The 57,671-nt window shown below is 42.0% G+C and carries 50 protein-coding genes and 1 tRNA gene (1 of these 51 only partly in view); 16 read left to right on the forward strand and 35 right to left on the reverse strand.

Going from position 1 to position 57,671, the window contains the following annotated elements; translation table 11 throughout:
• From PHU20_RS00580 to PHU20_RS00610, 7 genes are all read right to left on the reverse strand, one after another.
• Nucleotides 1-560: outer membrane protein assembly factor BamB family protein (locus tag PHU20_RS00580; RefSeq protein ID WP_274823387.1), on the reverse strand; the 560-nt coding region annotated here is incomplete at its 3' end.
• Nucleotides 561-607: 47 nt separating this feature from the next.
• Nucleotides 608-856, reverse strand: a complete 249-nt coding sequence (locus PHU20_RS00585) for a hypothetical protein (RefSeq protein ID WP_274823388.1) — start codon at nt 854-856, stop codon at nt 608-610.
• Between the two features lie 193 nt (nt 857-1,049).
• Entirely contained in the window at nt 1,050-1,733 is a 684-nt protein-coding gene (locus tag PHU20_RS00590; RefSeq protein ID WP_274823389.1) for a lysoplasmalogenase, read from the reverse strand.
• A gap of 6 nt (nt 1,734-1,739) precedes the next feature.
• On the reverse strand, nt 1,740-2,171 hold the full coding sequence (locus PHU20_RS00595; protein WP_274823390.1) for a (4Fe-4S)-binding protein: 432 nt from the start codon (nt 2,169-2,171) through the stop codon (nt 1,740-1,742).
• Nucleotides 2,172-2,205: 34 nt separating this feature from the next.
• Nucleotides 2,206-3,513, reverse strand: coding sequence for a cryptochrome/photolyase family protein (locus PHU20_RS00600; protein ID WP_274823391.1), 1,308 nt, complete (start codon nt 3,511-3,513; stop codon nt 2,206-2,208).
• Nucleotides 3,514-3,517: 4 nt separating this feature from the next.
• Nucleotides 3,518-4,207, reverse strand: coding sequence for an SDR family NAD(P)-dependent oxidoreductase (locus PHU20_RS00605; RefSeq protein ID WP_274823392.1), 690 nt, complete (start codon nt 4,205-4,207; stop codon nt 3,518-3,520).
• Nucleotide 4,208: 1 nt separating this feature from the next.
• Nucleotides 4,209-4,703, reverse strand: coding sequence for an SRPBCC family protein (locus PHU20_RS00610; protein ID WP_274823393.1), 495 nt, complete (start codon nt 4,701-4,703; stop codon nt 4,209-4,211).
• Nucleotides 4,704-4,799: 96 nt separating this feature from the next.
• Here PHU20_RS00610 and PHU20_RS00615 point away from each other — a divergent pair, with 96 nt between their 5' ends.
• Together PHU20_RS00615 and PHU20_RS00620 are read left to right on the forward strand one after the other, a co-directional pair.
• Entirely contained in the window at nt 4,800-5,957 is a 1,158-nt protein-coding gene (locus PHU20_RS00615) for a hypothetical protein (RefSeq protein WP_274823394.1), read from the forward strand.
• Between the two features lie 89 nt (nt 5,958-6,046).
• Nucleotides 6,047-6,892, forward strand: coding sequence for a DUF2911 domain-containing protein (locus PHU20_RS00620; protein WP_274823395.1), 846 nt, complete (start codon nt 6,047-6,049; stop codon nt 6,890-6,892).
• Between the two features lie 252 nt (nt 6,893-7,144).
• Here the strand turns inward: PHU20_RS00620 and PHU20_RS00625 are convergent, their stop codons facing one another.
• The 7 genes from PHU20_RS00625 to PHU20_RS00655 form a co-directional block, all read right to left on the reverse strand.
• Nucleotides 7,145-8,881 (reverse strand): sodium:solute symporter family protein, encoded by a 1,737-nt coding sequence (locus PHU20_RS00625; RefSeq protein ID WP_274823396.1) that lies wholly within the window; start codon nt 8,879-8,881, stop codon nt 7,145-7,147.
• Between the two features lie 105 nt (nt 8,882-8,986).
• On the reverse strand, nt 8,987-11,521 hold the full coding sequence (locus PHU20_RS00630) for a PIG-L family deacetylase (protein WP_274823397.1): 2,535 nt from the start codon (nt 11,519-11,521) through the stop codon (nt 8,987-8,989).
• Nucleotides 11,522-11,604: 83 nt separating this feature from the next.
• Nucleotides 11,605-12,138 carry a mechanosensitive ion channel domain-containing protein gene (locus tag PHU20_RS00635; protein WP_274823398.1) on the reverse strand — a complete coding sequence of 178 codons (534 nt, stop codon included), beginning with the start codon at nt 12,136-12,138 and terminating at the stop codon, nt 11,605-11,607.
• A 1-nt stretch (nt 12,139) separates the two neighbouring features.
• Nucleotides 12,140-13,084, reverse strand: coding sequence for a septum formation inhibitor Maf (locus PHU20_RS00640; RefSeq protein ID WP_274823399.1), 945 nt, complete (start codon nt 13,082-13,084; stop codon nt 12,140-12,142).
• Between the two features lie 34 nt (nt 13,085-13,118).
• A complete protein-coding gene (locus tag PHU20_RS00645; RefSeq protein WP_274823400.1) occupies nt 13,119-13,706 on the reverse strand; it encodes a Maf family nucleotide pyrophosphatase in 588 nt (195 codons plus the stop codon).
• 3 nt (nt 13,707-13,709) lie between these two features.
• The gene (locus PHU20_RS00650; RefSeq protein ID WP_274823401.1) at nt 13,710-14,237 is read right to left on the reverse strand and encodes a KdsC family phosphatase; all 528 of its coding nucleotides are present in this window, start codon (nt 14,235-14,237) and stop codon (nt 13,710-13,712) included.
• Complete coding sequence (locus PHU20_RS00655) at nt 14,221-14,985, reverse strand: Rossmann-like and DUF2520 domain-containing protein (protein WP_274823402.1); 765 nt, start codon at nt 14,983-14,985, stop codon at nt 14,221-14,223. Before PHU20_RS00655 ends, PHU20_RS00650 begins: the two co-directional genes overlap by 17 nt.
• 212 nt (nt 14,986-15,197) lie before the next feature.
• Here PHU20_RS00655 and PHU20_RS00660 point away from each other — a divergent pair, with 212 nt between their 5' ends.
• On the forward strand, nt 15,198-18,377 hold the full coding sequence (locus tag PHU20_RS00660) for a cytochrome c biogenesis protein (RefSeq protein ID WP_274823403.1): 3,180 nt from the start codon (nt 15,198-15,200) through the stop codon (nt 18,375-18,377).
• Between the two features lie 48 nt (nt 18,378-18,425).
• Here PHU20_RS00660 and PHU20_RS00665 read toward each other — a convergent pair whose 3' ends face one another.
• Nucleotides 18,426-19,016 (reverse strand): DUF4405 domain-containing protein, encoded by a 591-nt coding sequence (locus PHU20_RS00665; protein WP_274823404.1) that lies wholly within the window; start codon nt 19,014-19,016, stop codon nt 18,426-18,428.
• A gap of 296 nt (nt 19,017-19,312) precedes the next feature.
• On the opposite strand from PHU20_RS00665, the gene PHU20_RS00670 reads away from it, so the two are divergent.
• Together PHU20_RS00670 and bshB1 are read left to right on the forward strand one after the other, a co-directional pair.
• Nucleotides 19,313-20,491, forward strand: coding sequence for a trans-sulfuration enzyme family protein (locus tag PHU20_RS00670; protein ID WP_274823405.1), 1,179 nt, complete (start codon nt 19,313-19,315; stop codon nt 20,489-20,491).
• A gap of 66 nt (nt 20,492-20,557) precedes the next feature.
• Entirely contained in the window at nt 20,558-21,280 is a 723-nt protein-coding gene (gene bshB1, locus PHU20_RS00675) for a bacillithiol biosynthesis deacetylase BshB1 (protein WP_274823406.1), read from the forward strand.
• Here the strand turns inward: bshB1 and PHU20_RS00680 are convergent.
• Nucleotides 21,277-23,349 (reverse strand): tetratricopeptide repeat-containing sensor histidine kinase, encoded by a 2,073-nt coding sequence (locus PHU20_RS00680; protein ID WP_274823407.1) that lies wholly within the window; start codon nt 23,347-23,349, stop codon nt 21,277-21,279. The genes bshB1 and PHU20_RS00680 overlap by 4 nt on opposite strands.
• A 272-nt stretch (nt 23,350-23,621) precedes the next feature.
• Between PHU20_RS00680 and PHU20_RS00685 the strand changes: the two genes are divergently transcribed.
• A tRNA-His gene (locus tag PHU20_RS00685) sits at nt 23,622-23,697 on the forward strand.
• Between the two features lie 58 nt (nt 23,698-23,755).
• On the opposite strand, the gene PHU20_RS00690 is transcribed toward PHU20_RS00685, so the two are convergent.
• Entirely contained in the window at nt 23,756-25,318 is a 1,563-nt protein-coding gene (locus tag PHU20_RS00690; protein ID WP_274823408.1) for a M28 family peptidase, read from the reverse strand.
• A gap of 410 nt (nt 25,319-25,728) precedes the next feature.
• On the opposite strand from PHU20_RS00690, the gene PHU20_RS00695 reads away from it, so the two are divergent.
• Both PHU20_RS00695 and PHU20_RS00700 read left to right on the forward strand, forming a co-directional pair.
• Nucleotides 25,729-27,312: an aldehyde dehydrogenase (NADP(+)) gene (locus tag PHU20_RS00695; RefSeq protein ID WP_274823409.1), complete on the forward strand. Its 1,584-nt coding sequence runs from the start codon at nt 25,729-25,731 to the stop codon at nt 27,310-27,312.
• Between the two features lie 11 nt (nt 27,313-27,323).
• The gene (locus PHU20_RS00700; RefSeq protein WP_274823410.1) at nt 27,324-28,331 is read left to right on the forward strand and encodes a 4-hydroxyproline epimerase; all 1,008 of its coding nucleotides are present in this window, start codon (nt 27,324-27,326) and stop codon (nt 28,329-28,331) included.
• Nucleotides 28,332-28,532: 201 nt separating this feature from the next.
• Here the strand turns inward: PHU20_RS00700 and PHU20_RS00705 are convergent, their stop codons facing one another.
• The 9 genes from PHU20_RS00705 to PHU20_RS00745 all read right to left on the reverse strand — a co-directional run bounded on the left by PHU20_RS00705 (nt 28,533) and on the right by PHU20_RS00745 (nt 40,134).
• Nucleotides 28,533-29,681 carry an efflux RND transporter periplasmic adaptor subunit gene (locus PHU20_RS00705; RefSeq protein WP_274823411.1) on the reverse strand — a complete coding sequence of 383 codons (1,149 nt, stop codon included), beginning with the start codon at nt 29,679-29,681 and terminating at the stop codon, nt 28,533-28,535.
• A gap of 55 nt (nt 29,682-29,736) precedes the next feature.
• On the reverse strand, nt 29,737-34,080 hold the full coding sequence (locus PHU20_RS00710) for a CusA/CzcA family heavy metal efflux RND transporter (protein ID WP_274823412.1): 4,344 nt from the start codon (nt 34,078-34,080) through the stop codon (nt 29,737-29,739).
• A 70-nt stretch (nt 34,081-34,150) separates the two neighbouring features.
• Nucleotides 34,151-34,549 (reverse strand): hypothetical protein, encoded by a 399-nt coding sequence (locus PHU20_RS00715; protein ID WP_274823413.1) that lies wholly within the window; start codon nt 34,547-34,549, stop codon nt 34,151-34,153.
• Between the two features lie 167 nt (nt 34,550-34,716).
• Nucleotides 34,717-35,391 (reverse strand): SGNH/GDSL hydrolase family protein, encoded by a 675-nt coding sequence (locus tag PHU20_RS00720; RefSeq protein WP_274823414.1) that lies wholly within the window; start codon nt 35,389-35,391, stop codon nt 34,717-34,719.
• 102 nt (nt 35,392-35,493) lie between these two features.
• Nucleotides 35,494-36,348, reverse strand: a complete 855-nt coding sequence (locus PHU20_RS00725) for a hypothetical protein (protein ID WP_274823415.1) — start codon at nt 36,346-36,348, stop codon at nt 35,494-35,496.
• A gap of 119 nt (nt 36,349-36,467) precedes the next feature.
• Entirely contained in the window at nt 36,468-37,106 is a 639-nt protein-coding gene (locus tag PHU20_RS00730; protein WP_274823416.1) for a chloramphenicol acetyltransferase, read from the reverse strand.
• Nucleotides 37,107-38,591, reverse strand: a complete 1,485-nt coding sequence (locus PHU20_RS00735; protein WP_274823417.1) for a S10 family peptidase — start codon at nt 38,589-38,591, stop codon at nt 37,107-37,109.
• 74 nt (nt 38,592-38,665) lie between these two features.
• Complete coding sequence (locus PHU20_RS00740; protein WP_274824449.1) at nt 38,666-39,430, reverse strand: TIGR02757 family protein; 765 nt, start codon at nt 39,428-39,430, stop codon at nt 38,666-38,668.
• The gene (locus PHU20_RS00745) at nt 39,430-40,134 is read right to left on the reverse strand and encodes an ABC transporter ATP-binding protein (protein ID WP_274823418.1); all 705 of its coding nucleotides are present in this window, start codon (nt 40,132-40,134) and stop codon (nt 39,430-39,432) included. The genes PHU20_RS00740 and PHU20_RS00745 overlap by 1 nt, the downstream gene beginning before the upstream one ends.
• 200 nt (nt 40,135-40,334) lie before the next feature.
• Between PHU20_RS00745 and folE the strand changes: the two genes are divergently transcribed.
• The gene (gene folE, locus PHU20_RS00750) at nt 40,335-40,934 is read left to right on the forward strand and encodes a GTP cyclohydrolase I FolE (RefSeq protein ID WP_274823419.1); all 600 of its coding nucleotides are present in this window, start codon (nt 40,335-40,337) and stop codon (nt 40,932-40,934) included.
• 70 nt (nt 40,935-41,004) lie between these two features.
• On the forward strand, nt 41,005-41,313 hold the full coding sequence (locus PHU20_RS00755; protein ID WP_274823420.1) for a hypothetical protein: 309 nt from the start codon (nt 41,005-41,007) through the stop codon (nt 41,311-41,313).
• 71 nt (nt 41,314-41,384) lie between these two features.
• Here PHU20_RS00755 and PHU20_RS00760 read toward each other — a convergent pair whose 3' ends face one another.
• The 9 genes from PHU20_RS00760 to PHU20_RS00800 all read right to left on the reverse strand — a co-directional run bounded on the left by PHU20_RS00760 (nt 41,385) and on the right by PHU20_RS00800 (nt 49,590).
• The gene (locus tag PHU20_RS00760; RefSeq protein WP_274823421.1) at nt 41,385-41,963 is read right to left on the reverse strand and encodes a type 1 periplasmic binding fold superfamily protein; all 579 of its coding nucleotides are present in this window, start codon (nt 41,961-41,963) and stop codon (nt 41,385-41,387) included.
• A gap of 21 nt (nt 41,964-41,984) precedes the next feature.
• A complete protein-coding gene (locus PHU20_RS00765; protein WP_274823422.1) occupies nt 41,985-44,378 on the reverse strand; it encodes a TonB-dependent receptor in 2,394 nt (797 codons plus the stop codon).
• Nucleotides 44,379-44,441: 63 nt separating this feature from the next.
• Nucleotides 44,442-44,747: a hypothetical protein gene (locus tag PHU20_RS00770; protein ID WP_274823423.1), complete on the reverse strand. Its 306-nt coding sequence runs from the start codon at nt 44,745-44,747 to the stop codon at nt 44,442-44,444.
• Between the two features lie 50 nt (nt 44,748-44,797).
• Complete coding sequence (locus tag PHU20_RS00775; RefSeq protein ID WP_274823424.1) at nt 44,798-45,100, reverse strand: DUF6787 family protein; 303 nt, start codon at nt 45,098-45,100, stop codon at nt 44,798-44,800.
• A 29-nt stretch (nt 45,101-45,129) separates the two neighbouring features.
• Entirely contained in the window at nt 45,130-45,588 is a 459-nt protein-coding gene (locus tag PHU20_RS00780; protein ID WP_274823425.1) for a DUF6146 family protein, read from the reverse strand.
• A 133-nt stretch (nt 45,589-45,721) separates the two neighbouring features.
• Nucleotides 45,722-46,354 (reverse strand): DUF937 domain-containing protein, encoded by a 633-nt coding sequence (locus PHU20_RS00785; protein ID WP_274823426.1) that lies wholly within the window; start codon nt 46,352-46,354, stop codon nt 45,722-45,724.
• A 76-nt stretch (nt 46,355-46,430) separates the two neighbouring features.
• Complete coding sequence (locus tag PHU20_RS00790) at nt 46,431-47,381, reverse strand: D-2-hydroxyacid dehydrogenase (RefSeq protein ID WP_274823427.1); 951 nt, start codon at nt 47,379-47,381, stop codon at nt 46,431-46,433.
• A gap of 11 nt (nt 47,382-47,392) precedes the next feature.
• A complete protein-coding gene (serC, locus tag PHU20_RS00795; RefSeq protein WP_274823428.1) occupies nt 47,393-48,457 on the reverse strand; it encodes a 3-phosphoserine/phosphohydroxythreonine transaminase in 1,065 nt (354 codons plus the stop codon).
• A gap of 65 nt (nt 48,458-48,522) precedes the next feature.
• Nucleotides 48,523-49,590, reverse strand: a complete 1,068-nt coding sequence (locus tag PHU20_RS00800) for an acyl-CoA reductase (RefSeq protein WP_274823429.1) — start codon at nt 49,588-49,590, stop codon at nt 48,523-48,525.
• A gap of 86 nt (nt 49,591-49,676) precedes the next feature.
• Here PHU20_RS00800 and PHU20_RS00805 point away from each other — a divergent pair, with 86 nt between their 5' ends.
• The 6 genes from PHU20_RS00805 to PHU20_RS00830 form a co-directional block, all read left to right on the forward strand.
• On the forward strand, nt 49,677-50,030 hold the full coding sequence (locus PHU20_RS00805) for a 4Fe-4S dicluster domain-containing protein (RefSeq protein WP_274823430.1): 354 nt from the start codon (nt 49,677-49,679) through the stop codon (nt 50,028-50,030).
• Nucleotides 50,031-50,202: 172 nt separating this feature from the next.
• Complete coding sequence (gene ychF / locus PHU20_RS00810) at nt 50,203-51,297, forward strand: redox-regulated ATPase YchF (RefSeq protein WP_274823431.1); 1,095 nt, start codon at nt 50,203-50,205, stop codon at nt 51,295-51,297.
• A gap of 454 nt (nt 51,298-51,751) precedes the next feature.
• Nucleotides 51,752-53,611, forward strand: coding sequence for a DNA topoisomerase IV subunit B (locus PHU20_RS00815; RefSeq protein ID WP_274823432.1), 1,860 nt, complete (start codon nt 51,752-51,754; stop codon nt 53,609-53,611).
• A 25-nt stretch (nt 53,612-53,636) separates the two neighbouring features.
• Entirely contained in the window at nt 53,637-56,315 is a 2,679-nt protein-coding gene (locus PHU20_RS00820; protein ID WP_274823433.1) for a DNA gyrase/topoisomerase IV subunit A, read from the forward strand.
• A 12-nt stretch (nt 56,316-56,327) separates the two neighbouring features.
• Complete coding sequence (gene mscL / locus PHU20_RS00825; RefSeq protein ID WP_274823434.1) at nt 56,328-56,759, forward strand: large conductance mechanosensitive channel protein MscL; 432 nt, start codon at nt 56,328-56,330, stop codon at nt 56,757-56,759.
• 58 nt (nt 56,760-56,817) lie between these two features.
• Nucleotides 56,818-57,671 carry the 5' portion of a sterol desaturase family protein gene (locus tag PHU20_RS00830; RefSeq protein WP_274823435.1) on the forward strand. It continues 103 nt past the right edge of the window, so only the first 854 of its 957 coding nucleotides appear in the window; it begins with the start codon at nt 56,818-56,820; the stop codon falls past the right edge of the window.

Here is a 57,671-nt window from a genome sequence, read left to right on the forward strand (position 1 = left end):
AGCGTTTCTAAATTAAAAGCCCCAATACGGTTACTAAAAAAATCGGTAGTAATGATATGGTTGTCGATAATGACAAACGTATCACGCTGCGAATCGAACCATCCAGGTTCATTGATTGCTTCGTATGGTGCGAACTCTATTCTACGATGGATGCCGGTCTCAATTTCTGTTTCAAAATAGCCCGTCGAGGTAACGCCTTTTAGTTTGCCATCAATATCCACTAAGAGATTTCTGTTATTGGTCTTAGTAACCGACCACAGCAGTTCTCCTGTTTCTACATTGTACCCTGCCAGAATAGAGTCATTTACGGCTAGTACCAACACCTTGTTGTATACGGTAAAAAATTTATAGTTTTTAGCCTCTTGAAAATCGTCCGTAATTGTTTTTTTCCATAAAACCTCTCCTGTTTCTATATCATGCGTTTTAAAATTTATTTTTTCCCTGCTAAAGCAATAGTCACTAATTACTATAATTGAGATGTTTTCCAACTCCCATAAAAACTCTTTTTTTGACAAGGAGTAAATACTATTTGTTTGATTTTCTACATCTCCGATATTCAATACTAGATGATTTATAATTTTTGTTGAGTCTACACACCAATAATGCTCTAAAAAAGGAATAATATGTTCATTTTTTTTATAAATAATTTGCCCCAGCCATCTATAAAATAAACAGTATCATTATTTTTAAATATTTCGAGTACATTCAATTTTTGATTTATTTTCTTTATCGAATCCAGATTATTGCTATTGTAAATTCTCGCTTTTTCTTTCTTGTAAGAAACAAGTAAAGAAGAGTTATCTATTTTTACAATAGAGTATACATTTTCAATTTCTTTAATTTTTTGCAGCTTCATAATTAATACACCCAATTTATATAGTTGATTAAGGATATGTTTTAAGCATTCTTTACAATACTCCAGTTAACACCAGCATAACAACAATACCCCATCAACTACGATATATAACAGTAATCATCAATGTTCTATTGTAAATAAATGTATCTAATTTTTGTTGAATCAATAAGGTCACAACCCTTTAAAAACCTGATTATGGGTTTTCCTGAACCAACACACCTCGGGTAATCAAATATTGTGCCGTGGCATAGGTGCCCATGATCAATAGGTGGGAGTAGGGGACATCGATTAAAAATTTATTGATCGCCAATATACTATCGGAGGCAATAAAGAACAATGCTCCCCAAAAAACCAGGTTAAAACTGTATTGCGGCACCTTGCCTTTTCTTCCAAAGGCCGCTAAGGCCATAAAGAGAATAACGGCTACATAAAAGATAACGGGAATTTTAAGGGCTCCAAGTCCCGCTTGTATCTGAAAGAAGAGAAAACCCCCATAAAGGACCAACAGACCTAAAACCAACCAAAAGGCTCTTGAAAAGGGGATATTCCGCTTTCTAAAGAAAAGGATGGCGTATACCACATGTGCCAGAAGAAAGGAAAGGAGTCCGGCCACGAAATACTTCGGGGAAATACCATCATACATCAGAAAAGCATCACCCAGCCAAGAAAAAAAGAGGGCCATCAACATGAACACATAGGTAGGCTTCCCTAGTTGACGCCCATTAATGGCAAAATAAACCAATAGGGAGCATAGGATCAAAGGTTTGGTAAAATGACGCAGGACATCATCCCCAATACTACCCACATACAAATCGATTAGGACGATGAGGGTGAATATGGGCAGGAAATAGGTAGGCTTGCGATTGGCCTTACTCATGCGTGTTTAGCTGTCTTTCCAACCCACCTTGTTATGGGTGCCGTCGCAGAATGGTTTGTTGTTAGAGGCACCACAACGGCAAAAGGCAGTCGTTTTTTCCTTGACCTCTTCGTTGCCGTCTGCATCGATAATGGTAATTTGGCCTTCTACCAATAAGGGTCCGTTCGGTTTAATTTTTACTGTTGCCATATCTTTATTGATTTTGATTTCTTCTGATTTACCTTCGATGCGATAACTTAAAGCCCCGGTAGGGCAGGCCGATATCTGTTGCATCAGTTGTTTCTTGGTCGCATTTTCATGCTTTATCCAAGGTCTTTCCCCAGGGTGGTAGACTTGGGGCAATTGCTGCACGCATACACCGGAATGAATACAGGTTTTGGGTTTCCAGATAATGGTCATGTCCCCCTTGGTATATTCTTTTATGATTTCTTTTTCCATGGAAACTTTTATCCTTAAATATACTAAAAATGGATTATCCGAGTGCTTCTTTGTAAACCTTTAAACAACGTTCCCTGGCTTCTTTATGGTCAACCATTTTAGTCGGGTAGGTCAGCTCCTGTAGTTCAGGGATCCATTGATTGATGTACACGTGTTTTTTATCGAATTTTTCGATCTGTGTGGTGGGATTGAAAATACGGAAATAAGGGGCGGCATCCACACCACTCCCGGCAGCCCATTGCCAATTGCCCACATTGGAACTCAATTCGAAGTCCAACAACTTTTCAGCGAAATACGCCTCTCCCCAACGCCAATCGATCAATAGGTGTTTACAGAGAAAACTGGCAACCAACATACGTACCCTATTGTGCATGTACCCTGTCGCATTCAGTTCGCGCATTCCCGCATCGACAAGGGGATAACCGGTTTGCCCATTTTTCCATTTTTCGAACTCTTCCTCGTTGTTGCGCCAACGTATACGATCATATTTGGGTTTAAAGGCATTGTTCACCGTATGGGGAAAGTGCCAAAGGATCTGCATAAAGAACTCCCGCCATATCAATTCGTTCCAAAACACTTCGTTTTTGGAGGCAATGGCTTTTTTCAACACCTTTCTAATGGAAACAGTGCCAAACCTTAAGTGCGCTCCGATCCTGGAAGTTCCAGGTGTTTTGGCCGGAAAATTCCTTGTAGCTTCATAATTGGCAATCAAATCATCGGAAATCACATAGTCTGGCACTTTTATCGATGATGCTTCAAACCCCAATTCCGATAGGGAAAGAAAAGGCAGTTCTTGGTTTTGGATGAAATTATCGCGTAAAGCGTTGTCTTCCAACTGTTTTAAAAAGAGGTCGGAATTGAATTTTTCCTTCCATTTGTTTTTGTAGGGGGTATATACCACATACGGACTGCCATCAGCCTTAACGATTTCATCCCTTTCAAAAATCACTTGGTCCTTAAAGGTTTTAAAAGGGATGGCCTTATCATCAAGGAATTCTTTCACGCGTTTATCTCGTTGTAGCGCATAAGGCTCATAATCATGGTTGGTATAAACGGCCTCAAGATTAAAATCCGTTGTCAATTTCTTGAAGATTTCGAGGGGCCGACCAAAATAGATGGCTATTGAGCTATTGTATTCCTGTTTTAATTCGGCATTGATTCGGGTAAGGTTTTGATGGATAAATGAAACCCTGGCATCCCTTTTGGGCAATTGATGCAAGATTTCCCAATCGAAAATAAAAATGGGAAGTACCTTGGATGACTGTCCAAGGGCCTTGGAAAGCCCTGTGTTATCCAACAAACGTAAATCGCGCCTAAACCAAAAAAGAACTACTTTTTTCATCTTATCAATGTATATTTAAGGTAGATAGGCCCCCGTCAACTCCGATTACCTGCCCCGTCATCCAAGAACTATCCTCACTGAGCAGGAATTGTGCGATGTTGGCCATGTCCTCCACTTTCCCTACCCGTTTTAGGGGGTGCCTTAAGGCCATCATTTCCTTTTTCTTATCATTGTTCAAGAGCCGGGCTGCCAAAGGGGTGTCGACCAGGGAAGGGGCTATGACATTCACCCTGATTTTTGGGGCATATTCCGCTGCAAGCGATTTGGCAAACCCTTCTATGGCCCCTTTTGCGGCAGCGATACTCGTATGAAAGGGCATTCCGGTCCGAACCGCAACCGTACTGAAAAAAACCATACTCGATCCTTCCGACATTAACGGCATAATATCCTTAACCACGTTGACCAAACCAAAAAAGTTAAGTTGCATGTCTTCCTTAAAGGTTTCCAAACCTAACATTTTAAAGGGTTTTAGGTTAATACTTCCGGGGCAATATACAAAACCGTCAAAATGATCCGGTAGCTCCGTCATGTCAAGGGTATCCTTGGTCACATCGAACTTCAAATGGGATATCGCCGGAAGGTCTGTCGGTTCCCATGTTCGGGAGGCTATAAAAACAGTATTGTTTTCCGTCAGTTTTTTGGCCAATGCAAGCCCAATTCCGTGCGACCCCCCGATCAATAATATATTTTTCATTTTATATGGTTTTAATGTTCAACGTCGTTAAATGACCATCGATCTGCCCAAAGCGCTCTATGAGTTTCTCTTCGCGATATTTGAATATCTTGTTCAATTGCACCTTTACCAATGGAAAAGCCAAACGCCCTAAAATACCAAAAGGTAACTTTATATCGATAATATCCTCCATGAACACCCCTTCGGGGATGGGCTTGATAAAATGTTTATGGTGCCAAAGGGCATAGGGGCCAAAGCGCTGTTCATCAACAAAATACTCCCCGGGCATGACATGGGTAATTTCGGTGACCCATCGGGTAGGGAAACCCGGAAAGGGAATCACTTTATATTGGATGATCTGTCCTGGAAACATGGATCTATCGGCGCCCGACAGAATATGGAACCCCATATGATCCGGGGTAATGGTCGCTAGGTTCATCGGGTCCGATAAAAATTCCCATGCGCGCTCCTGGGTGATGGGCAATGCTTGGGTGGAATGTAATCGATATAATTTCATCAAGAATATGTTGTTTAACAAATATACTAAATGTTTAAACAATATGAAAATAGGTATTTCATTTCTATTTCGTACCTTGAAATTCTAAGCTACCCTATGAGATCGATCGTACTACATACCATAGCGCTCCTTGTTCTTTACACTGCCAGTGCACAGACCCAAGTACATGAAGTAGGGCAGATGCCTTTGGAACTGACCGAGAATTCCGGGCACATTTTCCATAATGGCAGTCTGATCTCCCATAATGATTCGGGCAATGAACCGGTTCTTTATGTCTTGGATACCGTTTCCATGCTAATTACCCGGAGGGTATCGGTTTCAAATGCCTCGAACATCGATTGGGAAGACCTTACCCAGGATGCTACCCATATTTATATAGGGGATATTGGAAATTATACCGGAACACGAACAGATTTGGCTATTTATAAGATTGCAAAGAATGATTTTGACCAAGGGAATGAAGTAACAGCGGAGATCATCAATTTCAGGTATGAAGACCAGCAAGATTTCGATGATAACGGGGAAAGCGATTGGGATGCAGAGGCCCTAACGGTTTATCAAGATGAATTATTGGTATTTACCAAGGAATGGATCGCCCAAGGTACCACCGTTTATGCGCTCCCTACGGAAGCGGGAAACCATGTTGCGAAAAAAGTCGCTTCCTATGCCGTATACGGATTGGTTACTGGTGCGACCTATGACGCATCCCAAAATGACCTTTTGTTGATCGCCTATACCAATTTATTGTCTCCATTTGTTTTAAGAAGCCGAGATATTGTCGACGGGTCATTTTTTGAAAATGATGTGGAACGTATTTCCTTGGATATTGGTTTTGCACAGGCCGAAGCCATCACATCGGTAGGGCCCTTGCGTTATTTTATAGGTTCCGAACGATTTGAAAGGGAAGCATTGGGCATTACCCTGGACCCCATGCTTTATGCCCTTCAATTTCAAGAAGGATCTGGAGAAACCGATGAAATTCCCGAAGGGGAAGATGAGGGGGGACAAAACGATGAAGATCGGTTGGTACTTTATGGTTCATACGACCCTGAGAAGTTGCAGTATGCGCTTTTATCCGATAAAACGGTAATGGCCCAAGCGATATTCGATACATCCGGAAAGATGTTACGGTTTACTTTAGGTCGCGATATTGAAAATACCGATTTGGACCTAACCACTTTTGAATCAGGGGTATATTACCTAACGCTCTATTTGGAAGATAAGGTACTATCCAAGGCTTTTGTGGCCTATTGAATACATGGAATACGATTATTTAAGAGTTTATTAACAAATGTGACAAGGCTTTATATTTAGTTTTGATAAAACTATAATTCAACAGCAAGATGAAAAAATTAATTGTACTAGCATGTGTGGTTTTGGCTTCCTTTTCTATGGAAGCGCAAATTGAAACACCACAACCGAGTCCGTTTTCAACATTGAAGCAAACGGTCGGATTAACGGAGGTTACCATAGAGTATTCAAGACCTTCCATGAGAGGAAGAACTATTTTTGGTGACTTGGTACCGTTTGACAAAATATGGCGAACAGGGGCCAATGCAAGAACCAAAATCACTTTTAGTGAAGATGTTACCATTGACGGCAAGGAATTAAAGGCTGGCTCTTATGCTATTTTCACCAAACCAAATGCCCAAGCATGGGACGTATATTTTTATACTGAGTACCAAGGTGGAGGTACTCCTGGGGAATGGGATGAGAGTAAAGTTGCGGCCAAAACAACTGCAGAGGTATTTAGCATACCCGATAATATTGAGACGTTCACCATTACCATAGATGATTTAAAGAATGACGGAGCTACATTGGGGATGATGTGGGAGAAAACCTATGTCGGTGTCAAATTTGAAGTACCAACTGATGCTACAGTGACCAAGAATATCGATAAGGTCATGAACGGACCTGGAGCGGGTGATTATTATGCAGCCGCTGTCTATTATGCGTCAACAGGAAAAGACATCAACAAAGCCAAGGAATGGATGGACAAAGCCATGGCAATGACCAAAGAGCCTGCTTTTTGGCAATTACGTCAACAATCCTTGATCCAGGCCAAGTCCGGGGACAAAAAAGCGGCCATTGAGACAGCCAAGAAATCTTTGGCAGCCGCTGAAGCTGCCGGAAATGCGGATTACGTTAAAATGAACAAAGACTCTTTAAAAGAGTGGGGGGCGATGTAAAACGATCCTTCTTAAAATACAACTAAAACCCTGACCAAAAAATCAGGGTTTTTTTATGCTTCAAAAGAAAATCAAACCAACTTCATATATATTTTCAAACGAAACCATTGATATCGGGACTTTACCATGGAACTTTGGATAGTATCCGAAGAGCGAAAAACCAATGATCGGGCATAGGTATTACCATAGATAGCCCCTTATCAAACTAGGACTACTTAAACAATTATCGGTGGGTTTGTTAAACGTTACGGATTAGGATTTGATAGGTGGATTCTTCAATAATCTATCAAATGCCTCGAACAAAAAGGAAAAAATGATCACCAATGCCGCCCCAATGAAGTTCAACCATAAATAGCTCAGTTTTTCTTGGCCCGAAGGGTAGATATGGATAAGGTTGTAATAGGTAATACAAATCAATATCTGTGTCAATATCGCGGCAATGAAAACGGCATTACCCTTTACATATTTAAAGAAGAAAGCCAAAAGGAATATACCTAGGACATTACCGTAAAAAATACTTCCGATAATGTTCACCAATTGAATCAAATTATCAAAAAGATGTGCAATACAGGCAATCAAAATGGCTATAACCCCCCACATAAGCGTAAAACCCTTGGAAACCTTTACATAATGTTTTTCGGAACGGTTACTTGTGGATCTATTACGTTTATAAAGGTCCAACGCGGTTATCGTGCCTAAGGCGTTCAGTTCGGAAGCCGTGGAAGACATGGCCGCCGAAAGGATAACCGCCAACAACAAGCCGATAAGTCCCGTAGGCAAATTGTTCAATATAAAATGTATGAATACGTAATCCTTATCGTTTGTTTCAATGGAATCGTCTGCCAGATGAATCAAGGCCTTTGCACTGACCCTGTTGATACTATCTTTCTTATTGATTCCGATTATCTGCATTTTGGCAGCCTCAATGGCCGTATACTCCTTAAGATCAAGGGCTATGGCAAATTTATTCTGGGCGATCACCTTTTCGGATTCCAGTTCCACTTGCCGCTTTTGCAACACCTTATAATCATCGGCATATTCAGAATTAAGGACCCCACTGGTTGCCGCCGGATTAAAATTCAGGGGGGAAGGATTGTATTGGTAGAAAACAAAGACCATTACCCCGACCAGAAGGATGAAAAATTGCATGGGAATCTTAAAGATCCCATTAAAGATAAGCCCCAATTGACTTTCCCTGACCGTTTTTCCCGACAGGTATCGCTGAACCTGACTTTGATCGGTTCCGAAATAGGCAAGGGCCAAAAACAAACCACCGGTCAGTCCGCTCCAAAACGTATATCTACTTTTTGTGTTCAGGCTAAAATCGAGGATATTCAGTTTATCACTGGCGCCGGCAATCTTTAAGGCCTTTCCCAACCCTATATCGTTAGGTAAGTATCCCAATATAAAGAAGAAAGCCATGAACATCCCCGTAAAAATAATGAACATCTGCTGTTTCTGGGTTACACTCACCGCCTTGGTTCCCCCAGATACCGTATAAATGATCACTAAAGTACCGATGATGATGTTCAAGGTTCTCAGATCCCAACCAAGTACCGCAGATAGAATGATAGAAGGGGCAAAAATGGTTATCCCAGCTGCCAAACCGCGCTGAATCAAAAAAAGGATGGCCGCCAATGACCTTGTTTTCAGGTCAAAGCGATTTTCCAAGAATTCATAAGCCGTATAAACCTTTAATTTATGGTAAATCGGAACAAAAACAAGGCAAATGATGATCATGGCCAATGGCAGTCCAAAATAGAATTGTACAAAGCCCATTCCGTCATGGAAGGCTTGCCCAGGAGTGGAAAGAAAAGTGATCGCACTTGCCTGGGTGGCCATTACCGATAGGCCTATGGTCCACCATTTCGATTGCCCACCACCTTTGATATAATCCGTAACATCCTTACTACCACGGGTCTTCCAAACACCATATGCTACGATGAATAAAAGTGTGCCCGAAAGAATGATCCAATCTATTGTCCCCATATTACATAAAAGCCGTCATTAGGTAATTGAAAATCAATATATAGATGATATTCAAAATCAAAACCAGTGTATATTCTTTTTTCCAAATGAGGCGGTTGCGCATGATCAATCCTTTATTTTGGGTTTGTTTTGTTCAACATTCGTCTTTCCTACCGATAACATATTCGCAAAAAGTTTATATGCCCCTGGGACACCTGCCGGTAATTCCCTGAAAAAACTTAGTCCGGTATAAATGTAATTCCCTTTTCCGTAGGGTGCAATCAAAAGACTGCCCTTTTTTGCCGTTTCCCCTTCATCGTTCATTGAAAGTATGGGGGTAAAACGGGAATCCCATTCATTGGGGAAATATAATCCCCTTTCCTGTACCCAACCTTCAAAATCCTTACTTGTTATCTTATTCGGATAATTGACCAATTCATGGTCTTTTGCGATAATATCAACTTTGGAATTTTCATCGGTAACCCGATCCCTTGACAACTTTAAGGGAAATGGGGCAATATCCGCATACTTTTTATCCCATCTACCCGCAGTATTGTACTGCAGCACCAAGTTTCCGCCCTTGGAGACATAGTCAAAAAGATATTTTTGTTTGAACTTCAATTCGTCTACTACATTATACGCGCGAATACCCACAACAATCGCACCATACTTGTCCAAATTTTCAGTAGTTATCGCATTTGGGTCTATGACGTGCACTTGGTATCCGATTTGCTCCAGGCTTTCAGGGATTTCATCGCCTGCACCTGCAATATAACCAATATGTTCCCCTACTTTTTGGATGTTCAAACGGACTACCTTTGCTTCGGAGGGCAACAAAACCGATTGCGTGGGGATATGTTCATAAGCAATGGTGACCAATTCCTTGGTTATTTCCTTTCCGTTGATCTTAATAATAGGGGAGATAAGACTTTCGTCTTCATCCTCAGGAGGGGTCAATTCAAAAATTACGATCTGTTCGTCCCCTTTGTTCGCGATTTCAAATGATTTGCTTTCTTGGTCAACCTTCCATCCCTTGGAAAAAGATAGCACCACTTCCCCTTTAATATTATCTTGATGTGCCGTAATGGTCACAGGGACTTTCTTTGAAGTGCCATCGGCAAAGATCATGACCTTATCTTGAAAACTTGCCGTAGCCTCGGGCAATATATCGAGGGGACGATAAAGCTCCCCATGATCGGGTTGGGCATACCTATGGATCACGGCTTTATTGAAGGTAATCGGAATACCTTCGATTTCCATATTGAAAACCGCTTGGAATGCCGGTGGCGTTTCAGGATTCCCGATCAATTCAGGGGCTTCAACGGTATACATTCCCAATGTTCCTTTCTTATTTAACCAATAGGGACTGGTATATGGTTGGTTTTCAGGGATTCTTAAAGGGAGGACCAGCTCTATTTTTTCATTATTCGAAAGTACTACATCTTTTTCCTTGGCCATAGTTTCCCCAATGGAAACCGATTTAAGTTTTATATCCACTTGGCTTCGGTTCAATACCTCAATATTAATATCGGTCGAACTTCCCGGATTGGCCATGGGATCAGTTGCGGATGCCTCCATATACAGTCCGGTAATGGCCCCTATGATTTCTTTCAACTCCTTGGATTTTAAATCCCTCCAGTGTGAGTCCGGTATTTTTTGAATCAGTGCATAGGCCTTTAATAAATCATGGATATGGACCGAGGGGTCTTTAAAATCAAAGTTTTGTTCAATGGCGTATAGGATATCGCCAATGGCCTTTCCTCCTTCAACTCGGGACCAAGTGGTGTCCACACCATCGAAAATATTGTTTTTGTCCCCCGGTAAGTCCCCCTTCAATAATTCGACATATTCCATCTGGCTTCCCCGTGTATTCAACCTACCAAATCCTTGGCATCTGTGTTGGCTACTGGCTAGGGACGCAATTTCATTGTTGGATACCCCTAAAACGGGATAATATACGCCAATATCGAACCCGAGCATGTTCGATTTATCAGCAGCCTTGAATTTATCCTCACTACCGTAAAACCACCATGATGTATTATAAAACAACCGCTTAGGCTGCCATACCTTTAGTTCATTCAATTGATTTGGAAAGACCTTTGGATCGCCCGCAAGGTCAAACGCCTCAACACTGAGCATGGCCGAAGAGGTATGGTGCCCATGGGTAGTTCCCGGGGATCTATGGTCGAACCTATTGATGATCACATCAGGTTTAAACTTACGGATCATCCTGACCACATCGCTCAAAACGGTATCCTTGTTCCATATTTTCAAGGTCTCGTTCGGATGTTTTGAATATCCAAAGTCGACCGCACGGGAAAAAAATTGTTCCCCACCATCTATGCGTCGCGCACCTAAAAGTTCCTGTGTTCGTAATACCCCTAAAAGCTCCCTTAATTCGGGCCCGATAAGATTTTGCCCCCCATCACCACGGGTAAGGGACAAATAAGCGGTCCTTGCCTTAACTTCGTTGGAGAGATAGGAGATCAACCGTGTATTTTCATCATCGGGATGTGCTGCAATGTATAAAGCCGAACCTAAAAAATTCAGTTTTTCAATTGCATGGTAAATATTTGATGATGAATTTTTCTTGGTAGCTTGCGCAAGGGAGGTGTTACATATAAAGAAGATTCCTATGAAGGATACCAATATCTTTCGCATGTTCTAGTTTTAGTTGGTGCCCAAAGATATAAAGTTATGCTACCTACAGGCAACTTTTAGATTTTCTTTAACAAGATCACCCATTAAAGGGTATCATCGTCCGATATGGTGTTCTTCGCTATCAAGGCCACCCCTTTTTGCAATAAAAGGTTATTGGGATAGGTTACCAGTTCCCCGTTGTCCTTTCTTAAATAGACATGAAAGGCCTTAATGTCGAGAATATCGGCTTCTTCCGGAAAATCACCATCCAATATCCTTATGCGATCTCCTATTTTGAAAGGGAAAGAGAAAAATAGGATGATTCCGGCAGTGACATTGCTCAAAATAGACCAGGAAGCGAACATGGCCACACCGATAACGGCGAAAACCGAAGATATCAATAAGCCGATTTCCTTAAAATTTACACCCCATATAAAAATAAACACCCCAAATCCAATGGCAAAAAGGCCGATGCTCATGTACTTAATGATCAAGCGGGTCCGTGCCTGGTTCAGGTCGCTGATCCTCCCGATCCTTCGTATGGCCTTTGTACTCACGAATTTCAGAACAAGGATCAAAACGACCAATATGGCCGTAGCCAGGATTTCTTGTTGGTTGTTAAATATGAATTCTTCCATGCTACAGTCCTAAAGTATCCCGCAAAGATAAATGGATATTTCCATTTTGCTGCCAATAGGGGGTTTTTAAGGTTTTGATTTTCGAGGCCCTGGAAACGACCTTTTTAGACGATGGCCCTTGACCACTTGTTTGGGTATCGGTCCAACTTTCTATCGAATGAGGGAAAGTAGCCGTAAATTCGATTTCGAGGGTCCTTCCCAAATCGGGATACGCTATGGTATAGGTAGCTATTTCGTCATTTGTAGTTAAGGTAGCCTTTACGGTATACGCTTTTAGGTCGGAATGGGACATCCTAAGATATTCCAAGGAGGGGATCATCTTAAAATCACCAAGCGGTAAATCGGAAGGGGCAATCCTGATTTTATTCCAAATCCCGTTCTCCAAAACCTCCTTATCAAGCATTATGTTTTGATCTCCTTCACGTTCAAAATAGGAGTAGGAAGACACCTCGAATTTTTTCCTATTGTTCAATTGGGTAAAAACATGTCCGCACCATTCTTGGGCAGAAAAAGTAACCTTTAGCGCATGTTGATCATCATGAACCGGGTAAAAACTACTACTCATAATAGAGTAGGGGTAAATGCCCGTTAGGTATTTCTTGGTCGTATTAAGTTTTAAAACGGGAATATTATTGGGATCGTAGGTATCGGATTTCACCTGTTTATCCGCTACAAAAGGCTCTGTAACATAGATCAATACGGCTTTTCCCTCACGTACCTCTCCATATCGCACCTCCTCCAAAGCATAAGAAGTCAACTCGGCGTTACCGGCATACCAATACGACTTGAATTCGTTGGACAAAGGTTTTTCGGGCGTGCGTTTTTCGACTTCAATAGTTGCAGCAAGTACCTCGGAATCGGCTTTCTTGTCCTTACAAGATCCAAATGTCCCAATGATCATTGCGAATACAATGACCGCCATTACCTGTCGTAACCATATTTTCATAGCGTTATTTTTCGGCAAAACTACTTAAAGTGGTTTAATCGACCATATCCATTAACGTTTTATAAACTAATTGGGTAGGCAGTCCAACGACATTGGTGTAAGAACCTTGTATTTCCTCTATTCCTATAAGTCCGATCCATTCCTGTATGCCATACCCCCCGGCTTTATCATACGGTCGATAGTTTTCAATATAAAAATCGATTTCACCGGTGGTCAGTTTCTTGAATTTGACCTTGGTCGTATGGTTCACGGTTTTTTGGGTGGTAGTTGTGGTAAAACATACCGATGTGATCACGTCGTGCCAATCGTTTGATAACGCCTTTAACATGGCAAAAGCCTCTTCCTTATCGGCAGGTTTTGCCAAAGATCTCCCCTTATACCAAACCACCGTATCCGAGGTGATCAATATCTCATGATCTATAAGGCTCTCTTTTAAGGCAGTAGCCTTTAATTGTGCCAAATAATCGGATATTTCGCCTCCTTTCAACATTTTGGGGTAGACTTCTTCAACGGCTTTAAGGCGTACTTCGAATTCAAGCCCCATTTCCTGAAAAAATTGTTTTCTTCTCGGGGAACCTGACGCCAAAATAATTTTATACCCTTCCAGTTTATCCTTCCACATCGCTTAGGCCTGTGCTTCAGATACATCCTCAAACCAATCGCCCCGTACTTTCAGGACTTGTTCGACCACATCCCGAACACAACCATCCCCACCATTTTTATGGGAAATATATTTACAAACCGACTTTACCTCTTGAACGGCATTTTGTGGACAGGTTGGCAAGGCGATCATTTGCAATGGGGCGATATCGGGTAAATCATCCCCCATATACAGTATATTTTCAGGAGCTATGTTATACACCTCCATATATTCGTCCAAGGGTTCGGCCTTGTTGTGCGCTCCCATATAAAATGTCGTTACCCCCAAGCCTTTCAATCTGGATTTTACCCCTTCATTGGTCCCTCCGGTAATAATACATACGTTATACCCCTTTTTGATGGCCGTTTTAACGGCAAAGCCATCCTTTACACTCATCCTACGCAAAAGTTCGCCTTGGGTGGTCACTAAAACGGAACCGTCGGTAAAAACCCCATCAACATCGAAAACGAAAGTGGTAATATCCTTTAAAATCTGCTTATAACTTTTTTCCATATGTTTTTGCAATTGATTTACTCAATAACTTATATAATCTCTTTTGATTTTTACTTTTTAAACGTGACCGCTGCTTTTTAAGGGTTCCTTTATCATTTCGACGGGCAGGACCCGTTTGCGCATCATAAGGGGTTACATCCTGTATTTTGTTCGCGGTTTCCTGGATCAAAGGATGCAACAATTTAAACGAAACACCATTCTGATCACAAAATTCATGTGCCAGATGATACATGTGATTGGAGAAATTGTTTGCCATAACCGCTGCCAAATGCAGTGCTTTTCTTTGTTTTGAGTTCATAATGACCACCTGGTCGGATAGGCTCGAGGCCAATCTTCCCAAAAGTTCATAATCGGCTTCCGTCTCCGCTTCAATACAAATCGGAATTTCCTTAAAATCAACCTTTCTGCCATAAGTAAAGGATTGTAGGGGATAGAAGACTCCACGGCTGTACTTTTTCGGTAATGCTTTCATCGGAATACTCCCGGAGGTATGCACCACGAGTCCCTGTTGCAAATCCAAAAGTGTAGATACCTTAGCAATGGCATCATCACTTATGGCCAAGATATATATATCGGCATTGGCAATTGCCGAAATATCCGAAGTAGTGGGTGTCCCTTGGCCAAAAACGCTTAAGCCCTTTTCGTTACGGCCATAGACCTGAACCACTTTGACCCCCTTTTGGGCCATGAACGCATCAAATAGATGTTTGGCCACATTACCCGTCCCAAGGATTACAACGTTGATCATATTGCGAAAATAGTGATATAATTATTCTTGTTGAAGCATTTTTAAAAGTATCGAAATTAATTGGTGATCTTTCAAAAACCTAAGTGCCCCCCATGATCATACGCCTGCAAATTAGCAAGGCAACTAATAAAAGATGGGGTTGTTAAATGGCCTATATTGAAATTAAATTATCTTATTTTTGCCCACTGTGGATAATTAGGTATGATGCGCTTATGAAAGATCTGTTCAAGAAAGTATTCTTCTCGACCCGTTTAATGGCGGTATTGTTTATTGTTTTTGCTACGGCAATGGCCTTTGGTACCTTTATTGAAAGCTGGTACAGCACGGAAACCGCAAGAATTTGGATTTATAACACCACATGGTTTGAGTTGATTATGGTCTTCTTTGTAATCAATTTTATAGGTAACATAGGTAAATACCGATTATTAAGAAAGGAGAAATGGCCTGTTTTGACCCTGCATCTTTCATGGATCTTGATCATTCTCGGCGCTTTCGTTACAAGATATATCAGTTTTGAGGGTATGATGCCCATTCGTGAAGGGAATTCGGAAAATGTTTTCTATTCCGATAAAACTTTCCTAACGGTGCGTATAGATGGGGAGATCGATGGAAACCCGAGAAGGAAAACACTGGAAGACGACCTGATCGTCACACCTGAAGCCTTAAAGTCCAACCTGCCTTGGAACAACGATTTCAACGGGCAGCCCCTTACCATTTCGTATGTCGATTTCATCAAAGGTGCCGAAAAAGGCCTTGTACATGATGAAAATGGGAAGGAATACCTTAATATCGTTGAAGCTGGGGACGGACAGCGTCATGAACATTTTTTGGAGAGTGGCCAAGTGGCCAGTATCCATAACATTTTGGTCTCCTTGAACAAAGAGACCCCAGGGGCCATCAATATATTCGCCAATGACAGCACGTATCGGATTAAATCCCCATTTGAAGGCAATTTTATGCGAATGGCGGATCAATCCCAAGGGGTATTGTTGAAAGATAGCCTTCAACCCCTTCAACTTCGTTCCTTATACACAACGGCCGGTATGCAATTCGTCATTCCGGAACCTTTGATAAAGGGAAAATATGATATCGTAAAAATCCCGGAAGCGGAAGTCACCCCTATGAGCCAAGATGCATTGGTCGTTGAAATAAGTACCAATGGGGAGACGGAACAACATAAAATATTGGGAGGTAGGGGAACTTCGAATTTTTCCGATAAGATAACCGTTGGGGGATTGGATTTTTCAATGGCCTATGGATCCAAGGTTTATGAACTTCCCTTCCACATTAAACTGAATGATTTTATCGCAGAGAAATATCCGGGAACCGAACGGGGTTACGCTTCCTTTATGAGTAAAGTCACCGTAGAGGATGAACGGTCCTTTGATTATGACATTTATATGAACCATATCTTGGATCATAAAGGATATCGTTTCTTTCAATCCGGTTTCGACCCAGACGAACGGGGTACGACCCTATCCGTAAACCATGACTTTTGGGGAACTTGGATAACCTATATCGGTTATTTCCTCTTGTATGCTGGACTAATGGGAATTATGTTCTTTGGAAAGACCCGTTTTAAGGATTTGGCGGAATCATTGGATAAATTAAAGGCCAAGAAGGCCGCTTTATCGCTACTTTTGATTTTTGGTATCGCATTGAACACTATGGGTCAAGACCATACCGATGATGATGGCCACGATCACACCAAAGCTCCGACCCAACAACAGATAGATTCTATTTTAGCGGCCAATATCGTCGATGCCGATCATGCCGAACACTTTGGGAAATTAGTGGTACAGGATGAAGGGGGGCGAATGAAGCCCATCAATACGTTTTCTTCGGAATTGCTGCGAAAATTAAGCTTGAAAGACAAGTACCGGGGTATGAACTCCGATCAGGTTTTCCTTTCGATGATGATGAATCCGGCCTTATGGTATAACGTTGAATTCATGGCGTTGGACAAAAAATCCCAAAATGATAGTATCCGGAAGATCATCGGGGTACCGGAAGGACAGAAATATGTAAAAGCACTCGATTTCTTTGATGAAAAAGGCCAATATAAATTGGAACCCTATTTGAGGGAAGCTACCGCTACGAACAATCCGAACAAATTTGAGCAGGATTTTAAGGATGCCAATATACGATTGAGCCTTTTGGACCAGGCATTGAGCGGACAGATACTGAAGATCTTTCCCCTGCTAAACGACGAGAACAACAAATGGGTGTCCGCAATTGAGTATCGGGGCGGACAATATCCCGTAGCCGATTCCCTCTATTCGAATTTCATTAAAAATGCCTTGCCCTACTACCTAATGTCCTTGAACAAGGCCAAGGAAACCGGAAATTATTCAGAGGCCGATAAATTATTGGGGGCATTTAAACAAAACCAAGTCAACCATGGTTCGGAGGTTTTACCCACTGAAACCAAGATCAATACCGAGGTGATTTACAATAAACTGAATATCTTCAACCACCTGTATAAGGTCTATGCCCTGGTAGGTATCTTGATGTTCTTTGTATTGATATTCCAAATTTTCAAGGATAGGGGACTATGGCGCATCGGTACCTATTTCTTTAAAGGGACCATTATTATCCTCTTTTTATGGCATACGGCCGGCTTGGTGCTGCGTTGGTATATTTCAGGCCACGCCCCATGGAGTGATGCCTATGAAAGTATTCTCTATGTCTCTTGGGCCACCATGGGTATGGGGTTGCTGTTAGGTCGAAAAAGTGATATGACCATCGCCGCCTCGGCCTTTGTAACGGCCATGTTATTGTGGATCGCACACCAAAGTTGGGTTGACCCCTCCATAGCAAATCTGGTCCCTGTACTCGATAGTTATTGGTTAATGATCCATGTTGCGGTAATCGTAGGTAGCTATGGTCCTTTGACCGTAGGTATGATTTTGGGTGTGGTTTCCCTTATTTTGATCATCCTGACCAACAAAAAGAATAAAAAGCGCATGCAACTCAGTCTTAAGGAGTTGACCATCATCAACGAATTGGCCTTGATGGTCGGTTTGGTAATGCTTACCATCGGAAATTTCCTTGGGGGACAATGGGCCAATGAGAGTTGGGGTCGTTATTGGGGTTGGGACCCCAAAGAGACTTGGGCCTTGATATCCATAATGGTCTATGCCTTTGTCATCCATGCCCGTCTGGTGCCGGGAATGCGGGGAAGATGGTTGTTCAATTTTCTGAGTGTAATTGCCTTTGGCAGTATAATGATGACTTATTTTGGGGTTAATTTCTATCTGGTGGGCTTACATAGTTATGCCAGTGGAGCCCAAGTGATAACCCCTGTTTTTATTTGGTATACCGTATTCGGGGTACTGGTTTTGGGAGCTGTTAGTTATTGGAGGTACCATGTAAACTATGGTAAAAAATAAGGCTATCCCCCACAGGAACCAACGACCGATAATTCCCTTGGTAAATGCTCAAGGCTTGTAATCATCAAATGCGCTGCGTACGTCTTCCATACTGAAATTATACTCGGTTTTGAGATTTTTCAATGGTATGTCTTTCGGCACATCTTGGGGTAAATGCAACCTTTGGATGAGATAGGATACGGGTACTTTCAATTCATCACCTATATCATTGAACGTCATTGAACCCCGAATAGCACTACTATCCATCGTAGGGGAAACCTTTTCAAACTTGTTCGATCCATTCGCTGCAGAACTTTCGACCGGGGAAATGATCGGAGCAATGGCCAGTGCCAAAAGCGCAAATAAACCAACCCATCCCAGAGCGACCCTTTTGCCGGTATCCTGCGACTTTTTCCCTTTGGTAAGGCTAACGATCCATCGCCAATGAAGAATCAAATGAAAGGCTAAAACCAGTAAAAACAATACCGCTATCCAGAAATGGATAGTACCCCATTCATGCCGGTCCAAGCTCCAAATGGTATTCCCGTGACCACTTCCTTTGGGAAGGTTGTAATAGAGGATAATGCCAGTAGAAACCAGTAAAACAAAACAAATAAAAGCTACGAGATCTATGAGATAATTTTTTGTGGGCGTCTTCATTTCAAAATGAATATGGTTAATGGTTTAATGAAAATCCAAAATAGGGAACACCGTGGGTCCAATGAAAAAATCCTTCCCATTTTGTAACCTATACTTATCAAAATTAAGATCTTAAATAAAAGAAGGACATGATAATGATCATGGGGAAAGTAACTTTAACTTACCCATTCCACAATCACGAACTCCTTGGTATTATATCCTCTTTATACACTCCACAACATTGTTGAATAATTAGGTGCCTACCAAAAGAAATTCATAACTTTAAGCCTTCCTTAAAAAGATGAAAAACCAACGCCATGAAGAAAGGATTGAATACCATTTGCACCCATGAGGGCGAAATACATGATGAACAGTTCAAAGGGGCGGTTTCGCCTTTATATATGAGTACCTCCTATGCCTTTGAAGATGTGGAGGTAAAGCGTTACCCAAGATATTTCAATACCCCGAACCAAGTGGCCTTGTCACAAAAAATAGCCGCATTGGAACATGCTGAGGCAGCAATGATATTCGGCAGCGGTATGGCTGCAATCAGTACGGCCTTACTGGCCTTTCTGAAAACTGGTGATCACATAGTACTCCAAAAAACCTTATATGGGGGGACCTACAATTTCGTGAGTGAGGAATTTTCTAAGTACGGTATCGAATATTCGTTTACCGAAGGTCTGGACCCTGAGGATTTTGAGGCGAAAATAAAGAAGAATACCAAAGTGATCTTTGTAGAGACACCTTCGAACCCATTATTGACCATCACGGATATTTCTGCCATCGCAGGCATTGCCCAAAAACATGGTTTGGTTTCCATGATCGACAATACCTTTGCCAGTCCCGTAAATCAAAACCCGATTGATTTCGGCATCGATATCATCATTCATAGTGCCACTAAATATATGGGCGGGCATTCGGATATATGTGCCGGTGCGGTTGCTTCTACCCATGAATATATGGACAGGATCTTTCAATTAGGGAAAAATCTTGGAGGAAGTTTGAGTGATTTTACGGTGTGGCTTTTGGAAAGAAGCATAAAGACCATGGGTATTCGGGTCAGGGCCCAGAATGGCAATGCACAAGCCATGGCTGAATTCCTTGACGCACATTCCGAAATAGACAAGGTTTATTATCCCGGATTGCCGAACCATCCCGATCACGACCTGGCCAAAACCCAGATGCGGGGATTTGGCGGAATGCTCTCTTTTGAATTGAATCCAAAATATGACGCATCACAATTTCAAAAGGCATTGGAGCTTATAAAACCATCGATGAGTTTGGCAGGTGTTGAAAGCACCGTACTTTCCCCAGCTCAGACCTCCCATGCCCTAATAGGTCCTGAAGAACGATTGAACCAAGGAATAACCGACGGACTGATTCGATTTTCGGTAGGGATAGAAGAGCCTGAGGATTTAATGGCGGATATAGAACAGGCCCTAAAGAAAATCAGTGTGGAAAAGATGGGTTTAAATACAAACCCGATCGTATAATTCCCGTTTTTAAACACGCGCGAAGAAAGAATCAACTTTATTTTACGAAGAAATAAATAAACATACATGAAATTAGATATATTGGTTTTCGGAGCTCACCCCGATGATGCCGAACTTGGTGCAGGTGCGACCATAGCCAAGGAAGTAGCCAACGGAAAAAAAGTGGGTATCATAGATTTGACCCGAGGGGAATTGGGAACCAGGGGTTCTGCGGAGATCAGGGACAATGAAGCTTTGGCCGCGGCCAAGATCTTAGGTATTTCGGTACGGGAAAACCTGGAGTTTGCAGATGGGTTTTTTGTCAATGATAAAAAGCATCAAATGGCCATTATCAGGATGATTCGAAAATATCGCCCGGAAATTGTCTTATGTAATGCCATTGATGATCGGCATATCGATCATGGAAAAGGAAGTAAATTGGTAAGTGATGCCTGTTTCCTGAGTGGATTGATGAAAATAGATTCAAAAATGGAAGGGGACGATCAATGGCAAGATCCTTGGAGACCCAAACAGGTATATCATTACATACAATGGAAAAATTTAGAGCCCGATTTCGTGATTGATGTCTCTGGCTTTATCGATATAAAAAGAAAGGCAATTCTGGCCTATTCTTCCCAATTTCATGACCCAAATAGCGATCAACCGGAAACCCCGATAAGTAGCAAGACCTTTTTGGACAGTGTGGATTTTAGGGCAAGGGACCTTGGGCGTCTAATAGGGGTAGACCATGCCGAGGGCTATACGGCCGAACGTTATCCTGCGGTTCGCAATTTGTTCGATTTGGTTTAACCCGCTTTCTTTAAATTGTTCCTCATTTTGGGCAAGGTGAAATAAAAGCACGACCCTTTGGGTATGGTACTTTCGACCCAAATGTCACCATTGTTCTTTTCCACCATTTCCTTACAAAGGGAAAGCCCCAAACCGGTTCCTTTTTCATCGTTGGTACCATAGGTGGTGATGTTGGCATTCTTCTTGAACAGTTTCTTTTGGACTTCCTCTTTGATACCTATACCGGTATCCTTCACCGAAATTTCCCATAGCGGACCCCGTTCATTGACGCTTACCGTGATCGTACCGTTTTCAGGGGTAAATTTAATGGCATTGCTTATAAGATTCCGAATGACGATATCGATTTGGTCGCCATCGGCCCAACAAAGGGTATTGCCAAAAACCTTGTTCACGATCTGGATGGATTTGGTCGAGGCACTTTCTTCAAGTAAATTTATATTCTCTATGACCAGGTTCTCCAGGGCTATGGCACTCGGTTTGGTACTTGAACCGTTCATTTGGGTACGGCCCCATGAAAGTAGGTTGTTCAATGTAAATGAAATATTGTCAAGGTCTTTTCCCAATTTGGGGATGAACTGCAAAAAGTCGTTTGACCCGATCTCCCCGTTCCTATACAGTTTCAACAATCCCTGGAAAGCGGCAATGGGACCCCTGAGGTCATGTCCGATTATTGAGAATAATTTGTCCTTGGTTTCATTGGATGCCCGTAATTCCTTTTCATGTTCGATCAATTCCAAAGTCTTGCTTTGCAATTCATCGTTCAAATTTTTAAGGATTTTCTTATTTCGATAGATGGCCAAAGTTACGACCAAGAAAATCCCCACCAATAACATGGCCGCATAAATGTACCTTTTTTGGTCGGCCAAAGCTTGCTCATTTTCGATGATGAGTTGTTCCTTTTCCTTATCAAAATCCAATTTGGTGATCAACATGGTAAGGTTTTTCTCGTTTCTATGGGCCATGATCGTATCGTTGATAGCTTGGTATTGCTCATGGTAATCCAGTGCCGTTTCAAGATCCCCTTTGTTTTTGTTTACCTTATATAAGATCATGGTACCTTTTCGAATTTCTTCCTTAAAATTCAATTTTTTCGAAAGATCCATGGCCTTTAAGGCATAATGTTCGGATAAACTGTCTTTTCCCTGTCCAAGGTAAACCTCGGCAATCCCATTCAACAAGGAAGTTTCTCCTCGGATATCATCGATGTTTTTATGAAGCATCTCACCCTGTTTATACCAGAACAAGGCCCATTTATAATCCTTATTTTTAAGATAGGTCTTCCCTTTTACTTCATAGGCATAGGCCAACCAGTCCATGATCTTGTGTTTTTCGAAAACCCCGATACTACTGTTTATGTTGTACATGGCATACTCGAATTCGCCCATTTCAGCATATGCCGAGGCCAAATTACTCATGGTTTCGGCCATATAAACTTCATTCCCGATCCTTTGGTTGATTTTTTTTACGATTTTATAATATTGAACGGCTTGTTCATAGTTTTCTTGATTGACATAGAGGTTCGCGATATTTTCATTCAAGATCGATAGCATCTTATCGTCCCCCAAGAGTTTGGCATATTCAATACTCTTTAAGAATAATTTCAAGGATTCTGCATAATCCCCCATATAACGGTACACATTGGCAAGATGGTTTTCTATTTCAAGGATTTTGACATAGTCATTACGTTCCTCGGATATTGCCAATGACTTCTTATAATACTTGATGGCTTCTCCATACTTTCCTTGATCTTCAAAGTAACTACCCAGTCCTTCATAAGAGTTACCTTGGCCATATTTATCATCGGCTTCCAAAGCCAATGTCAAGGCCTCACTCGAAATAAGGAAAAGGCTATCGGAATTATAAAAACGCATTTCCTTACCAAGGTCGGTCAACAATTTTATATAGGTGCTATCCTTAGGGTTAAAGTCATTCTTCGATTCGATCCGACGGATCTGATACCGCAGACTATCCCTACGTAGAATTTGTGACTGTACTTCGATACATACGAAACTGGCCAATAGGAATAGAAGAACGAACTTTTTTTGGGGGAATGTGTATTTTATATTCATCTTAATGTATAGGACAGGAAACATCTATTTATTCAAGGACTAAAAATAAATGTTAGGTCCTTTAAAAGGTAATTAATGTTGTGAAACGGCAATTTTTGTGTGTTTTATCGTATCAAACATGCATTTCATCGGTAAAATGGTGCAATTCTAAAATTGGGAATACTTTTAGGAACCACCTTCGATCTATAAAAAATGTAAATTCTTTTAAAAATATAATCGGTTTTAGTTGGTAAGATCGATGAAAAAAAATTAACTTTGCACCCGCTTTAAATGGTGGTTGTAGCTCAGCTGGTTAGAGCGCTGGATTGTGGTTCCAGAGGTCGCCGGTTCGAACCCGGTCTTCCACCCAAAATACAAAAGCCCTGACAACGGAGTCAGGGCTTTTTTTGTGCGATGCCGTAAGGTATTATTTTGAAACCTTATCCACGCTTATTTTGGAATTACGATTGGCGATTTCCCAAGCCGTATAAAAAATCAATCGTGTACGGTTCTCTAAAAGATCGTAATTTATTTTGTCTGGGGTATCGGTGGGGCGGTGATAGTCATCATGGGTGCCATTGAAATAAAAAATGATCGGTATGTTATTTTTGGCAAAATTATAGTGGTCACTCCTGTAATAAAACCGATTGGGATCGTGGGGGTCATTATAGGTATAATCGAGCTCAATGTTCATGTATTTTCGATTCACCTGCTCCGAAAGGTTATGTAGATCGGTACTTAATTTATCCGAACCTATTAAATAAAGATAGTTACGGTCCCCTTCGCGTTTAGGGTCTATTCTACCTATCATATCGATATTTAAATTGGCCACGGTCTTCTTCAAAGGAAAAATCGGGTCTATATCGGTATAATACTCCGAACCGAACAATCCTTTTTCCTCCCCGGTTACATGAAGGAAAACTACGGAACGATTAGGACCATAACCTGCTTCTGCGGCTTGTTTAAAGGCCTCCGCTATTTCCAATAAAGCCACTGTACCTGAGCCATCATCATCGGCACCGTTGTTTATTTCCCCTTTATCGGTTATACCTATATGGTCTAAATGGGAAGAAATAACGACATATTCATCCGGTTTGGTCGACCCCTTGATATAGGCAACGACGTTTTCAGATTCGATGACACTTCCGTTAGACGTAAGGTTAAGGTTCAAATCCGTACCAAGAAATTCAGTAGCTGTACCATTCAAGATTCCGGGATACAATTCAGCTGCGGCTTTTTTGTTCAGAACAACATTCATGAATATCGGATCATTGGACTTTTTCAAGGAAAGTTTCCCTGAAGAGCCTTGTTTTATCCTTTTGTAATAACTTTGATATCTTGAAAAATTTTCATCATCATAATACAACATCCCCAACCCGCCATGCTCCTGTATGGCTCTGGATCGTTCCCCGTAGGCATCGGATACTTTACTCCATTTTGATTTGTTGCGCGTACCGCTAATCTTATATGTTCCATCGGCATTTACCGGTTCGCCAAACTTCACCAGTACCAGTTTGCCTTTTATATCCAAATCCGTAAAATCGCTGTAATTTTCATCCTCTATTCCATACCCAGCATAGACAATCGAATCAAAATGGCCTTTTACGGCATCAAACGCCAGGACATCTTCCCCCAATTCATGGCTAATCCCATTGATTTCTATTGCCCCAGAAGGCATTTCATTGGTCAATAAGGGAACTTTTTGGAAATAATCACTATTGCCCTGTGCTGCAGGGATATCCAAAGTGACATATTGATCCTTGATATAGGCTACTGCCTTCTTTGCTCCATTGGTGCCGGTTTCACGCCCTTCAAAATCATCGGATGCATAAACATATAAGTGTTCTTTCAACTCATCGGCTGTTATGGATGCCGCATAAGTTTTTTGAACCGTTTGAGTTGTAGTATCTTCCTTTTTTTCAGGAACCGTTTTTTGCGAAGAATTACAGGCCATTGATAAACCAACGGCAATTAAAACCAATTTATTCATTAAGGAAAGATTTTTAAAGCATCAAAAATAATGAAAACCGTCGGGTCTTTCCTTTTATTTCCAAACCTGTGCGGCATTATTGCTTTATTGGCAATTTTATGAAGCTGTCATTGATAAATTATATTTTATGGATGCTTTTTTAATCAATGTATTTATAGTGGATAAACGATAGGCTTATGGATATAATGGATTGGTGTTGAAATCGTTATGGATTCCTTACGAATTCCCTCAAAATGTCGAAAAATTTATAGATCGATGACCAAAGTTACGGAATGGACAGGGCTGAAGACGGCACTAGGTAAAGGTTCCGATGATCAATGAAGGTATTTTTTGTCGATTGAAGATCGATTTAGAATATTAATCAATAATTTGGTACTGGAATATTTATGAATATTAAAAAGAATACCAAAATGATTACGGGTAAAAATTATATTGGGAATAGGCTTTCCGCCAAGGGTGAAATAACCTACAAAACATTTAATCCACAATTAAATACGGAAAACGATATCCCTTTCATGGAAGCTACACCTGGGGAAATCGAGGAGGCCATAACATTGGCTACTGCTGCCGCAACGGAATTTGGGGCTTTAACGGGAAATAGAAAGGCCGAATTTTTGAATGCGATAGCCGATGGGATTTTAGCCTTGGGAGACAAATTGATCAAAACTTATTGCTCAGAAACCGGTTTGCCCGAAGGAAGGGCAATGGGGGAAAGGGGCAGGACCATTGGCCAATTGAGGGCCTTTGCGAAATTAGTGGAAGAAGGTTCATGGGTAGAGGCATCCATAGATACGGCCATTCCCGACAGAACCCCAATCCCAAAACCTGATTTACGCAAAATGTTGATTCCTTTAGGCCCAGTGGTGGTTTTTGGTGCCAGTAATTTTCCGTTGGCCTATTCTACGGCTGGGGGCGATACGGCAGCTGCCTTCGCGGCCGGATGTCCGGTAATCGTTAAATCACATCCCATGCATGCAGGTACAGGGGAATTGGTTGCTTCGGCCATTGTCAATGCAGCCAAGCAAACGAATATGCCCATTGGCGTTTTTTCAAATTTAAACAGTAGTGGAATAGAAGTAGGTACGGCCCTTGTACAACATCCCGGAGTGAAGGCCGTTGGCTTTACAGGAAGCATCGGAGGCGGTAGGGCCTTGTTCAATTTGGCCGCACAGCGGGAAGAACCGATTCCTGTTTTTGCTGAAATGGGAAGTGTGAACCCCGTTGTACTATTACCGGAAGCCGTACTTAAAAGAGGGGAGGCGTTGGCCAAGACCTATGCGGGATCCATCACGTTGGGAACCGGACAATTTTGTACCAATCCAGGATTACTTTTAGGGATCAAAAGTGGGGAATTGACCGCTTTCATAAAAAAGCTTTCGGATGAAATCATCAAAATAGAACCTAGCTGTATGTTACATCCCAATATCATTGGGGCATATGAGTCAAAAAAAGAAAAAGCACTTTCCCAAAGTGGTATAACGGTGAAAGCTGAATTGGAGAAAAGTGTGCAGGTAAATTATGCCAGACAAACGGTTACTACGGTAGAAGGCAATACCTTTTTACAAAACAAGACCTTACACCAGGAGATTTTCGGTCCTTATTCCATCGTTGTCCAATGTGAGGATGTAAACCAGTTGGAAGAAATCATCAAAAATCTTGAAGGCCAGTTGACCGGTACCCTAATTGCCGAAGAACAAGAGTTGACGGCAAATCCGAACATTGTCAGTGCGTTACAGAATAGGGTAGGGAGATTAATATACAATGGGGTACCTACCGGGGTAGAGGTATGTCCGTCAATGCAACATGGTGGACCTTATCCTGCATCCACCGATAGTAGATTTACCGCCGTAGGCGTTCATTCGATCAAACGTTGGGTGCGACCGATCAGCTACCAGGATTGGCCCAATGACCAATTGCCTGACGAATTAAAAAATGAGAATCCATTGGGCATTTTACGATTGGTAAACAATGAACAAACAAAAAGCGCTCTCTAAATACCCCAAGTATGGCAAGGAGTGTTTTTACCTGTATTGATGCCCATACCTGTGGAAATCCTGTTAGGGTCGTTTCGAAAGGAGGGCCGATCCTAAAGGGGAAGACTATGGGCGAAAAGCGCCAACATTTTCTTAAAGAGTTCGATTGGATCCGGAAAGGCTTGATGTTCGAGCCCCGAGGCCATGATATGATGAGCGGCAGCATTTTCTACCCACCAACAAATCCTGAAAATGATTTTGGCATCCTGTTCATTGAAACCAGTGGTTGCCTACCCATGTGTGGCCATGGTACCATAGGTGCCATCACCATAGGGATAGAGGAAGGACTTCTTACTCCCAAGAAACGGGGCAAGATTCGTATGGAAACCCCAGCGGGACTCGTATTGGTCGAGTATAAACAAACAGGTAATAAAGTGGATTGGGTCAAGTTGATCAATGTAAGGTCCTATTTGGCCGCAACCGAACTAAAGATAGTGTCCTCACAATTAGGGGAATTGGTTTTTGATGTGGCCTATGGGGGTAATTTCTATGCAATAATCGATTCCCAAAAGCATTTTTCCGGTATCCAAGATTTTACGGCAAGCCAACTCATCCAATTCAGTCAGGAAATAAGGGATAAAATCAATGTGGAATACCCGGGAAGATTCGTACACCCGGAGGATCCGACCATTAAAGACGTAAGCCATATATTATGGACAGGAAAAACCCTTTCCCCGGAGGCCACGGCCCGTAATGCCGTCTTTTATGGGGATAAGGCCATAGACCGTTCACCGTGCGGCACCGGTACGTCTGCCCGAATGGCCCAATGGTACGCCAAAGGAAAATTGAAATTGGGCGAGGAATTCGTACATGAAAGTTATATTGGATCCAAATTTATCGGAAGGGTGGAACAAGTGACCACTTTAGCAGGATTACCGGCCATTATTCCCAGTATCCAAGGTTGGGCTAAAATTTATGGCCATAATACAATTACCATTGATGACGATGACCCATATGCCTTTGGCTTCCAAGTTGTTTAAAAACCAAGGGCAAAGGACCCTGCAATTCGATTATCGATAAAGTTTGATAGGGTATGGGCAAGTACAACCTACGGAGCACCATATATGAATCCCGATTTGCGTCACCCCAACCCAATAATACCTTAATTTCCCTATATATGACCAGGTAAGGTATTGTTCGCCCGTTCAATTCAACCGCCCCCTGTAACCTTAAGTCCCGATTTATCCATCATTTCCTATGAGATTGAAAGCCCCTTGGACCAAGAAGGTATCAGTGGTTTTAAAATCCCCAACATTTATTATTTCCACAAAACCATTGAAACTTCCGCCGATTTCCACCTCCTTTTGCTCAAAAACAAAGGTCCCTCCATTCACTGTTTGCATCAACACAAAATGTGATTCCTCCATGGAAATTACCGCTTCTTCAGGTAAGGCCAATGCCTGGTTGGTATTGGTGATTATTTGTGCATCAACGAACATTCCTACCGCAAAATCGTGATTTTCATCGTCATCTAAATGACCATGGACCTTTACCGTCCTGTTCTGCTTGGCTATAGACGTCCCAACAAGATGTACTTCCGCTTCATAGGATATGTCTCCGGCCTCAGGGATTTTAAAAAATATTTTTTGTCCTTTCTTTATCTTTAGTATATCTTTTTCAAATACGGAAAGTTCAAGATGTATATGGTCGGTGTTAATGATCTCCATGATTTCATCCGCAGGGGAAACATAAGTACCCTTACTCACATATAAATTGGTGACCTTACCATGAATAGGGGCATAAAGGGTAATCTCAGAGGTAAGGTTTCCCGCCTCTACCGAAGCGATATTTATATTCAGCATTTGCAATTTTTTCTTTAAGCCCTTATAACGGGCCAACGTACCCTTATATTCACTCTCTGCCTTTAGGAAATTTTTCTGCGAGCTGATCTTTTCGGCCATAAGCGTTTTTTGGCGTTCATATTCGGCTTTAAGGAATGTAAGTTGCTCGGCCGTCTCAAGATAGTTTTGCTGCAACGCTACAAATTCGGGGTTTTCCAAAGTAACCAGTAATTGCCCTTTGCCGATCCGATCTCCGATCAATAAGGGGGTGGAGGTGATATACCCGCCCATGAAGGAACTTATTATGGCCCTGTTTTGTGGGGGTACATCGATCATTCCTGTCGTAACCACTACCGACGGAAACGATTGTTCCGATAATTGGCCCAATTTCATGTTATTACGATCGAACTGCTCTTTGCTAAGCTGAATTTCAGTATTGCGGTTTGTGGATACCGTGGCTTCATCATTTTCATCTTTGTTCTTTGATTCCCCACAGGCAAAGACCATAAAGGCCGATAGGAGGAAGGCTGTATATTGAAATGATTTCATGAGGTTTATTTTTGATTTTGTAGTATTCATATTTTCCTTTTTCATTATTTTCCCATCACAATATCAAATGGTTCAGGGCAATAACGGTTTGATTGTAATTATTGAGACTCTCCAAATAGGACAACGTGATTCGATATGCATTTTCCAAGCTCTGGATGTATTGGAAAAAATCGATTTCCCCATTCTGGAAGCTGACCGTCGCGGTTTTCAGAATTTCTTCAGAAATCTTTTGTCCGTCATTTTCGTAATAACTTAAGGTGGTTTCATATTTGCGGAGTTGCCCCATTAATTGTCCGTATTTTAGGTACAATCGGTTCTTGTAGTCCACCGATTCTTCAAAGGCCCTATCCTTTTCAATGGTAGCGGCCTTAATCTTAGCGGCCTTACCATTGAATAGTAATGGGATTTTCAATCCGACCTGATAGCCATAAAGATGTTCTCCCAAACCTGAATTCGTACCTTGGAAATAATCAAAATTGATTTCGGGAAGCAGGGATTGTTTTTCATAACCGCTTTTGGCCTTATACCAGTCATTTCTTTGTTCATAAAGCGTCAGGCCGATATTACCTGAAATCCCATCCACATGTAATTCCAATTTTTCAATCGGTAGCAATGCAATGTCCAAAGGTTCATCCACTTGCACTATTTGTTGCAGGTGTTTTAGTGCCATCGTCACATCTTCTTTGGCTTGCCCGTAAAGGGCTTGGAGTTCCTTTTGTTTGGCCTCTGCCGTTATCTTCTCCAAATAATTGGTTTCCCCCAATTCGAACCTGCGCTGGGAAGCATGTGCGAATTTCCGGTAAATGCTGTCCAAATACCCATAGACCCTCGACTTTTCACGCTCATATACCAACTGGTGATAGGCAGAGGCGATTTCACGCTCAAGGCGTTGCTTTTGTATTTCCAAATTACTTTCCTCCATCCTTAAATTCGCTTTATTGATTCTTTTACCAGCGAAATAAACGGTCGGAAACAAAAAGCTTTGTTGAATGCCAAAAACATCCAATGGATTGTCGTTAAAAGCCAAATTGTTTTGATCGTATGAATAATAAACTTCCGTTTTTTCAAAGTCAAATGCACTACCGACCAAAGCCTTGGAAGAACGGGTTTTTAGTTCCGCAGCCTTAAGCCCGGCATTGTTTTCCAAGGCCATTGTTCTTAATTGCTCAAAATGCAATCCTTTTTCTTGGGCATTTACCTGAACTGTAAGTAAAACAAGCAGCAGAAAAACCCCTAAACCCTTATTTTTCTTCTTCTTTAACTTCTTCATAATACGAGAGGTTTGTTTTGTGTCAAAAATGGAATATAAAATCGGTAACACGATCATGGTCAGTAAGGTCGATGTTACAAGTCCCCCTATGACCACCGTTGCCAATGGCCGTTGTACTTCCGCACCCGCATTAGTGGAAATTGCCATGGGCAGAAACCCTAGCGCAGCTGCCGCTGCGGTGAGTAAAACCGCCCGTAAACGGTCTTTTGTACCTTGCCTAATCCTGGCTTCGATATCCGTTACACCCTGTTCTTTAAGCTCTTTAAAATGCTCTATCAGGACAATTCCGTTCAATACCGCGATACCGAAAAGTGCGATAAAACCTACCCCGGCAGAAATACTGAAGGGCATGCCCCGAAACCACAATAAGAATACACCACCAACAGCGGCAAGCGGAATTGCCGATAAAATCATCAAGGCTTCCTTTAATGACCTGAATGCAAAATAGAGTAAGATAAAAATCAGGACCAATGCCACGGGTACCGCTACTTTTAATCTGCTTTTGGCACTTTGCAGGTTTTGAAACTGCCCCCCATAGGTAATGGTATAGCCAACAGGGAGCTGTATATATGTTTCGATTTTGTTCTGAATATCCGAAACCACTGACTGAAGGTCCCGATTACGTACATTGATGCCCACAACGATCCTTCGTTTGGTGTCATCACGAGAGATTTTGGCCGCCCCTTTGGTATTGGTAATATCGGCCACCTCACTCAAGGGAATTTTTCCCCCTGAAGGTAGGTCCACATAAAAGTTTTTGATATCATCGATGTTCCTTCTACTGTTTTCATCCAACCGAAGGGTAAGGTCAAAACGTTTTTCCCCTTCAAAGATGCTTCCCATTTTACTGCCACCGAACCCCATGGAAACCATCTTATTCAAATCACTGATGTTCAATCCATATCTTGCGATTTTACTGCGGTCGAACTTGATGTTCATTTGTGGAAGTCCAGCTATTTTTTCAACACTGATATCGGCCGCACCTTCGACATCTTGTATCAACCGTTTAATTTCATTGCCCTTTGCGTTTAGGACCTCCAGATCCTCTCCGAATATCTTGATGGCTATATCGGCCCGTACCCCTGTGATAAGTTCATTGAATCGCATTTCTATGGGTTGGGTAAACTCTACTTCCATTCCGGGAATAACCCTTAGGGCTTCTTTGAATTTATCGGCGAGTTCGTCTTTGGAGTGGGCAGAAACCCATTCTTTAATGGGTTTAAGGGTAATGATGACATCGGTTTCTTCCATAGACATGGGGTCTGTTGGGACTTCTGCGGCACCAATCCGGGTCACCACCTGGTCCACTTCCGGAAAATTATCCAATAAAATTTGTTCAATTTGGGTCGTGGTCTCAATGGTCTTGCTCAACGAGGTTCCGGTTTTCAGGATCGGTTGGATTACAAAATCGCCCTCATCCAAAGTAGGTACGAATTCACCCCCCATGGTGGTAAAAAGATAAACGGATAGTGCAAGTAGGCCTCCAGCTATCGCCAAGACCGACTTTTTCCAGCCCAAAGCCCATTTGATAGTAGGGGCATAGAGCAGATTTAGGAATCGCATTAAACGTACCGATATATTCTTATCGGTGATCCGTGCCGGTTTCAATATAAGGGATGAAATGACCGGGACATAGGTAAAACACAAGATCATGGCCCCAATCAAAGCAAAACTAAAGGTCAAAGCCATGGGCTTGAACATCTTACCTTCAACGCCACTTAAGGAGAGGATCGGTATAAAAACGATAAAAATGATCAACTGCCCAAAAATTGCCGAATTCATCATTTTAGAGGCACTATTCAACGTGATCCTGTCCTTGGCCGACTGCACCTCCCTTTTGGTCATTCCCAATAATTCCTTGCCTTTGGAAGTGATCTGAAAAGCGATGAATTCCACTATGATCACCGCCCCATCAATGATTATCCCGAAATCTATGGCCCCTAAACTCATCAAATTGGCATCTACCCCAAAAATGTACATCAGGGAAAGGGCAAACAAAAGACATATAGGGATGACCGAAGCCACCACTAATCCTGACCTTAAATTACCCAAGAGCAATACGACGACGAAGATGACGATAAGACAACCGAGAATAAGGTTTTCTGCCACGGTAAAAGTTGTTTTGGCAATTAATGCACTTCGTTCCAAAAATGGATTGATATAAACACCTTCAGGCAGGGTTTTGGAAATCGAGGCTACGCGATCCTTTACCGCCTCGATGACTTTCTTCGAATTGGCATCTTTTAGCATCATGACCTGACCCAAAACTTTTTCCCCTTCCCCGTTGCCCGTAATGGCCCCGAATCGATTGGCACTACCAAAACCGACACTTGCTATGTGCTTTATTAAAATAGGGACACCACCCTCATTTTTTACCACGATATTGCCGATATCCTCCAAGGAGGTCACGAGACCTTCCCCACGGATAAAATAGGCCTGATTGTTCTTTTCGATATATCCACCACCGGCAACGCTATTGTTATTTTCCAATGCCTTGAAAATTTCGCCGATTGAGATATCCATGGCATTCAATTTCTCGGAATTAATGGCCACTTCATATTGCTTTAGGTACCCACCCCAAGTATTGACTTCGACAACCCCCGGGATACCGGATAGCTGACGTTTTACGATCCAATCCTGTATGGTACGGAGTTCCATAGCGGAATATTTATGCTTATATCCGGGTTTTGTATCCAATACATATTGATAAATCTCCCCTAAGCCCGTGGTGATGGGCCCCATTTCCGGGGTGCCGAATCCTTCTGGGATTTTTTCCGATGCCGACTTTATTTTTTCGGCGATAAGTTGTCTGGGCAGGTAGGTCCCCATATTATCCTCAAATACAATGGTCACCACAGATAGGCCGAATTTGGATATGGAACGGATCTCAAGTACCCCGGGCAGGTTCGCCATTTCAAGCTCTACAGGGTAGGTGATGAATTGTTCTATATCTTGGGTTGATAGATTCTGGGAAGTCGTAATGACCTGCACTTGATTGTTCGTTACATCGGGAACGGCCCCAATAGGAATGCGGGATAGGGAAAATAGCCCAAAAAATATGATAAATAACGTTAGCAGCAGAACAAATAGTTTATTCTTTATACTGAATCGTATGATTTTTGTCAACATAATCCATGGTAAAAAGTGATACAAAACATCCAAGCCTTTTGTGACCGGGATGAACTAAATCAATAGGGGATCATGCGTGTTGGGGCGGTTGGAAAATATCCGATTTTTCCAAAAAAGAGTAGTTGTCCAAATAAAAGAAATCCAATGTACGGTTTAGGATCGGAACCGTTTGAATGGGAGGAACATTAAAAATATGGATTACAAAAGCCATTGGGGTATACGAACTACAGTAATGGTTAAAGGGAAGTTCGTCATGGGCTTTTTTTTCTTCCTGATGGTCCTTTGAATGTTCAGGGGCCAATTCACCATAATGTTTGGACAGGAAAACCATGATATCATCATCATATTTTTCAGCATGGAATTGCGCATGCGCAACAAGTTGGCCAAGATGTGCGAATTCCCGCATATCCAAACCAAAACTTTGGATAAATACCAAAAGGGACAATACGAATGAAATACACTTGAACATACCGATAATAAAGATATGCAATATTTGAATTTGAATGGATATTCATTCCCTAAATTAATGACAAGTAAAGGGTTACCCTATAGAATTGTAAATTTCAACACTTCGTTCGAACAAACGTAAATGCAGTACGAAACCAAATCGCTTATCGACAGACCATGAATTCGGGACTATCGGCCCAATGCTTTGGCTATCGCGGCCTCCACCATAGGAGCCATTACCTCGTAGCCCAATTTTGTCGGGTGTACACCATCAAGGGCATATTTTTTGGGCAATCCGTTGCGCTCATCCACCAGCTCAGAAAAATAATCAAGATAAATATGGTTGTTTTCCCGTGCATACGCCCTTAACATCCCGTTGAGTGCAATTATTTTCTGTGAGGGTTCCAATCCGGGTCGCCAAGGATAGTCATAGACGGGGAGTACTGAGCAAATTACGACCTTTATCCCATGGACTTCTGCCAACTCTGCCATGGACTTCAAATTATCGGCGATCATTTCCAGGGTAGACGGACCGGTATTGCCTGCAATGTCATTGGTCCCGGCAAGAATGACTACTACTTTGGGGTGCAAGGCAATGACGTCCTGTCTAAAACGCAATAGCATTTGAGGGGTCGTTTGTCCTCCAATACCCCTGTTGATATACGGTTTTCCCTCAAAGAATTCCGGTACCTTGTTCAACCAGCCGATCGTAATTGAATTCCCCATAAACACCACACGGTCTTCTTGGGCATCGGGCAATCCAACTTTGGCATTTTCGGCCCTAAAATGTTCTAGATTTGCCCAATCTTGGGCCTGGGAAGTACTTATCATTAAAAAAACAAAAAAGACAATGAATGTTTTCATGGCATTTGGGGGTATTTATTTTTGGAATAAATATACTTATTTCTAAAACAAAAAACCCTGGTAAATCGCTTTACCAAGGTCTTTGCATTAATTTCGATCCATTTATTCGCAGGACACATCGGCACCTGTGCTATCCCAGCAATGCCAATCCTCATCCCCAAAATAGGTATAGGCCATAACCCTTCCATAATATTCGGTCTGGCTCCATTCGATGTTCACATCAACAAAATCCTCGTTTTCGGAATCGTATACATGAATATTGTAAAATACATTGTAATCCCCTTCCTGCAATCCGTATTCCAGGTAACTGCCATAATAAAGGTCTTCGCCTTCCTCTGCGTCCAATTCACGGATCCAGGTATATCTGATATTCCCTATTTCATCATTTTCGCGACTCCAGGTAATATTGATCATCGATACGGGATTCTCAGGACTTTGGTAAAGTACCCATTCCCCAGCGTTACCATCCAAGTCGGATACCCCCGAAAACCAAAGGAATTCATCAAAGGGATCGGTACCTACTTTGGTTACGTACATTTCCCAAATTACCCCATCATCGGTCAATTCCCCAGTAAGTCTTGCCGTATATTCACTCGCAAATCCATCAACGGTATAAGACCATTGCCAAGTGCTTTCCCCTAAAAATTCGGCTTCATGGTTAAACGCACTTTGAAATGAAGCAACCGGGATGGCTAAATTGGTGAATAATACCGTATTCCAAAATCCGACCACTACCCGGGGATATGTCCAGTTGTCACCCAACTTTGCCGTCGAAGCTATTGATTTGTCGGTTCCTGAAGAATCTTCCAAAAAACCACTTAAATCAATGGCCATGGATTCATAAGGTGGTAATTCCATGGCTTCGGTACTCAATTGAACGCTGTCCTCGGAATCATCACATGAGAAATTAAATATAATAACGAATGCCAATAAAGCATAAAGCAGTTTAGTTTTCATAATGTTGTTAGATATTTTGTTCGTATCAATATCCTTAACGTATATATGTCCTTAAAATTGTGAAAACCAGCCTGTTTTAGATCCATCTTACAAGACGTTCAAAGCTTCAACCTTTGGTCTTATAGGTATTCTGACGGATGGGTAACCAAAGCCTCGAAATTTTGAAAGAATTGCCCTATATGCCTGCCATCGACTATCGCATGGTGCGCTTGTACCGATAAAGGCATCAATGTCTTACCGTTTTGTTCAAAAATCTTTCCCCAAACGATTCTAGGCACGCTGTCCGACGGATGATAGTGCATCGCATGTTGGATATTCGTAAAACTTACCCATGGAAACGTTGACATGAATAAAAAGTCATCACGACCGGGTTCATCCTCTAGAGAAGGATCGGTTTTCATTTTGTCCATGACTTTCCTGGCCTTTTTAAAAAACACCTTTGAATCATGGGAAAAATCCACCGTACAGAAACTGAAAACATCGGCCATATCGGTAGGTACGGTGAAAGATGGATGTACCAAAGGATGCTCAACCACTTCATCTCCCCGTATCCGCCATCTGAATTCGGGGATTTCGTTGGCCATCAATGACAATAAATAAACCAAACTGATATGGACCGAAAGGTTTTCATTTTTTAGATAAGGCAACAATTCACCCAGATCAACATTGGCGGTAACACTGAAATGTGGATGGTTCATCCCCCTAAAAAAATCAAAATGCTTTTTACGGTGCGGATTGCTGAAATCGACTGTTTTCATTCAATACTTGGCACTTTTACCGTTAGAGGTGGTCCGTTCTATGAACGCCCTGATATCATCATTGGCTTTTTTTAAGTCTTCCCGTCTCAAATACATCATATGCCCACTGCGATAACCCTTAAATTCGAACCGATCCTTCATTCGACCACTGGGATCTACTTGCCACATCGTGTATTTGGCATTGAAATAGGTGGTGGCACCATCGTAATAACCGGATTGTACCAAGACATTCAAATAAGGGTTCTGGGCCATAGCTTGGCGAAGATTGTCCCTGGTATTGTCTTTTTCATTGTTCCAAGGGTGTACCGGGCCGAACATGTTGTATTTTATATCGGTCTTAAAATTCAATTCTTCCTGAAGGTAATAATTGATGGCAGGGGTAAAGCTATGCAACCAAGAGGTCAGCTCGGCATTGTAATCCGGTCTTTCCCCAAAGTTCTGCCGATCAATTCCTAAATAACGGGAATCCAAACGCCCTGTGGTATACCCTTGATCTTTTAATAGATGCTTCCAGAAATACCCTGTGGGCACCACTAGGTTCTGGTCAAGGATCTCTTTTTCCGACAATCCGGAAAAGTAGGCCATTTTCTTGGCAACGGCATTTTTTTCGGCACTGTCTATAAATCCTCCTTTGCTCAGGGCGGGAATCAGGGTGTTAAGGGTAAAATCCTCAGCTTCCGGTAATATCTCGAGAAGGTCTTTTTGTTGCAATGCTGAAGGCAATTGCTTGTGATGCCAAGCGGTAGCCGTATAATAGGGTAGGTTCATGGCATCCGATACCGGTCCGCCCCTTCGTATTACCTTATAGTCGGCTGGGGAAACCATGATCACCCCGTTCAGATACATCCATTGTTGGTTTTGCAAAGCCAATGAAAGCCCCATGACCCGAGTTCCCCCATAACTTTCCCCCATAATGTATTTTGGGGACCGCCATCTATTGTTACGTGTTACAAAAGTATTCAACCATTCGGCCAAATACTTTATATCGGCATTTATTCCAAAGAACTTATCCCGGTCCACTTCCTTCCCTGTTTCAGGAATAGTGCGGGAATAACCGGTATTTGCCGGATTCACATAAACGATATCGGTAACATCCAATATCGAAAAAGGGTTATGATCCACACCATAAGGTTGTATGGGATACCCTTCATCATCGATTTTTAGGATCCTTGGTCCTGTATAAGCCAAATGCATCCATACCGAAGCAGATCCGGGTCCACCATTGAAGGAAATGAGCAAGGGTCTGGCTGCCCGATCTTTTACGTTGTTCTTGGTATAGTACGTATAGTATAAGGATGCTATAGGTTTACCCGCTTCATCCCATACCGGTTGAGTACCTGTTTGTGCGGTATAATTGATCGTAGTTCCTTTTATGGTAACACTGTGCTGTGTAGTAACCACGGTATCCACTGGAAGTTTTCGTTCTTGGGCATTGGTCAATGCCATGCCTGCGACCAGACTTAATACAAAGAGTATTCTTTTCATTTTTTTAATTTGAGATTGGTTGGATTAAAAGTAGGGAAATTTACACAATGACAGAAAACAATGGTTTCCGGAAATTAAAACTTTTCAAAAACCCCAAGTCCAAATAGGGCAAAATCATATTTTACGGGATCATTGGGATCCAATTTGCGCAGGGAAGTATCCAATTCCAAAACCGCTTTGGCATCATTTTGCTTTCGTTTCAATAAACCGAGTTTTCTCGCTACGTTACCGGAATGGACATCCAATGGGCAGGAAAGTTGGTTGGGGGATATTTTTTTCCATATCCCAAAGTCCACCCCGGTAGAAGCATCCCTGACCATCCATCGTAAGAACATATTGATGCGTTTGGCGGCCGATCCTTTTAAGGGATCGGAAATATGTTTGGTGGTTCTTTGTTGGTGTGGTAGTTCGAAAAAGACCTTTTTAAAGGCTGAAATACCGCTTTGTATCGAATCTATGCCAACATTTGATGCAAAAACGGTTTCCATGCCACCATGTAAGCGGTAAATATGCTGTAGGCTTTGGACAAAATAAACAAGGTCGTGATTATTAAAAGTGCGGTGCACAAAGCCCTCAAACCTTTCAAGGTCACTAGGCGTATGGTTCATAATAAAATCGAAGGGGGAATGATCCAATAACCCCATCATTCTTTTGGCATTATTGATGATGCTTTTCCGATTGCCCCAGGCAATGGTCGCCGTTAAAAAGGCACTGATTTCAATATCCTCCTTTAGGGTGAAGGCATGAGGGATTTGAATAGGGTCACTTTCCAAGAAGTGTACTTGATTGTACTCAGCAACCTTGATATCCAAAAACTCTTTGAGTTCGTTTTGGGTCATCATAATGGATCAGTGGTAAGGTCGGCCCATTCAATACCCGTGGAATCGGTAATTCGACCATCGACCATAGTGAGTTTGCGATCGGCAAGATCCGCCAATTCTTTATTATGGGTAACGATAACAAAGGTTTGACCAAATTTATCCCGCAATTCAAAAAACAATTTATGCAGATTGTCCGCACTTTCGGAATCAAGGTTACCACTGGGTTCATCGGCAAAAATAACCGATGGGTTGTTGATCAATGCCCTTGCTACGGCAACACGCTGTTGTTCGCCCCCTGAAAGCTCATTGGGCTTGTGGTTTAGGCGGTGCGAAAGTCCTAAAAAGTCAAGCAGTTCCTTAGCCCTTTTTTCCGCATCATTTCGAGGCGTTTTTTTTATATAGGCTGGGATACATACATTTTCCAAAGCCGTAAATTCGGGCAATAGTTGGTGGAACTGGAAAATAAAACCAATATTCCCATTTCTGAACTTCGCGATTTCATTGTCCGACAAATCGGTGACCTCTACGTCCTTTATCAGAAGCCTACTGTCCATTTTATTGCTTTGTACATCCAAAGTGCCCAAGATCTGCAATAGGGTGGTCTTACCTGCGCCCGAAGGCCCAACTATGGAAACGATTTCACCCGATTTAATATGCAGGTCGACGCCCTTTAGCACTTGTAAATCCCCGTAAAACTTTTGGATATTGGTGGCTTTGATCATTGAAGCTTTTTTACGGTCCGAAAATTAAACAATAGCACAGACATACCAAAACGACCCGGTAAATAACAATCCCGAATTCCAGTTTTATTTTAATGAATTTAGCGGTAACTTGTGATGCCGTAAAATGTACTGCCACTCAGATAGGCCATAAATTAAAATGCCTTCCGGTAGAACTACAGGGTAAACAAAAAAATCGCAATATGGCACCATATAAAAGTTTAGAGGAGTATGATATTGAAATAACCAAGGATATCCAAGAACGGTATTCCAAGATCATTGAGGAGATAGGGGAGGATGTCTTTCGGGAAGGTTTAAAGAAAACCCCTGAACGGGCGGCCAAAGCCATGCTTTTCCTTACCCAAGGGTACCAGCAAGACGCTGCAAAGATCCTCAAGAGTGCCATGTTCAAAGAATCGTATAATGAAATGGTCATAGTAAAGGATATTGAATTGTATTCGTTATGTGAACATCATATATTGCCTTTTTTCGGGAAGGCGCATATAGCGTATATTCCTAACGGCCATATCGTTGGACTTAGTAAATTACCGCGTATCGTGGATGTATTTGCGCGTAGATTACAGGTACAGGAACGATTGACCGAACAGATCCTGGATTGTATCAATGACACTTTAAAACCCCAAGGGGTGGCCGTAGTGATCGAGGCCTCGCATATGTGTATGATGATGAGGGGGGTTCAGAAACAAAACTCGGTAACTACCACATCGGGATTCCGAGGGAGCTTTATAAAGGAAGAGACGAGAAACGAGTTCCTAAAATTGATAAGTTCCAACTTATCTTAGGCCCGCAATCGTAAAACCATATAACGGGAAATTTTTATATGCCATTACCAAATGACCTATAATTTAAGCCATGTCAAAAAACGAGGATAAAAAATACCGGACCCTTTTATTGGGATTACTTTTCGATGGAATAGGGATGTTGTCTTTTGTCGTACCCTTTATCGGTGATTTTTCCGATGTCATATGGGCCCCACTGGCAGGTTGGTTGATGACACGGTTGTATAAGGGAAAAATCGGCCAAGTGGCCGGGGTGTTCACTTTTATAGAGGAAATCTTTCCCGGATTGGATGTGATACCCACATTTACGATCATGTGGATTTATACATATATCATCAATCCCCGTAAAAAGAAGACAATAAACATAAATATTAAAGAATAGATATAAAAAAGGGGAATGTTTAAGATTGCATTCCCCTTTTTATTCATATGAAATTAGGATTCACTCCAGTTTTATTCCACGCTAACACTAAAAGTTGCCGTATAATCGGTTGAACCACCAGCATCGGCTATCGTACCATCATTTGGTTTTGTTGGCTCATGTACCAAGGAAACGGTCAAAGTGGCGCTACCTGCGGCATCGGTATCCAAATCAAAGGAAAGTCCTAAATCATTTCCGTCGTCATCCAAATCCAAATTATATACATCAATGATAGCACCTGTATAGGAGTAAAATAATTGATGATCGGTGTTTTCCTCCTCAACTTCTTCCGTAATATCCTCTGCTGGATCTTCCGTCTCATTTGAGAACGTTACACTTCCACTATACGTTGCGCCCGCAGTTAAGTTTCCGGAAACAGTCAATTCGGGATCGTTTGGCCCATCACCATCAGAATCATAGGATTTCAAAGTAATCGTAGTTCCTCCTGCATCTGGTGTAAGGGTAACGGTCATCGTAGTTATGGTTTCTTCCTCGTGTACTTCTTCCGGATCGTCATCATTTGAACAAGAAGCGAGAACGATTCCGGCAAAAGCCAACATAGACAATAGTTTAATGGTTTTCATCATAGACAATAATTTAATGGTTTTCATAATAAACATGGTTAAAAGTGATTAATAATTGAGTTTGAATTGTAAAATGATATTTCTACCAAGGTCATCGGCATAATAGCGTAGCCTATTAAGGTAATCCCTATAAGAGACATCCAAGATATTGGTGCCGATAAGGCTAACGGTCAAGGTGCTTTTTTCGAAATTGAAATCCATACTGCTATTTAAGGACAACACATGATAAGCATCCGGGGCACTGTTTATTTCCAAAAGAACATCTTCCTGTTGTTCAGTGGAATACACATATATATCTTCCGGGGTTTCATTCTGTTTGAATACATATTTACTTTCAAGGCCAATTTCGAGATTCTTCCATGGGGTAGTAAAGGAAATCTTGTTTCTGATATTGGCAGCCGGAATATTTATCAACGGTTCATCATCGGTCAAATCCTTACCTTTTGTTAAGGAGAATTTATGGTCTGTTCTCCAATGATCCGCCCAATTGGCATATACAGAGAGATCCACCCCTAAAATCCTAGCGTTGGTTTGATGGTATTCCCAAACAGGGAATGAACCCCTGACCGTATATTCAACATCCGTCGGTTCCAGATAAATAAAATCATTTATATAATTCACATATGGTTCCAAGGTGTATCCCCAAACTCCATCCTTAATTAAGGACATGGATGCTTTATGTGATGTTTCACTGGTGATCCTTAAATCCCCTAATTCTATCCTAGCGGCCGAGTGATGTAAACCATCACTGAATAATTCAGAGGGATTCGGGGCCCTATTGGCCAGGGCATAGTTAAAACTCAACGAATGTTGGTTGTCCGTACTATAATTGACACCTAGGGTTGCCGAGACGTTGTGGTAGTCAAAAACCGGATGGGTCAAATATTGGGAGCTTTCCGTTTCCCTGATGATTATATCACTAAAATCGGCATCATAACCCCGTTCTTCCCATCTCGATATTTTATAATACTTTTTAGCATCGATCTTACTATAGTCGTATCGTAGCCCTGTATCCATTTTCCAATCTTCCCCCAAGTCAAATTCCATTATGGAAAAAAACCCGGCATCATACTTGTCATAATCGGGAATGAGTCTTCTTACCCCGGTATCCGGATTTGCAAAGTTGTTTTGGTACCTGCCCATCAAACCAACGGTAAGATCAAAACCCGATTTGGCGTCCCATTTAAAGTCAGAGGTAAGGGTATGCGTAGTCAATTCAAGATCAATGGAAGGTTTGTATTTATCATCTCCGGTCCTCACGTCATATTCGTATCTCCGATTGTTCTGGAAATCGTATTGGACATTGAATTTTCCAAGCCCTTCATACCTTTTATAATATTTGAATTTCCCCAGATGGTGGGTAACTTCCTGTCTGGGACTTGTAATATCATAGGTAAATGGGTCAACAACGGTAGGTTCGTCATCGTTTATGGCCCTGATTAAATCATCGACACTACCTATATGCGAAGCAGAAAGAATTCCTATTTCCGTATTAAAAAAAGAATAACTGCCACGCCATCCAGAGGTGAAATTCTCTTTCCCAAAATGAAGGGAAGCCCCAATTTCCTTAACCCCCGTATTGGATAGGATATAATCCGGTGCTTCTTGGTCCCCTAACCGTTTATAGGAAGCCTGCCCTTTTACAAACCATCCGTTTTCATAGGTTTTGGTCAAATCAGTATTGATTTTTCCGCCACGACCGTTCAAGATTCCCGTCAATATGGTTTTTCCAAAAAGGGAATCTTTCTTGGCAAATCTATTTTGTTCAATCAAAATAACACCGCCTATGGCATCACCACCATATTGCAAGGCCGATGCGCCTTTTATAACCGAAATTGAACCTGCTGCATTCACATCCACATTGGGTGCATGCTCTGCTCCCCATTCCATATCCTGCATTCGCACCCCATTATTAAGTACCAAGACCCTGCTCCCTGAAAGTCCGTGAATAGTAGGTTTTACAATGTTCGCTCCTGTGTTCAAGGATGAAATCCCATTGATTTCCTTTAAGGCATCCCCTAAACTGGCACTGCCATATTGTTCGATGGTTTTCAATTTTAGGGTCTCCTCAATGGCCGAATTGGTTTTGGTAACCCTATTACCAGTAACCTTTACTTCCTCCAATACCTCAAAATGATGCTCTAAGAAGATATTCAGATTTAAATTTGTTTCTAAATCAACTTTCATAAATGCCGATTGGCATTCTGGATGGTAGATTTCCAATTCATAAGGACCATCACAGAGATCGGGAATCTCAAAAAACCCATTCACGTCGGTATAGAAAATAGCATCCTTTTTTCCGATTAGGGTTACAGAAGCCCTGACCAAAGGGGTCATATCGTGAAAATCGGTAACTACACCTGTAATGACACTTTTACATTGTTGGGATTGAACAGTGAACTGAACAAACACCAATGTAAACATGATTAACCATGCTTTCATAAATAATAATATGTATTAAATGATTAAAGTACCCCAATGGAATAATGGGGCTATAGACTGCTTTTAAGAAAGCAAAAAGGGGGGAGGCCTTGAAAAATAGGAATAAACCGTCTGGTTTGAAATAATAGTCTGGTTATCGATCCCAAAGGTTAGTTCTAACCAAACTAAATCAATTTCCGGCTCAAAGACGACAACATCAGGCTGAACATGAACTGTTTGCTGCAAATCAATTGCCATGGTGCAAATCAAACATTTCTCGATATGGCTGTCATTTTCGCTCTGATGCGAAAATACATGCAATGGAGATAACTTTATAAAAATCAAAGTTACCAAAAAGAAAAAGCTCAGAATTTTTTTCCAATTACCCATACCTCCTGCAAATCTAATAATTCACATAGATTATAAAAGTTAAAAAACCCTTAATTAAAAAGAAATCCAAGGCCAAGTCGCTTTAACATTTTCTTTTCCATATTCCAGAAAAATCTAAATTGTCCGAAAAGCCAACCATAAAGGACAAGCAGTACCTGATATATTGGAAAAATGATCAAAATACGGATGGTCCAATACACCCATGCTTCGGTAGTTCCACGGTGTAGGCCTATAAATTCCATAATGGGCTCTGCAAACGTAACGGATGTTGATCCCGTTATGGCGAAAACGATAAAAATAACCACAATTTGAAAATTGGAATCTATTCCCCAACGTTGCTTTAATTTCTCCATATATTTTTTCAAAGTGCCAAATATACCTTTTAAATCCGAGGAATAAAAGGTCCCAAACGTTGGTTGTATTTCCGTTGAAAGTATATAAAATAATTATACAGCTTATAATTCACCTCATACCCATAATCGATATTGGACGAATAATCGATCTGCAATTCGTAAAGGTCCGGGTCGTACCTATGGGGTTGTAACACCCGCTGGTTCCATTCGATTACATAGATCATATTGCGATTTTCCAAATACGATTGGCTGTAGTAGCCTTCCGGTTTTGCCATACTGTTCAACCAATAATTATAACCGGGTTCAATGATAATGATCTCATATTCCGTTTCATCATTGGCTATGGTTATGGTATCACCCATCTTTTGGGTAAAGGCCATTTTTTCTTCCTCGGAGATGTTCAATACTTCTTTTGTACCACCGCAACTACTGGCGACCAGAACCACCAAAGTCAGTATTGCAAGGTACCTATGCCATAAATGTCCCATGTCTTTGGATTTTAGTGTATTGTATAAGTCTATTCAAATCGTTGTTCCTAACAACAGATTTTCTTTAATATACAAAAAAAGTCGCCCTGACACTATGGTCAGGGCGACTTTCTCCATATAAAGGGATTTGTTCTTATTTTCCAAAAAGTCCGCCTAGCAATCCACCCAGGCCACTTTTCTTTTGTCCACCTCCCATGACCATTCCTGCAACGTCATCGAGAACACTACCATCGCCATCGGCATCCAATAAGGTTGTAATCAGGCTTTGGTTCTGTTGTGGCTGTCCACCCAGCATACTTCCCAATAAGGTATTCATACCCCCGGCATCGCTGACATTGCTTTGGGCTTTTTGCTTTCCTAGGAAGCCCATTACAATGGGCGCCGCGATTTTCAATATATTGGCAACAGCACCTGCATCCAGTCCTGATTTTTGACTTAAGGCATTCTCTATCTGTGGTTGTTTGTTACCGAATACATGACCCAAAATACCGGCACCATCGCTCAAAACGGACTCATCGAGACCGCCACCGAACAATCCGCCAAGATCGTCAAGGATGCTTCCATCGTGTTTTGAAGAAAGGGCACTCATTAATCCTTCGGCCCCTTGTGGTGAGGATACGTTTTTTTTCATGGCACCCAAAAGTAGGGGCATGGCCATACTCAATACATCAGCGGTCTTACTTTCGGGCTGACCGGTTTGGCCTGCCACACCGCTAATAAGTTGTTTGCCCATTGGGCTGTTTAGTAAATCCAATAATCCAGACATGTTATATAGTTAATTTAATGATTAGTCCCGTAAAATACGAAAAAGTATTAAATGTCCTTTTACACCTCATGAAATATCATTTCAATAAGGATATGATCTGTTTGGCCAATTCACTTCCTATTCGAGTTTGAGCCTCTGCGGTTGCCGCCCCGATATGTGGGGTCAATGATATCTTGGGGTGCATAAGGATCTGGATCTCCGGACTGGGTTCTGATTCATAAACATCCAAACCTGCAAATGAAACCTTCCCTTCTTCCATGGCTTGGATCAGGGCGACTTCGTCGATTACCCCTCCCCGGGCAGCATTTACGATACCCACTCCTTGTTTCATTTGGTCAAATTCACCCTTACCAAGAATATACTCCTTTTGGGCGGGTACGTGTACCGTAATGAAATCGGCTTGTTGTAAAAGCGTTGATTTTTCAATGCTTTTAAATTCGAAGGAAACCGATTGCCCGTCAAAGAAATCAACCTTAATGGATGCCTTTTCAATGTTGGGATCGGAATAGACCACGTTCATACCGATTCCCAGGGCTATTTTCGCCGTAGCTTGGCCAATTTTACCGAATCCGATAATACCAAGGGTTTTTCCCCTTAGTTCCGTACCTCCGGCATAGGCTTTTTTAAGTTGTTTGAATTTACTATCCCCTTCCAACGGCATGTTCCTATTGGCATCATATAAAAAACGGACCCCACCGAATAAATGGGCAAATACCAATTCCGCCACCGATTCTGAAGAGGCGGCAGGTGTATTGATTACATAGATCCCTTTTTCCTTGGCATAGGCTACATCGATATTGTCCATTCCCACACCGCCTCGTCCTATCAACTTAAGGGAAGGACACGCATCGATGATATCCTTTCTTACCTGCGTGACACTACGAACCAATAGTCCGACAATACCGTGCTCATTGATATAATTGATAAGTTGTTCCTGGGCAACCCTTGTTGTGATGACCTCAAAACCCGCAGTTTCCAGTTCGGTTTGGCCATTAGGGGAAATCCCGTCGTTTGCTAAAATTTTCATGGTGATACCGATTAACCTTTTCGTTCCAATTCACTCATTACATCAACCAAAGCCCCTACGCTTTCCAGCGATAAGGCATTGTACATTGATGCCCTATAACCTCCAACGGACCTATGCCCGTTTAAACCATTGATACCGGCTTCTTTCCACATGGCATCGAAGGTATCCTTCAATTTTGCATCGGTCAAATTAAAGGTGGCGTTCATAATTGAACGGTCTTCTTTTTTCGCAAAGCCATCGAATAAGGGGTTCAAATCGATTTCAGAATATAATAATCGAGCCTTTTTCTCATTGATTTCGGCTATGGCCGAGATACCACCAAGGTTTTTTAACCATTCCAAAGTAAGCATGGAAGTATATACCGCGAATACGGGAGGGGTATTGAACATACTCTCCTTACTGATATGTACCTTATAATCAAGCATGGAAGGAATCTGTCGGGATACTTTACCTAAAATATCTTCCTTTACGACAACTAGGGTCGTACCGGCCGGACCCATGTTCTTTTGGGCTCCCGCGTAAATCAAATCAAATTGGGAAAAATCCAATTGACGTGAAAATATATCGGAACTCATATCACAGACCAATGGGATGTCTACCTTCGGAAATTTCTTGATCTGCGTACCGAAAATGGTATTGTTCGAGGTTAAATGCAAATAATCCAACCCTTCCGGAATCGTATATCCCATAGGGATATAATTAAAATTTTCATCCTTGGAAGAACCTACTTCGACCACTTCCCCGAAAAGGCGGGCCTCTTTTAAGGCTTTACTACTCCATGTTCCGGTATTTAAATATCCTGCCTTTTTTTCGAGCAGGTTATAAGCCACCATTAAAAACTCCAAACTTGCACCCCCTTGAAGGAAAAGGGCCTGGTATCCTTTGCCTTCCAAACCTAATAGTTCAAGGGCAAGGGCTCGGGCCTTGTCCATTACGGCAATAAAATCCTTACTCCTGTGTGACATCTCGATAAGGGAAAGTCCCGTACCATTAAAATCAATTATAGCCTCTGAGGCTTTTATAAAAACTTCTTTTGGCAACACACAAGGACCGGCACTAAAATTATGCTTTTTCATCAATTCTTGAATTTTAGGGTGCAAAGATCATGAATTATACGATAACTATCGGTATAATCCACAAATTAATTAGCTTTTGTTTTTAACAGGAATTCAACAGTATCGATGCCATCGGCATAGTCCTTCAATCCCGGTTTTTGGGTTTCACCAAAGGCTACTTCATTTTCGAAAAGGCCATCGGCCACCACACATTGAATTTTTTCGGCATCCTCTAAAATACGGTCCTTCAGGGCACCCAACGACCCGTATTCCTCATAAAACAGGGTAGCAATGGGGGAGTGGTAGCCCCCATCTTTCTTGAGGACCAAGAAACCGTTTTCGAGCATCTTGAAATCGCTCATTAAATAGACCGCCTTATTGTAATCATAATTATTGGCGTATTTGGCCTGGTTTATGATCGGGTTGTAATCGAAAATGGCTTTAAAAAAATCACTGAAGTCGTATCCTTCCGGTACAAAAACCTTGGAGACACTTCGACATCCCAGTCCGTAGTACCGGAAAACATCCTCCCCAAGGGCTTTCAATTGCCCGTGGGATTCCTTGCCAGTCAAGATGGCGACCGAATTTCGGTTCTTACGGATGATATGGGGTTTATGACCAAAATAATGTTCAAAATAACGGGCCGTATTGTCACTACCTGTAGCTATGACCGCATCAAAATGCCCTAGTTTACCCGATGCGAATTCCATTTCATTTTTAAGGGAAGGGGATCGATCGCCTAAAAACTGGGCAATAAAAGGCAATAAAACGGCATCATTGGAAGACAGCTTAACAAGCGCCCTATTCCCCGACATGAGTACCGAAAGAAAATCGTGGAACCCTACAAGTGGAATATTACCGGCCATGATCAGGGCTACGGTCTTGGGGTGGTTATTTTTAAGATCATAGTTCGACAGCCACCGATTAAGTTGCTCGTAAGTCAATAACGCACCCCATGCCTCCAGGGAATAGAGGATATTTTCTTCGGTAAACCATCCATTTTTATGTCCGGCAACCGCAATGACCTCCTGAAAATCCAAATGCCAGTCGTTCCCCGATGGTATTGGCACCCCACTATTACAATATTCGGAATATTCCCGAAAGAATTTTCCAAGTTCAACAAAAGCTCTTAATCTTTCCGCCTGGTCAGCCATAATATTTGTAAAAAAATGAATAAGGGGTTACCTTTGGGCAAAAATAAGAATGCTGGATCTATTTCAGTTTAAAAGAAAAAGAAATTATGGCAATTATTATAACAGACGAATGTATTAACTGTGGGGCTTGTGAGCCTGAGTGCCCGAATACGGCAATTTACGAAGCTGCGGATGACTGGAGATACAGTGACGGCACCTCATTAAAAGGCCAAGTGGTCTTACCCAATGGCAAGGAGGTCGATGCAGATGAAGTTCAAGAACCTGTAAGCGATGAGGTCTATTATATTGTGCCCGATAAATGTACCGAGTGCAAAGGCTTTCATGATGAACCCCAATGTGCAGCGGTTTGTCCGGTAGATTGTTGTGTGCCCGATGAAGACCATGAGGAGACCGAAGAGGAATTATTGTCCAAGCAACAATTCATGCATCCGGAAGCGTAAGGTATTTTTTACTTCCATAACAAAATTTGGACCGATAAACATCTTAAAATAGGCCCGAACCCATGGTTCGGGCTTTTTGTTTCAATGTAAAAGGGAAAAGAACCGATTGAAAAACTATCTTTGCAGCCAATTTTGAAAATAGTTTATTTTTCAACCCTGAAATGTCTATAGAATGAAAGCAGGTATTGTAGGATTACCGAATGTGGGAAAATCCACCTTATTCAATTGTTTGTCCAATGCAAAAGCCCAGAGTGCGAATTTTCCATTTTGTACCATAGAACCGAATATCGGCGTTGTCAATGTTCCGGATTCCCGTTTACAGAAATTGGAAGAACTTGTTAACCCGGAAAGGGTATTACCCGCCACGGTTGAAATCGTGGATATAGCCGGATTGGTAAAGGGCGCAAGCAAGGGAGAAGGACTTGGAAACCAGTTTTTGGGGAATATCCGTGAAACGGATGCCATCCTGCACGTACTTCGTTGTTTTGATAATGATAATGTGGTGCATGTCGATGGTTCGGTAGACCCGATCCGGGATAAGGAGACCATTGATATGGAACTGCAATTGAAAGACCTGGAAACCGTTGAAAAAAAATTGGACAAGGTCAAAAGGGCCGCAAAAACAGGTAACAAAGAAGCCCAAAAGGAAGAAGCCGCGCTTTTAAAGGTAAAAGACGGACTGGAGGCTGGCGTCTCGGTAAGGGCCATTGCCTTTTCGGATGACGAAAAGAAGGAATATATCAAACCCTTGCAGTTCATTACCGATAAACCGGTGATGTACGTATGTAATGTGGATGAAGAAGCCGCCACAACCGGAAATGCCTATGTAGAACAGGTAAAGGAAGCGGTCTCCCAAGAAAAAGCGGAAGTCATATTTCTTGCGGTAGGTACCGAAGCCGACATTACGGAATTGGAAACCTATGAAGAACGTCAAATGTTTTTGGAAGACCTTGGTTTATCAGAACCGGGTTCTGCCAAATTAATTCGTGGGGCCTACAAATTACTGGATCTGGAGACCTACTTTACGGCAGGGGTAAAAGAAGTGCGCGCTTGGACAATTCCCGTTGGTGCAACAGCTCCACAGGCAGCCGGGGTGATCCATACCGATTTTGAAAAAGGTTTTATTAGGGCGGAAGTAATCGCCTATAACGATTTTATTGAATTTGGGAGTGAAGCCAAAGCAAGGGAAGCCGGTAAAATGCGTGTTGAAGGAAAAGAGTATATCGTTCAGGATGGGGATATTATGCATTTTAGGTTCAACGTATAGTTCAATTACATACAATCCATAGGAACGGACCCCAAGAACCGCGAAGCGCATTTTCAATGATCGAATATGATTAGGGGTTTAAGGGGATAACCCACCTACAGAAGTATTAAACCATAGCAGTAAGCGGCATATGCGGCCTTGACTTTTCAGGTGACCCGTAAATATATCCTTTAGACATACGGTACTGCTCTTGTCATAAGTTTCCGGAAGGCCACAACCTTTTCCGATCCATTACCGCCGTGCAGAAATCAGGTTTTGATAAAAAAACTGAAAAAGCTTTGCGTTTTACCCTTATTGAAGCTTAAATAAAATTGGGTTGAAGAAACTATTATACCCCTGTACACCGAATAATATAAACAAAATTGGTATTTTCGTTGTTGATTACTTTCCAAGCCAAAAGCTTTGAAATTTGCTTTGAAATTTTATATTAGCAGGGATAAAACCCCGATAGCATATGGCAGAATCCCAATATACAGAAGATAACATTCGATCGCTCGATTGGAAAGAGCACATTCGTTTACGACCCGGTATGTATATCGGTAAATTAGGCGATGGATCTTCTGCTGATGACGGTATCTACATTCTTTTAAAGGAAACCATAGACAACTGTATCGATGAATTCGTCATGGGTGCAGGCAAGACCATTGAAATAACCATCAAGGACAAAACGGTACGCGTAAGGGATTATGGCCGTGGCATCCCCTTAGGCAAAGTCGTTGATGTGGTCTCCAAAATGAACACTGGCGGTAAATACGACAGCAGGGCGTTTAAAAAATCCGTCGGACTTAACGGTGTCGGTACAAAGGCGGTAAATGCCCTTTCAAGTTTTTTCGAGGTACAATCCTCCAGGGAAAACCAGATAAAGACCGCCCAATTTGAAAAAGGGAACCTTACCCTTGAAGAAGGTCCCGTGGAATCTTCCAAAAGAAAAGGGACACGGGTCACTTTCATTCCGGATGAATCCATTTTCAAAAATTACAAATTCAGGAATGAGTATGTAGAGCGCATGCTCAAAAACTACGTATACCTGAATCCAGGTTTGACCATTGTTTTCAATGGGGAAAAGTTCCATTCGGAAAATGGGTTAAAGGACCTGCTGGAAGACAACAATAATGCCGAGGATCTTTTATACCCGATCATCCACCTCAAAGGGGATGACATTGAAGTGGCCATTACCCATAGCAAAACACAATACAGCGAGGAATACCATTCCTTTGTAAACGGTCAACATACCACCCAAGGAGGAACGCATCAAGCAGCTTTTCGCGAAGCTTTGGTTAAGACCATTAGGGATTTTTACGGAAAGAATTATGATGCGAGCGATATTCGCAAATCCGTTATATCGGCGATTTCGATAAAAGTGATGGAACCGGTTTTCGAAAGCCAGACCAAAACCAAATTGGGGTCTACCGATATGGGAGGTAACTTTCCGACCGTTCGTACCTACATCAATGATTTCGTAGGCAAATACCTGGACAACTACCTGCATAAGAATCCGGAAACCGCGGAAAAGTTGCAACGAAAGATCCTGATGGCGGAAAAGGAACGCAAAGATCTTTCCGGTATTCGAAAATTGGCCCGGGACCGGGCAAAGAAAGCAAACCTTCACAATAAAAAACTAAGGGATTGCAGGGTACACTTGGGAGACATGAAAAACGACCGACGCTTAGACAGTACCTTATTCATTACGGAAGGGGATTCGGCATCCGGTTCGATCACCAAGTCACGGGATGTAAATACCCAGGCAGTCTTCAGTTTAAGGGGGAAACCCTTGAATTCATACGGTATGTCGAAAAAAATCGTTTATGAAAACGAGGAATTCAATCTTTTACAGGCGGCCTTGAATATTGAGGAATCCATGGAGGACCTACGATACAACAACATCGTCATCGCCACCGATGCCGATGTCGACGGTATGCATATCCGACTTTTATTGATAACGTTTTTCCTGCAGTTTTTCCCTGAACTGATAAAGGAAAACCACCTATACATACTGCAAACCCCGTTGTTCAGGGTCAGGAACAAGAAAGAGACCATTTATTGCTATAGTGAGGAAGAACGCAAGAATGCCATTGCCAAATTAACCGGAAAACCGGAAATAACCCGCTTTAAGGGATTGGGTGAAATATCCCCGGATGAATTCCAATTTTTCATCGGTGAGGACATTCGACTGGAACCGGTGATGCTCGACAAAGCAATGTCCATAGAAAATCTATTGCAATTCTATATGGGGAAAAACACCCCCGACCGTCAGGAATTCATCATAAACAACCTTAAAGTGGAAATAGATTTAGTCGAGGAAAACCAATTATAAATCAAGATAATACGATTCTTTCTTTATGGAAGAGAATGAAGAGCTGAACGAAGCGCAAAACGAGAACTTACCAAACGGGAATACCTCTGAATCCAAAGAATCCGACCATGCACTCACCAAAGTTACGGGCATGTACAAGGATTGGTTTTTAGACTACGCTTCCTATGTTATTTTAGAACGTGCGGTGCCGGCCATCGAAGATGGATTCAAACCGGTACAAAGAAGAATTTTACACGCCCTAAAAGAGTTGGACGACGGGCGTTACAATAAAGTGGCGAATGTCGTAGGGCACACCATGCAGTACCATCCCCACGGAGATGCCAGTATTGCGGATGCCATGGTGCAGATTGGCCAAAAAGACCTTTTGATAGATACCCAAGGGAACTGGGGGAATATCTTAACGGGGGATAGGGCAGCAGCATCGCGATATATAGAAGCGCGTTTATCGAAGTTTGCCCTGGAAGTGGTATTCAGTCCAAAAATAACAGAATGGCAACTATCCTATGACGGTCGTAAAAAAGAGCCTGTAAACCTCCCGGTGAAATTCCCTTTACTATTAGCCCAAGGTGCTGAAGGAATTGCCGTCGGACTGTCCACCAAGGTGTTGCCGCACAATTTCAATGAACTGATCGATGCCTCCATCAAACATTTAAAAGGACAACGTTTCAAAATTTATCCAGATTTCCCGACAGCCGGCATCATCGATGTAAGTGCTTACAATGACGGCTTACGGGGAGGCAAGGTCCGCGTTCGCGCCAAGATATCCCAAAAAGACAAGAATACACTGGTTATCAACGAAATACCCTACGGAACCAACACCTCTTCTTTAATAGATTCGATATTAAAAGCGAACGAAAAAGGCAAGATAAAAATCAAGAAAATAGAGGACAATACAGCGGCGGAAGTGGAAATTCTCGTGCATTTACCCAGTGGCATATCTCCCGACAAAACCATAGATGCACTTTATGCCTTTACCTCCTGCGAATCGTCGATATCGCCTTTAGGCTGTATCATCGAAGACAACAAACCCCTTTTTATCGGGGTCTCCGATATGCTGCGTCAATCTACCGATCTTACAGTCGAACTTTTGAAAGCGGAGCTCGAAATCAAATTGTCCGAACTCGAAGAACAATGGCACTTCGCTTCCTTGGAACGGATTTTCATCGAAAATCGGATCTACAGGGATATAGAAGAGGAAGAAACATGGGAAGGGGTCATAGAGGCCATTGACAAAGGCCTAAAACCCCACACAAAACACCTAAAACGCCCTGTAACGAAGGACGACATTGTCAGGTTGACGGAAATTCGGATAAAACGGATTTCCAAATTCGATATCGATAAGGCCCAACAATACCTGGATAGCTTAGAGGAAAGCATCGCAGAAGTAAAACATCATTTGGAAAACCTTATCACGTTCGCCATCGATTATTTCAAAAACCTTAAGGCCAAATACGGTAAGGGCCGTGAGCGTAAATCCGAAATACGGATCTTCGATGATATCGAGGCCACCAAGGTGGTCATCCGGAATACAAAACTATATGTAAACCGGGAAGAAGGCTTTATAGGCACCTCATTGCGTCGTGATGAATATGTGACGGACTGCAGCGATATCGATGATATCATTGTCTTTACCCAAGACGGTAAAGCCATGGTGACCAAGGTAGACAGCAAGACTTTTATAGGTAAGAACATCATACATGTTGCCGTTTTCAAGAAAAAGGACAAACGAACCACCTATAATATGATTTATAGGGACGGGAAGAGTGGCCCCACCTACATCAAGCGATTCAATGTAACCAGTGTTACCCGTGATAGACTATACGACCTGACCCCCGGAAAGCCGAATTCCCAAGTGCATTACTTTTCGGCCAATCCTAACGGCGAGGCAGAAGTAGTCACCATCAACCTTCGTCAGGTGAGGAACATCAAAAAAGTGAAATGGGATATCGATTTTGCGGATGTCCTTATCAAAGGAAGGGCTTCCAAAGGCAATATCGTTACCAAATATACGATCAAGCGCATTGAATTGAAAGAAAAAGGTGTTTCTACCCTTAAGCCTCGTAAAATATGGTTCGACGATGTAGTACGTCGACTTAATGTGGATGGCCGTGGGGAGCTCCTGGGCGAATTCAGGGGGGAAGACCTCTTATTGATCGTCAACCAAAAAGGTATCGCAAAAACAATCCTTCCTACATTGACCGCCCGTTTTGACGATGATATGATCATTCTTGAAAAATGGAACCCCAACAAACCATTATCCGCTATTTATTGGGAAGGTGAAAAAGAGCGTTTTTATGTAAAACGTTTTGTCATAGAGCACGAAAACAAGGAAGACCTCTTTATATCGGAGCACCCTAAATCCTATTTGGAGTTAGTGTCCACCGATTGGCGCCCTGTAGTTGAAGTCGAATTCACAAAGCCTAGGGGAAAGGATGCCAAACCTAACTTAACCGTTGAATTGGAAGACTTTATAGCCGTTAAAGGAATAAAAGCTTTAGGTAACCAATTGACATCCGAAAAGGTAAAGAACATCAATTTACTGGACCCCTTACCTTACGAAGAGCCCAAAACCCAAGAGACGAACGAAATGGAAGTAGTGGACGAGGAAGAAGTAAGTCGGGAATCGACCAATGGCCCAAAAAACAAAACCGATGAACGGGAAGACCCCGAAATCGACGGGGAAGGACAAACGATCTTATTTTAAGGAAATACATCCATGAAAAGTTTCATACAGGAATTCAAGGATTTTGCCATAAAGGGCAATATGATCGATATGGCCATTGGTATCGTAATCGGTACGGCTTTTAATCGAGTGGTCGATGTTCTGGTAAAAAAAGTGATCATGCCCCCTTTGTCTTTTTTGACCAAGGATGTTCAATTATCGGAGCAAAAATACATCTTACGTGCCGCAAGCGAAAAGGTTTCGGAAATAGCCATTGGCTATGGGGAACTTATAGAGGTTATTATCGATTTCGGGATCATCGCATTTACCATTTTCATAGTCATCAAAATCATGAACCGATTTCGAAACAAAGCTGAAGACCCCACCAACATAGAAGAAAAGACCCCAAAGAACATTGAACTATTGGCAAATATGGAGAAGCTTCTGAAAGAACAGAATAAAATTCTTAGGAAGGATAAAGAATAACATTATATTATATAAATATGGGCTATAAACACCTATTTTTGCATTTAACAGAATAATTATGGATTTCACCAACCCCCTGGTATACGGAGTACCTTGTTTTATAGCATTTATCTTATTGGAACTAACCTACAGTAAAACCCATGGGGATGACGACCTTTATGAATGGAAAGACCTGTTCGCTAGTGGCTTTATGGGTGTCGGTTCCGCCATCATTGCCCCACTGATCAAGGTAATTTCCGCCATAGTCATCTTCGAGTTCACTTACGAGTTGTTCAACCCCCTAGTAAATGGGGTGCGAACCAATATCATGGGTTATGAATCCTTTGGATACGCTTGGTATGTTTGGCTACTTTGCCAATTGGCCGACGATTTCACCTATTACTGGTTCCACAGGGCCAATCATGAAGTGCGCATATTATGGGCCGCCCACATTGTACACCACTCATCGGATAATTTCAACCTGGGTACCGCCGTTAGGAACGGCTGGTTCACCATTTTATACAAACCTTTGTTTTACATGTGGATGCCCGCCTTGGGCTTTCCTCCCGAAATGGTCGTCGTATGCCTGGGCATTGAAGCCCTATGGCAATTTCAACTCCATACCGTTTATGTACCCAAATTGGGATTCTTGGAGAAAATTTTCAACACCCACACCATGCACCAAGTACACCATGCCCAAAACGTGGAATATCTAGACAAAAACCATGGTGGGTTCCTGAATATCTTCGACAAGATGTTCGGTACTTGGAAAGAGTATGATGAAAATATCGACGTAAAGTACGGGGTGATACACGCACCGGATTCTTACAATCCCATCGTAATACTTACCCATGAATTCAAGGACATCTGGAAAGACGTCAAAAATTCCAAGAAATTCTCCCACGCCTTGATGTATATCTTTGGCCCTCCAGG

The sequence above is a fragment of the Maribacter polysaccharolyticus genome (assembly GCF_028882255.1).
Lineage (GTDB): Bacteria > Bacteroidota > Bacteroidia > Flavobacteriales > Flavobacteriaceae > Maribacter_A > Maribacter_A polysaccharolyticus.

Bases quoted from the DNA above. Each gene is read 5' to 3' on its own strand.
- PHU20_RS00585 (WP_274823388.1), bottom strand. From the start codon at position 856: ATGAAGCTGCAAAAAATTAAAGAAATTGAAAATGTATACTCTATTGTA.
- PHU20_RS00590 (WP_274823389.1), bottom strand. From the start codon at position 1,733: ATGAGTAAGGCCAATCGCAAGCCTACCTATTTCCTGCCCATATTCACC.
- PHU20_RS00595 (WP_274823390.1), bottom strand. From the start codon at position 2,171: ATGGAAAAAGAAATCATAAAAGAATATACCAAGGGGGACATGACCATT.
- PHU20_RS00600 (WP_274823391.1), bottom strand. From the start codon at position 3,513: ATGAAAAAAGTAGTTCTTTTTTGGTTTAGGCGCGATTTACGTTTGTTG.
- PHU20_RS00605 (WP_274823392.1), bottom strand. From the start codon at position 4,207: ATGAAAAATATATTATTGATCGGGGGGTCGCACGGAATTGGGCTTGCA.
- PHU20_RS00610 (WP_274823393.1), bottom strand. From the start codon at position 4,703: ATGAAATTATATCGATTACATTCCACCCAAGCATTGCCCATCACCCAG.
- PHU20_RS00615 (WP_274823394.1), top strand. From the start codon at position 4,800: ATGAGATCGATCGTACTACATACCATAGCGCTCCTTGTTCTTTACACT.
- PHU20_RS00620 (WP_274823395.1), top strand. From the start codon at position 6,047: ATGAAAAAATTAATTGTACTAGCATGTGTGGTTTTGGCTTCCTTTTCT.
- PHU20_RS00625 (WP_274823396.1), bottom strand. From the start codon at position 8,881: ATGGGGACAATAGATTGGATCATTCTTTCGGGCACACTTTTATTCATC.
- PHU20_RS00630 (WP_274823397.1), bottom strand. From the start codon at position 11,521: ATGCGAAAGATATTGGTATCCTTCATAGGAATCTTCTTTATATGTAAC.
- PHU20_RS00635 (WP_274823398.1), bottom strand. From the start codon at position 12,138: ATGGAAGAATTCATATTTAACAACCAACAAGAAATCCTGGCTACGGCC.
- PHU20_RS00640 (WP_274823399.1), bottom strand. From the start codon at position 13,084: ATGAAAATATGGTTACGACAGGTAATGGCGGTCATTGTATTCGCAATG.
- PHU20_RS00645 (WP_274823400.1), bottom strand. From the start codon at position 13,706: ATGTGGAAGGATAAACTGGAAGGGTATAAAATTATTTTGGCGTCAGGT.
- PHU20_RS00650 (WP_274823401.1), bottom strand. From the start codon at position 14,237: ATGGAAAAAAGTTATAAGCAGATTTTAAAGGATATTACCACTTTCGTT.
- PHU20_RS00655 (WP_274823402.1), bottom strand. From the start codon at position 14,985: ATGATCAACGTTGTAATCCTTGGGACGGGTAATGTGGCCAAACATCTA.
- PHU20_RS00660 (WP_274823403.1), top strand. From the start codon at position 15,198: ATGAAAGATCTGTTCAAGAAAGTATTCTTCTCGACCCGTTTAATGGCG.
- PHU20_RS00665 (WP_274823404.1), bottom strand. From the start codon at position 19,016: ATGAAGACGCCCACAAAAAATTATCTCATAGATCTCGTAGCTTTTATT.
- PHU20_RS00670 (WP_274823405.1), top strand. From the start codon at position 19,313: ATGAAGAAAGGATTGAATACCATTTGCACCCATGAGGGCGAAATACAT.
- bshB1 (WP_274823406.1), top strand. From the start codon at position 20,558: ATGAAATTAGATATATTGGTTTTCGGAGCTCACCCCGATGATGCCGAA.
- PHU20_RS00680 (WP_274823407.1), bottom strand. From the start codon at position 23,349: ATGAATATAAAATACACATTCCCCCAAAAAAAGTTCGTTCTTCTATTC.
- PHU20_RS00690 (WP_274823408.1), bottom strand. From the start codon at position 25,318: ATGAATAAATTGGTTTTAATTGCCGTTGGTTTATCAATGGCCTGTAAT.
- PHU20_RS00695 (WP_274823409.1), top strand. From the start codon at position 25,729: ATGATTACGGGTAAAAATTATATTGGGAATAGGCTTTCCGCCAAGGGT.
- PHU20_RS00700 (WP_274823410.1), top strand. From the start codon at position 27,324: ATGGCAAGGAGTGTTTTTACCTGTATTGATGCCCATACCTGTGGAAAT.
- PHU20_RS00705 (WP_274823411.1), bottom strand. From the start codon at position 29,681: ATGAAATCATTTCAATATACAGCCTTCCTCCTATCGGCCTTTATGGTC.
- PHU20_RS00710 (WP_274823412.1), bottom strand. From the start codon at position 34,080: ATGTTGACAAAAATCATACGATTCAGTATAAAGAATAAACTATTTGTT.
- PHU20_RS00715 (WP_274823413.1), bottom strand. From the start codon at position 34,549: ATGTTCAAGTGTATTTCATTCGTATTGTCCCTTTTGGTATTTATCCAA.
- PHU20_RS00720 (WP_274823414.1), bottom strand. From the start codon at position 35,391: ATGAAAACATTCATTGTCTTTTTTGTTTTTTTAATGATAAGTACTTCC.
- PHU20_RS00725 (WP_274823415.1), bottom strand. From the start codon at position 36,348: ATGAAAACTAAACTGCTTTATGCTTTATTGGCATTCGTTATTATATTT.
- PHU20_RS00730 (WP_274823416.1), bottom strand. From the start codon at position 37,106: ATGAAAACAGTCGATTTCAGCAATCCGCACCGTAAAAAGCATTTTGAT.
- PHU20_RS00735 (WP_274823417.1), bottom strand. From the start codon at position 38,591: ATGAAAAGAATACTCTTTGTATTAAGTCTGGTCGCAGGCATGGCATTG.
- PHU20_RS00740 (WP_274824449.1), bottom strand. From the start codon at position 39,430: ATGACCCAAAACGAACTCAAAGAGTTTTTGGATATCAAGGTTGCTGAG.
- PHU20_RS00745 (WP_274823418.1), bottom strand. From the start codon at position 40,134: ATGATCAAAGCCACCAATATCCAAAAGTTTTACGGGGATTTACAAGTG.
- folE (WP_274823419.1), top strand. From the start codon at position 40,335: ATGGCACCATATAAAAGTTTAGAGGAGTATGATATTGAAATAACCAAG.
- PHU20_RS00755 (WP_274823420.1), top strand. From the start codon at position 41,005: ATGTCAAAAAACGAGGATAAAAAATACCGGACCCTTTTATTGGGATTA.
- PHU20_RS00760 (WP_274823421.1), bottom strand. From the start codon at position 41,963: ATGAAAACCATTAAATTATTGTCTATGATGAAAACCATTAAACTATTG.
- PHU20_RS00765 (WP_274823422.1), bottom strand. From the start codon at position 44,378: ATGAAAGCATGGTTAATCATGTTTACATTGGTGTTTGTTCAGTTCACT.
- PHU20_RS00770 (WP_274823423.1), bottom strand. From the start codon at position 44,747: ATGGGTAATTGGAAAAAAATTCTGAGCTTTTTCTTTTTGGTAACTTTG.
- PHU20_RS00775 (WP_274823424.1), bottom strand. From the start codon at position 45,100: ATGGAGAAATTAAAGCAACGTTGGGGAATAGATTCCAATTTTCAAATT.
- PHU20_RS00780 (WP_274823425.1), bottom strand. From the start codon at position 45,588: ATGGGACATTTATGGCATAGGTACCTTGCAATACTGACTTTGGTGGTT.
- PHU20_RS00785 (WP_274823426.1), bottom strand. From the start codon at position 46,354: ATGTCTGGATTATTGGATTTACTAAACAGCCCAATGGGCAAACAACTT.
- PHU20_RS00790 (WP_274823427.1), bottom strand. From the start codon at position 47,381: ATGAAAATTTTAGCAAACGACGGGATTTCCCCTAATGGCCAAACCGAA.
- serC (WP_274823428.1), bottom strand. From the start codon at position 48,457: ATGAAAAAGCATAATTTTAGTGCCGGTCCTTGTGTGTTGCCAAAAGAA.
- PHU20_RS00800 (WP_274823429.1), bottom strand. From the start codon at position 49,590: ATGGCTGACCAGGCGGAAAGATTAAGAGCTTTTGTTGAACTTGGAAAA.
- PHU20_RS00805 (WP_274823430.1), top strand. From the start codon at position 49,677: ATGGCAATTATTATAACAGACGAATGTATTAACTGTGGGGCTTGTGAG.
- ychF (WP_274823431.1), top strand. From the start codon at position 50,203: ATGAAAGCAGGTATTGTAGGATTACCGAATGTGGGAAAATCCACCTTA.
- PHU20_RS00815 (WP_274823432.1), top strand. From the start codon at position 51,752: ATGGCAGAATCCCAATATACAGAAGATAACATTCGATCGCTCGATTGG.
- PHU20_RS00820 (WP_274823433.1), top strand. From the start codon at position 53,637: ATGGAAGAGAATGAAGAGCTGAACGAAGCGCAAAACGAGAACTTACCA.
- mscL (WP_274823434.1), top strand. From the start codon at position 56,328: ATGAAAAGTTTCATACAGGAATTCAAGGATTTTGCCATAAAGGGCAAT.